Origin of the sequence: Flavobacterium silvisoli, from assembly GCF_004329815.1 — a bacterium.
GTDB lineage: Bacteria > Bacteroidota > Bacteroidia > Flavobacteriales > Flavobacteriaceae > Flavobacterium > Flavobacterium silvisoli.
The window spans coordinates 173015-230685 of record NZ_SJPE01000002.1; the positions used below are offsets into that span (position 1 = coordinate 173015).

General features: G+C 39.7%; 46 protein-coding genes and 1 tRNA gene (2 of these 47 running past the window's edge). 23 read left to right on the plus strand and 24 right to left on the minus strand.

The genetic code is table 11. From position 1 onward, the window contains the following. The 5 genes from EZL74_RS03125 to EZL74_RS03145 all read left to right on the plus strand — a co-directional run. Nucleotides 1-230, plus strand: the 3' end of a protein-coding gene (locus EZL74_RS03125; protein WP_131475130.1) for a cell division protein FtsX. 646 nt of this gene lie to the left of the window's left edge; the window shows 230 of its 876 coding nt (coding positions 647-876); its start codon lies beyond the left edge, outside the window; the stop codon is at nucleotides 228-230. A gap of 26 nt (nucleotides 231-256) precedes the next feature. Beyond that, a complete protein-coding gene (locus EZL74_RS03130) occupies nucleotides 257-493 on the plus strand; it encodes a DUF3098 domain-containing protein (RefSeq protein WP_131475131.1) in 237 nt (78 codons plus the stop codon). A 105-nt stretch (nucleotides 494-598) separates the two neighbouring features. Then, entirely contained in the window at nucleotides 599-1396 is a 798-nt protein-coding gene (locus EZL74_RS03135) for an undecaprenyl-diphosphate phosphatase (protein WP_131475132.1), read from the plus strand. Further along, nucleotides 1396-2097: a tRNA pseudouridine(55) synthase TruB gene (gene truB / locus EZL74_RS03140; RefSeq protein WP_131475133.1), complete on the plus strand. Its 702-nt coding sequence runs from the start codon at nucleotides 1396-1398 to the stop codon at nucleotides 2095-2097. Before EZL74_RS03135 ends, truB begins: the two co-directional genes overlap by 1 nt. After that, nucleotides 2087-2650, plus strand: coding sequence for a hypothetical protein (locus EZL74_RS03145; protein ID WP_131475134.1), 564 nt, complete (start codon nucleotides 2087-2089; stop codon nucleotides 2648-2650). Before truB ends, EZL74_RS03145 begins: the two co-directional genes overlap by 11 nt. Here EZL74_RS03145 and EZL74_RS03150 read toward each other — a convergent pair. Further along, nucleotides 2647-3249, minus strand: a complete 603-nt coding sequence (locus EZL74_RS03150; RefSeq protein WP_131475135.1) for a thioredoxin family protein — start codon at nucleotides 3247-3249, stop codon at nucleotides 2647-2649. The two genes, EZL74_RS03145 and EZL74_RS03150, sit on opposite strands and share 4 nt — an antisense overlap. A gap of 189 nt (nucleotides 3250-3438) precedes the next feature. Here EZL74_RS03150 and pyrH point away from each other — a divergent pair, with 189 nt between their 5' ends. The 3 genes from pyrH (at nucleotide 3439) to EZL74_RS03165 (ending at nucleotide 7367) form a co-directional block, all read left to right on the plus strand. Further along, on the plus strand, nucleotides 3439-4146 hold the full coding sequence (gene pyrH / locus EZL74_RS03155) for a UMP kinase (RefSeq protein ID WP_131475136.1): 708 nt from the start codon (nucleotides 3439-3441) through the stop codon (nucleotides 4144-4146). 83 nt (nucleotides 4147-4229) lie between these two features. Further along, a complete protein-coding gene (frr, locus tag EZL74_RS03160) occupies nucleotides 4230-4790 on the plus strand; it encodes a ribosome recycling factor (protein WP_131475137.1) in 561 nt (186 codons plus the stop codon). Between the two features lie 84 nt (nucleotides 4791-4874). Beyond that, nucleotides 4875-7367, plus strand: a complete 2493-nt coding sequence (locus EZL74_RS03165) for a DUF5686 and carboxypeptidase-like regulatory domain-containing protein (protein WP_131475138.1) — start codon at nucleotides 4875-4877, stop codon at nucleotides 7365-7367. A 5-nt stretch (nucleotides 7368-7372) separates the two neighbouring features. Here the strand turns inward: EZL74_RS03165 and EZL74_RS03170 are convergent, their stop codons facing one another. After that, nucleotides 7373-9643, minus strand: coding sequence for a cation:proton antiporter (locus EZL74_RS03170; protein ID WP_131475139.1), 2271 nt, complete (start codon nucleotides 9641-9643; stop codon nucleotides 7373-7375). 186 nt (nucleotides 9644-9829) lie between these two features. On the opposite strand from EZL74_RS03170, the gene EZL74_RS03175 reads away from it, so the two are divergent. The 4 genes from EZL74_RS03175 (at nucleotide 9830) to EZL74_RS03190 (ending at nucleotide 15918) form a co-directional block, all read left to right on the plus strand. Further along, complete coding sequence (locus tag EZL74_RS03175) at nucleotides 9830-12250, plus strand: efflux RND transporter permease subunit (protein ID WP_131475140.1); 2421 nt, start codon at nucleotides 9830-9832, stop codon at nucleotides 12248-12250. Nucleotides 12251-12319: 69 nt separating this feature from the next. Next, nucleotides 12320-13765 carry an asparagine--tRNA ligase gene (gene asnS / locus EZL74_RS03180; RefSeq protein ID WP_131475141.1) on the plus strand — a complete coding sequence of 482 codons (1446 nt, stop codon included), beginning with the start codon at nucleotides 12320-12322 and terminating at the stop codon, nucleotides 13763-13765. A gap of 73 nt (nucleotides 13766-13838) precedes the next feature. Beyond that, a complete protein-coding gene (gene rpoN / locus EZL74_RS03185; protein WP_131475142.1) occupies nucleotides 13839-15302 on the plus strand; it encodes an RNA polymerase factor sigma-54 in 1464 nt (487 codons plus the stop codon). A gap of 10 nt (nucleotides 15303-15312) precedes the next feature. After that, on the plus strand, nucleotides 15313-15918 hold the full coding sequence (locus EZL74_RS03190) for a hypothetical protein (RefSeq protein WP_131475143.1): 606 nt from the start codon (nucleotides 15313-15315) through the stop codon (nucleotides 15916-15918). Here the strand turns inward: EZL74_RS03190 and EZL74_RS03195 are convergent. The 5 genes from EZL74_RS03195 to EZL74_RS03215 all read right to left on the minus strand — a co-directional run bounded on the left by EZL74_RS03195 (nucleotide 15913) and on the right by EZL74_RS03215 (nucleotide 19926). After that, the gene (locus EZL74_RS03195) at nucleotides 15913-16608 is read right to left on the minus strand and encodes a porin family protein (RefSeq protein ID WP_161971684.1); all 696 of its coding nucleotides are present in this window, start codon (nucleotides 16606-16608) and stop codon (nucleotides 15913-15915) included. The genes EZL74_RS03190 and EZL74_RS03195 overlap by 6 nt on opposite strands. 186 nt (nucleotides 16609-16794) lie before the next feature. Next, a tRNA-Ser gene (locus EZL74_RS03200) sits at nucleotides 16795-16881 on the minus strand. Nucleotides 16882-16940: 59 nt separating this feature from the next. After that, on the minus strand, nucleotides 16941-17969 hold the full coding sequence (locus EZL74_RS03205) for an asparaginase (RefSeq protein ID WP_131475144.1): 1029 nt from the start codon (nucleotides 17967-17969) through the stop codon (nucleotides 16941-16943). Next, nucleotides 17959-19095 (minus strand): 1-acyl-sn-glycerol-3-phosphate acyltransferase, encoded by a 1137-nt coding sequence (locus tag EZL74_RS03210; protein ID WP_131475145.1) that lies wholly within the window; start codon nucleotides 19093-19095, stop codon nucleotides 17959-17961. The genes EZL74_RS03205 and EZL74_RS03210 overlap by 11 nt, the downstream gene beginning before the upstream one ends. Nucleotides 19096-19158: 63 nt before the next feature. Further along, the gene (locus EZL74_RS03215; protein ID WP_131475146.1) at nucleotides 19159-19926 is read right to left on the minus strand and encodes a TatD family hydrolase; all 768 of its coding nucleotides are present in this window, start codon (nucleotides 19924-19926) and stop codon (nucleotides 19159-19161) included. A 103-nt stretch (nucleotides 19927-20029) separates the two neighbouring features. Between EZL74_RS03215 and EZL74_RS03220 the strand changes: the two genes are divergently transcribed. Then, entirely contained in the window at nucleotides 20030-20467 is a 438-nt protein-coding gene (locus EZL74_RS03220) for a retropepsin-like aspartic protease (RefSeq protein WP_131475147.1), read from the plus strand. Here EZL74_RS03220 and EZL74_RS03225 read toward each other — a convergent pair. The 11 genes from EZL74_RS03225 to EZL74_RS03275 all read right to left on the minus strand — a co-directional run bounded on the left by EZL74_RS03225 (nucleotide 20442) and on the right by EZL74_RS03275 (nucleotide 33817). Beyond that, the gene (locus EZL74_RS03225) at nucleotides 20442-21749 is read right to left on the minus strand and encodes a TCR/Tet family MFS transporter (protein ID WP_131475148.1); all 1308 of its coding nucleotides are present in this window, start codon (nucleotides 21747-21749) and stop codon (nucleotides 20442-20444) included. The genes EZL74_RS03220 and EZL74_RS03225 overlap by 26 nt on opposite strands. Before the next feature lie 299 nt (nucleotides 21750-22048). Beyond that, a complete protein-coding gene (locus EZL74_RS03230) occupies nucleotides 22049-22486 on the minus strand; it encodes a hypothetical protein (protein ID WP_131475149.1) in 438 nt (145 codons plus the stop codon). Between the two features lie 41 nt (nucleotides 22487-22527). Further along, nucleotides 22528-23082, minus strand: a complete 555-nt coding sequence (locus EZL74_RS03235; RefSeq protein WP_131475150.1) for a hypothetical protein — start codon at nucleotides 23080-23082, stop codon at nucleotides 22528-22530. 29 nt (nucleotides 23083-23111) lie between these two features. Continuing rightward, complete coding sequence (locus tag EZL74_RS03240) at nucleotides 23112-23378, minus strand: hypothetical protein (protein ID WP_131475151.1); 267 nt, start codon at nucleotides 23376-23378, stop codon at nucleotides 23112-23114. 58 nt (nucleotides 23379-23436) lie between these two features. Then, nucleotides 23437-24792, minus strand: a complete 1356-nt coding sequence (locus EZL74_RS03245; RefSeq protein WP_131475152.1) for a T9SS type A sorting domain-containing protein — start codon at nucleotides 24790-24792, stop codon at nucleotides 23437-23439. A gap of 330 nt (nucleotides 24793-25122) precedes the next feature. Beyond that, nucleotides 25123-26133: a hypothetical protein gene (locus EZL74_RS03250; RefSeq protein ID WP_131475153.1), complete on the minus strand. Its 1011-nt coding sequence runs from the start codon at nucleotides 26131-26133 to the stop codon at nucleotides 25123-25125. Nucleotides 26134-26154: 21 nt separating this feature from the next. After that, on the minus strand, nucleotides 26155-26679 hold the full coding sequence (locus EZL74_RS03255; protein WP_131475154.1) for a hypothetical protein: 525 nt from the start codon (nucleotides 26677-26679) through the stop codon (nucleotides 26155-26157). A gap of 134 nt (nucleotides 26680-26813) precedes the next feature. Beyond that, a complete protein-coding gene (locus tag EZL74_RS03260) occupies nucleotides 26814-27569 on the minus strand; it encodes a LytR/AlgR family response regulator transcription factor (RefSeq protein ID WP_131475155.1) in 756 nt (251 codons plus the stop codon). 6 nt (nucleotides 27570-27575) lie between these two features. Then, on the minus strand, nucleotides 27576-29498 hold the full coding sequence (locus tag EZL74_RS03265; protein WP_131475156.1) for a tetratricopeptide repeat protein: 1923 nt from the start codon (nucleotides 29496-29498) through the stop codon (nucleotides 27576-27578). A 206-nt stretch (nucleotides 29499-29704) separates the two neighbouring features. Beyond that, nucleotides 29705-30943, minus strand: a complete 1239-nt coding sequence (gene odhB / locus EZL74_RS03270) for a 2-oxoglutarate dehydrogenase complex dihydrolipoyllysine-residue succinyltransferase (protein ID WP_131475157.1) — start codon at nucleotides 30941-30943, stop codon at nucleotides 29705-29707. A gap of 102 nt (nucleotides 30944-31045) precedes the next feature. After that, a complete protein-coding gene (locus tag EZL74_RS03275) occupies nucleotides 31046-33817 on the minus strand; it encodes a 2-oxoglutarate dehydrogenase E1 component (RefSeq protein ID WP_131475158.1) in 2772 nt (923 codons plus the stop codon). A gap of 116 nt (nucleotides 33818-33933) precedes the next feature. Here EZL74_RS03275 and EZL74_RS03280 point away from each other — a divergent pair, with 116 nt between their 5' ends. Then, the gene (locus tag EZL74_RS03280; protein WP_131475159.1) at nucleotides 33934-34482 is read left to right on the plus strand and encodes a hypothetical protein; all 549 of its coding nucleotides are present in this window, start codon (nucleotides 33934-33936) and stop codon (nucleotides 34480-34482) included. 14 nt (nucleotides 34483-34496) lie between these two features. Here the strand turns inward: EZL74_RS03280 and EZL74_RS03285 are convergent, their stop codons facing one another. After that, the gene (locus EZL74_RS03285) at nucleotides 34497-34847 is read right to left on the minus strand and encodes a hypothetical protein (RefSeq protein WP_131475160.1); all 351 of its coding nucleotides are present in this window, start codon (nucleotides 34845-34847) and stop codon (nucleotides 34497-34499) included. 29 nt (nucleotides 34848-34876) lie between these two features. Then, the gene (locus EZL74_RS03290; protein ID WP_131475161.1) at nucleotides 34877-35851 is read right to left on the minus strand and encodes a polyprenyl synthetase family protein; all 975 of its coding nucleotides are present in this window, start codon (nucleotides 35849-35851) and stop codon (nucleotides 34877-34879) included. Nucleotides 35852-36035: 184 nt separating this feature from the next. Between EZL74_RS03290 and EZL74_RS03295 the strand changes: the two genes are divergently transcribed. The 4 genes from EZL74_RS03295 to EZL74_RS03310 are packed head-to-tail and all read left to right on the plus strand — an operon-like array spanning nucleotide 36036 to nucleotide 42642. Then, on the plus strand, nucleotides 36036-36635 hold the full coding sequence (locus tag EZL74_RS03295; protein ID WP_131475162.1) for a TetR/AcrR family transcriptional regulator: 600 nt from the start codon (nucleotides 36036-36038) through the stop codon (nucleotides 36633-36635). Nucleotides 36636-36648: 13 nt separating this feature from the next. Continuing rightward, nucleotides 36649-37989 (plus strand): TolC family protein, encoded by a 1341-nt coding sequence (locus tag EZL74_RS03300; RefSeq protein ID WP_131475163.1) that lies wholly within the window; start codon nucleotides 36649-36651, stop codon nucleotides 37987-37989. A 10-nt stretch (nucleotides 37990-37999) separates the two neighbouring features. Further along, entirely contained in the window at nucleotides 38000-39139 is a 1140-nt protein-coding gene (locus EZL74_RS03305) for an efflux RND transporter periplasmic adaptor subunit (protein ID WP_131475164.1), read from the plus strand. Nucleotides 39140-39168: 29 nt separating this feature from the next. Beyond that, nucleotides 39169-42642 (plus strand): efflux RND transporter permease subunit, encoded by a 3474-nt coding sequence (locus EZL74_RS03310; protein WP_131475165.1) that lies wholly within the window; start codon nucleotides 39169-39171, stop codon nucleotides 42640-42642. Nucleotides 42643-42714: 72 nt separating this feature from the next. Here EZL74_RS03310 and EZL74_RS03315 read toward each other — a convergent pair whose 3' ends face one another. Further along, complete coding sequence (locus tag EZL74_RS03315; RefSeq protein WP_131475166.1) at nucleotides 42715-43977, minus strand: zinc-dependent metalloprotease; 1263 nt, start codon at nucleotides 43975-43977, stop codon at nucleotides 42715-42717. Between the two features lie 131 nt (nucleotides 43978-44108). After that, nucleotides 44109-46820 (minus strand): zinc-dependent metalloprotease, encoded by a 2712-nt coding sequence (locus tag EZL74_RS03320; RefSeq protein ID WP_131475167.1) that lies wholly within the window; start codon nucleotides 46818-46820, stop codon nucleotides 44109-44111. A 576-nt stretch (nucleotides 46821-47396) separates the two neighbouring features. Between EZL74_RS03320 and EZL74_RS03325 the strand changes: the two genes are divergently transcribed. The 4 genes from EZL74_RS03325 to EZL74_RS03340 all read left to right on the plus strand — a co-directional run bounded on the left by EZL74_RS03325 (nucleotide 47397) and on the right by EZL74_RS03340 (nucleotide 51016). Further along, nucleotides 47397-48329, plus strand: coding sequence for a bifunctional riboflavin kinase/FAD synthetase (locus tag EZL74_RS03325; RefSeq protein ID WP_131475168.1), 933 nt, complete (start codon nucleotides 47397-47399; stop codon nucleotides 48327-48329). Nucleotides 48330-48455: 126 nt separating this feature from the next. Then, the gene (locus EZL74_RS03330; RefSeq protein ID WP_131475169.1) at nucleotides 48456-48896 is read left to right on the plus strand and encodes a hypothetical protein; all 441 of its coding nucleotides are present in this window, start codon (nucleotides 48456-48458) and stop codon (nucleotides 48894-48896) included. A 73-nt stretch (nucleotides 48897-48969) separates the two neighbouring features. Continuing rightward, the gene (gene bioB / locus EZL74_RS03335) at nucleotides 48970-50055 is read left to right on the plus strand and encodes a biotin synthase BioB (protein ID WP_131475170.1); all 1086 of its coding nucleotides are present in this window, start codon (nucleotides 48970-48972) and stop codon (nucleotides 50053-50055) included. Between the two features lie 100 nt (nucleotides 50056-50155). Beyond that, nucleotides 50156-51016 (plus strand): cupin-like domain-containing protein, encoded by an 861-nt coding sequence (locus tag EZL74_RS03340; RefSeq protein WP_131475171.1) that lies wholly within the window; start codon nucleotides 50156-50158, stop codon nucleotides 51014-51016. 38 nt (nucleotides 51017-51054) lie between these two features. Here EZL74_RS03340 and EZL74_RS03345 read toward each other — a convergent pair whose 3' ends face one another. Next, complete coding sequence (locus EZL74_RS03345) at nucleotides 51055-55857, minus strand: T9SS sorting signal type C domain-containing protein (RefSeq protein ID WP_131475172.1); 4803 nt, start codon at nucleotides 55855-55857, stop codon at nucleotides 51055-51057. 333 nt (nucleotides 55858-56190) lie between these two features. Here EZL74_RS03345 and EZL74_RS03350 point away from each other — a divergent pair, with 333 nt between their 5' ends. After that, a complete protein-coding gene (locus tag EZL74_RS03350) occupies nucleotides 56191-56661 on the plus strand; it encodes a regulatory protein RecX (protein ID WP_131475173.1) in 471 nt (156 codons plus the stop codon). Nucleotides 56662-56921: 260 nt separating this feature from the next. Here the strand turns inward: EZL74_RS03350 and EZL74_RS03355 are convergent, their stop codons facing one another. Continuing rightward, nucleotides 56922-57671, minus strand: partial view of a beta-ketoacyl synthase N-terminal-like domain-containing protein gene (locus tag EZL74_RS03355; protein ID WP_131475174.1) — the 3' portion only. 423 nt of this gene lie beyond the right edge of the window; 750 of the gene's 1173 nt are visible here — the last part of the coding sequence; its start codon lies off the right edge, out of view — the gene reads right to left on this strand; its stop codon occupies nucleotides 56922-56924.

Here is a 57671-nt window from a genome sequence, read left to right on the forward strand (position 1 = left end):
AAACCAATGTGATTCTCGGATTTATTGGTGCGGTGTTGGCCATTTTGGCGTTGATTGGGGTATTGATTTACATACAAAGTGCTTTCCCGAATTTGGGCATCATGGAAAATCAACTGGCCATAACTGCCGTGCTTTTGGGCGTTTTGGTTTTGGGTATAGTAATTACATTCATCAGTACTTATTTTGCAACGCAACGCTTTTTGAATTTGAGAACAGATGATTTGTACTAAAAAGATATAATAGACTGATAGACATTATGAAAGATAACGAGCAAAAACCGGATTTCCTTTTTGATAAGGTAAACTACAAAATATTACTGATTGGGATTGTCGTAATCGGCATTGGTTTTATCCTGATGAGTGGCGGAGGCAGCAACGACCCGAAAGTTTGGAATGATGCTGTATTCAATTTCCAAAGAATTCGCTTAGCTCCGACCGTAGTTTTGATTGGGTTCGGGATTACCATTTATTCTATTTTCAAAAAAAGCAAATAGTCGCATTGATTTTTAGATTATTGGATGGTCAGACTGTTAGACCCTTCTTACCACATTACTTAAATCTAAAAATCTAATTATCTAAAAATCTAACCATCTAAATAAATGGATTACATTCAAGCCGTTGTATTGGCTATTATAGAAGGCATCACCGAGTTTTTGCCCATTTCTTCGACGGGGCATATGATTATTGCCTCTTCTTTTTTTGGAATTGCTCATGACGATTTTACCAAATTATTTACGGTAGTGATTCAGTTGGGCGCCATCCTTTCGGTAGTGGTTTTGTACTTCAAACGCTTTTTTCAAACGCTCGATTTTTATTTCAAATTATTCGTGGCTTTTGTACCGGCAGTGGTTTTTGGTTTGCTTTTCAGCAAAAAGATTGACGCTTTATTGGAAAATCCGGTAACGGTTGCCATCTCACTATTGTTGGGAGGTATTATTTTACTGAAAGTGGATGGTTGGTTTACCGATAAAGAAGAAACACAAGAGACCGAAAAAATAAGTTATGCTACCGCTTTAAAGATAGGATTGTTCCAATGTTTGGCCATGATTCCGGGGGTCTCCCGAAGCGGGGCGAGTATCATTGGCGGAATGTCGCAAAAACTATCCCGAACTACAGCTGCTGAGTTCTCCTTTTTTCTGGCTGTACCCACCATGTTGGGCGCAACCGTAAAAAAATGTTACGACTACTATAAAGATGGTTTCGTATTGTCGCACGAGCAAATCAACTTTTTGATTATTGGGAATATTGTGGCTTTTATAGTAGCAATGTTGGCCATCAAATCATTCATCGGATATTTATCAAAACACGGCTTTAAAATGTTTGGCTATTACCGAATTGCAGCCGGATTGGCCATCCTCATCATTCATTACTTTGTATTACAATTAACCACTATTTAATGAGTGCCGAAGATTTCTTAGAAGGGCAAGTACTTTTGATTGACAAACCGCTTACCTGGTCTTCTTTTCAGGCGGTTAATAAGTTAAAATACATACTCAAACGAAAATACGATCTTCCCAAAAAATTTAAGATTGGTCATGCCGGAACCCTGGATCCTTTGGCTAGCGGATTACTGATTGTTTGCACCGGAAAGTTTACCAAAAAAATTACGGAAATTCAAAGTCAGGCCAAAGAATACACCGGAACCATAATTGTGGGTGCCACTACACCTTCGTATGACATGGAAACAGAAGTGAATGCAACATTCCCAACAGAACATATCACGGGGGCTCTGATTTTAGAAACCGTCAACCATTTTTTAGGCGAAATTGATCAAAAACCACCGGTGTTTTCTGCTATCAAAAAAGATGGCGTTCGCATGTACGAACATGCCCGCACCGGCGCCGAAGTTGAAATTCAGGCGCGAAAAACCACTATACACGAATTTGAGATTACGCGCATAGCCTTACCCGAGATTGACTTCAGAGTGAAATGCAGCAAAGGAACTTACATCCGTTCTTTGGCTTTTGACTTCGGAAAAGCACTGCATTCTGGGGGTTATTTGTCTGTTTTGCGACGAACCAAAATCGGAGACTATGCTGTTGAGCATGCGGTTACTCCACAGGAATTTGAGCAAAAAATCAATTCAGATGAAAGCTAAGCTTCTTTTTTTGGTGTTGTTTGCCGTTCAATTTGGGTTTGCCCAAGAGGAAGAAGTAAAACGCAAACGGTTTATCGAAGACCCAAAACCATTCTATAAAAAATTTGAACTTTCAACTCCCTTAAAAGTAAACCAATATGCCGGTGAGATTAACCCCTATACTGGTGAAAAAGAAACTTGGTTTTTACCCGATGGCATAACAGCCCGTGCCGGAATTGGCTCTCACTTTGACAAATGGATTGGAGCTGGCATGAATATCGGAATCGACTGGAAAGGAAACCGCTGTTTAGTTGTAGTTCCAATCTTTGGCTCTATTCGCCTAAGCCCACAAATTACAGAAGAATTGCGCATCACTTCCGAAGTTGGTTATGGCAGAGCACTATCACTCAGCAGTGACAAACTATCGGGAAATTTTAAAAAAATAAGCTTGGGAATCGAAGACGAGGAAAATGGTCTCGGAATTTATATTGAATTGTGTCAATATGGTTTTGCCAAATACACTCCCGAAAGAATTGGCAGCTTCTTGATTGGACTAAACTGTGTCATTTTTTAGTTAATCTTCTCCATCAAATCAATAATTTCCTGTTGAATAGACAATCCTTTATCATGGAAATACCACATATGCAATTCGGCTTTCCCTTTTTCGTCCACCATACCGTGTTGTGCTTTATAGTCTAAAATGAGTTGTTTGGCTCCCTGAGGTCTTGGCCCGAAATCACCCAAAACTTCTAATGTGTTTTTATCTAAAACTATTAACTTAGGAACTGATCTGGTACCGTTAGTCAGAAACAAATTCATCAACTCTTCATTCTCGTCGCGAAACACCATCTTTAAATCGATGTGAGCTGAGACTTCTGCCATTTTATGAATAACCGGAACAATTTGTGCCGAATCGCCACACCAACCTTCAGAAATAACCAACCAGATGTAATCCTTTTTTAAGTGGTTCAGTTTAGCTGCGTTTTCTTCAGCAATCTGTATCGTTTTTTCCAAACGGTTCATTCTGGTCTCGTTCAATTCAGTATAGTGTAACAAGGCTTCCGACTGCTCATTTCCTGTAACTTTTCCTTCGGATAACAAGGTTGTAATCCGGTTTCTGTATTCAGTATAAGACATGCTTTTGAGCAAGCTGTTTTCGATAATATTTTTCATAAATGATGTTTTTTCGGATGCGAAGTTACAAAACCAATAAATCAAAAAAGGTGATAAATGTTACCAAACATTATTTTTATCGAATACACTAAAAAAACAGAATATGTTTATATTTGCATCACAAAAATCTCTCTATGACTTGGGCGAAGGCAAAAGCATGAGGCATATAAACAAACTTAAACACGACGAATGAAATACAAAAGAATTCTTCTAAAACTAAGCGGTGAAGCATTAATGGGTGAAAGACAATACGGAATTGACCCAAAAATACTAGCCGAATATGCCGATGAAATTAAACAAATTCATGACAAAGGCGTTGAAATTGCCATAGTAATCGGCGGTGGAAATATTTTTAGAGGAGTAGCCGGAGCCAGTAACGGTATGGATCGCGTGCAAGGAGATTATATGGGAATGCTGGCAACCGTAATTAACGGTATGGCCTTGCAGGGTGCCTTGGAAGACAAAGGAATGCTGACCCGTTTGCAAACAGCCTTGAAGATTGAAGCCATCGCTGAGCCATACATCAAACGAAGAGCGGTACGTCATTTAGAGAAAGGACGAATTGTTATTTTTGGTGCCGGTACAGGAAACCCGTATTTTACAACTGATACGGCTGCCGTTTTAAGAGGTGTTGAAGTAAATGCCGATGTGATTTTAAAAGGAACCCGAGTTGATGGTATTTATGATTCAGATCCTGAGAAAAATGCTAATGCCGTGAAATTCGACAGCATTTCATTTGACGATGTTATCAAAAAAGGATTGAACGTAATGGACACAACCGCTTTCACCTTAAGTCAGGAAAACGAACTACCTATAGTGGTTTTTGATATGAATAAAAAAGGGAATCTGATGAAAATTTGCGAAGGCGAAAACGTCGGAACCGTAGTTAAAATATAGATTGGTTTAAACAAATAGATTACCGGACAACTTAAAACGTGTCTGACAATCTGAAAATCCAACTTTCTGATAATCTGATAAAAATGGAAGAAATAGAATTTATTTTAGACAGCACCAAAGAATCAATGAATGGTTCAATTGCGCATTTGGAAAAAGAATTTTTGAACATCCGTGCCGGAAAAGCTTCGCCGCAAATGCTAGGCGGTGTGTTTGTAGATTATTATGGCTCGCAAACTCCGTTATCGCAAGTAGCCAACATTAACGTGCCCGATGCCCGAACCATTACCGTTACTCCTTGGGAAAAATCGATGTTGCATCCTATAGAAAAAGCTATTATGGTGGCTAATTTAGGTTTCAACCCCATGAACAATGGAGATAACATCATCATCAGTGTTCCGGCATTGACAGAGGAAAGACGCCGTGATTTGGTTAAACAAGCCAAAGCTGAAGCAGAAGATGCTAAAATAGGGATTCGAAATGCGCGTAAAGATGCCAATACCGAAATCAAAAAATTAGAAAAAGAAGGTGCTTCGGAAGATGTTTGCAAATCAGCCGAAGAAGACGTACAAAAACTAACCGATGCCTTCATCAAAAAAATAGACGAACACTTGGCTATCAAAGAAGCCGAAATTATGAAAGTGTAACTTTGTTAATTCGATATTAAAATCCGCTCTTTGCGGATTTTTTTATTCCTACTTTTGTAGCAGATTTGTGCCAATTTATTTAAAATGAAGCAACTGTTTATTTGGTTTATCTTTTTGTCTTTGTCGCTTCAGGCCCAAATTCAGGTCAATGGAATTATAAAAGATGCCGATACCAAAAAAGCGCTGCCGTTTGCAACCCTAATAACCGAAACGGGATTTACAACCATATCTGATGTGGATGGTAAATTTCAGTTCTCCTTGCCTGCTCAGCCCGAAACGCTTACAGTTTCTTATGTAGGTTACACCACCCGAACCATTTCTCTTTTTGAAAAAAAATCATTTTTCACCATTTTGCTATCGCCCAAAACTGATGTATTGAAAGAAGTAGTGGTGTCTAACGAAAATCCGGCAAACGGCATTATTGCTAAAGTCATTCAACAACGAGAAAACAACAACCCGGAAAAAAAACTGTCCACTTTTCAATTTAAATCTTATAACAAATTATTGGTGACTGCCAATCCCGACTCGATTATCGGAAAAATTGATACGCTTTTTGCCGATGCGGCAACCAAGGACAAAATCATCAAAATTGATTCTTCCGATTACAAATTCAAGAAAATCATCACTAAGCAGCATTTATTTTTAACCGAAAAAATATCGCAATTTCAGTTTGAAAGACCTCTATTAAAAGAAACTATTATCGGCACTAAAATGGCCGGTTTTAAAGAGCCCATATACGAACTGCTTGGATTCAATCTGCAATCTTTTTCGGTTTACGACGAGAAGTATGAACTTTTTGAAACCAAGTATAAAAGTCCGATTGCCGCCAAAGCCCTCAAAGAATACCGCTATAAAATTTTAGACACCACCCGTATTGATTACCGTACCGTTTGGATGATTTATTTCAAAAACAAAATAAGTTCCAAAGGGTTAGAAGGACTGCTTTATGTTGATACCGAAAATTACGCGGTTGCTAAGGCCGTAATGCGGATTCGCGGGGTTTTAGACATCACCGGAATTCATGAATTCAAATACCTGCCACAAGAAAAAGTATGGTTTCCTATTCGCAAAAATTTTAAAATCGTAAAAGGAAAGAGCAAAGAACCCATCACTGTTTTGGGTGGCCGAATCGAATTTACAGCTGAAGACGAAGATGAAAAAAACGGCTCTCCTAAAAACGCCTCCGACTTTACTTATCTGGCTTCAGAAATGCATGTTTTTGATTTAAAAGTCAATAACAATCTTAAAATTAAGAAGTCGTCCATCGCCATTGATGTGAAACCAAATGCCAACACACGGGATGAAGCTTTTTGGCAACAAAACCGAATCGACAGTCTGGATGTGCGCAGCGAAAGGACTTATTTTGTTTTAGACAGTGTGGTTACCAAACAAAAAATAGAAAAAAAAATTAGATTTGGCCGCAAAATCATCAACGGATACGCACCGTTTGGCCCCATTGATTTTGATTTGCGTTACCTGTTGAGCTACAATAATTTCGAAGGATTTCGCTTAGGCTTGGGCGGAATTACCAATGAACTGTTTTCTAAAAAATTCCGCATCGAAGGATATACGGCCTATGGCTTAAAAGACGAGACTTTTAAATACAATTTAGGAGCTGCTTTAAGAATCGGCAACGCTTCCGGCACGTGGATTGGTGGTGCTTATACTGATGATGTTCGTGAGATTGCGAGTACCACTTTTGCCACCGATAAAAGGGTTTTCAAGCTGTATGACCCCAGACCCATCAATATCAGCACTTTTTACAACCACCAAACCTGGCGGGGGTATATAGAAACCAAAATCATCCCGAAAACCGAAAGCATCTGGCAACTGACGTACAGCAACATTAATCCGATGTTCAACTACACGTTTGATTACGACGGAAAATTGTACCGCGATTTTACCATGACCACCGCTCAGTTTTCGATACAGTGGAACCCGTTTAGCGATTACATGCAAACGCCCAATGGCCGAATAGAATACGGAAAAAGGTTTCCGAGGTTTGCGCTGCAATTCACCAAATCTATTCCGCGTCTTTTAAATAATGATTTTGATTTCAGCAAAATTGATGCACGAATTGAGTACGAAAAAAAATATTTGAACGGACAAAAATCAGAAGTTTTGATACAGGCCGGGTATTCGTTGGGAGCTATACCGTTGACGCATTTGTACAACACTTCTCCCAACAACCTCACCAAAGACAATTTGCTGCAACGCATAACTATTTCGGGCAAAAACAGTTTTGAAACGATGTATTTCAACGAATTTTTCTCGAGCGAATTTGTGATGCTGCAATTCAAACACGGCTTCAAACGCGTCGAATTATTCCCCAAAGTAAAACCCTCGTTGGTCTTGGTCAGCCGCATGGTTTGGGGAAATATGAAAAATCCGGAGCGTCACATCGGTATTGATTATAAAACCCTCGATCAGGGATTATTTGAATCGGGGATTGAGCTGAACCAAATATACAAAGGGTTCGGATTAACCGGATTTTACCGTTACGGGCCCAACCAACTGAGCCGTTTGGAAGACAACTTGGCCGTGAAACTGAGTTTTGTTTTCGATTTTGGATTTTAATTCCGTTATGGTTTGATAATTAATACCGACGGAATATCGGTTAGCCAAGTTACCTCATCATCAACCAGTTTTTTCCAGGTTTCCAGACTGAAAATCACCAAATCCTGTTCGGACAAAACCGGTTTGCTTATTTTTTCCGGGTTAATCACTTTTATATTACTCGGATGTTTTTGTTCCAGGGCATTCAAAGCATTTTCAATAATGAAGTTGTTTTTGGTTTGCTTGTGGTTTTCCAATATGGTTACATGCGAATCATTATTGAAAATTAATTTTTGTGCATAGTCAATCAGAAACACATCGCCTATGGTGTACACTCCAACAAAAACCTTATCAACGCGGTGCAAATCTTTATCAATTAAAATCCCCAGCGGTGTTTTGGTTTTCGAAATAATCAAACGGGTTCTGTCATCAAAAGGAGAGTTTTCAAACAAACCTTCTTTCCCTTTGAATTTGTCCAAAAGTCTGTCCGGATTAATGATTCGGGAGGTAAACCCAAGTACTTTTCCCAACAACGTGCCTTCGAAAATGGACTTTCCTAATCCCACCAAAACAAAATCGTATTTTCCTTCCGCGGCAATATCAGCAATATCGGATTCCATGTCTCCGGTGGCTTTGAAAATCGTGGTAATTTCCTGATTCAGCTTCTTCGACTCTTTAAAAATAGGTTCAAAAACTTCGGTTTCGTATTCTGACAAATTGTAAGAGTGCATCTCATCGCTGTTGGATAAATGCATGGCGGTTACATTGGCCGTTTCTGCTTGTTTTTTGACTAAACTGTTGGCCAAACGCAGTAATGATTTTCCCTTTTCGTTGTTTCCGAAAGAAATCAGGATTTTGAATTCACTATTCTTTTTGACTTCAGAAGGAATAATTACGTCTTTGGTTTTGAATATAAAATTGATGATATCGAGTGCCGGGCCGGTCATGAACGTAGTAACCAAAGCCATAATCACCATCATGGTAAATATTTTAGGCGAAAGCACTCCCAGTTCATAACCAATATTCAACACAACCAATTCCATCAAACCTCTGGTATTCATCAAAGCTCCGATGGTCAAACTGTCGCGCCAATTCTGACCCACAAATTTGGCTGCCAAAGCGCTTCCGAAAAATTTTCCGGCAACGGCAACGGCTATAATACATCCGGTAACTTTCCATAAATAGGGTTCGTTGATCAAGCCTATTTCCGTACGCAATCCGGTGAAAACGAAAAACAAAGGCAATAATAAAATCACCGAAACGTCTTCTACTTTTTCAATAAAAACATTTCTGAATCTGGAGATGTCGGGCATGATAGACCCCATCATGAAAGCCCCGAACAGCGCATGGATCCCGATTACTTCAGTCAAATAAGCCGAAACAATCAACGTCAGGAGAAAAATGGCTACAACCGGTTTTTTGATATTGTCCTTTTTGGCATATAAATCTCCGACGCGCTTTAAAAACGGTTTAACCACAAAAAGCATCAGTAAAACATATAATATCGCCAACCCGATTACGTACAACGAACTCACAAAACTTCCTGCTTTTACAATGGCTATAACCACCGCCAGTATACACCAAGCCGTAATATCATCGGCAGCGGCGCAGGTAATCACAATAGTTCCTAAACGCGTTTTGTGAATGCCGCGTTCCTGAACAATTCGGGCCAAAACCGGAAATGCCGTGATACTCATGGCAATTCCCATAAACAGTCCAAAGGATAAAAACTCAACTCCGGCCGGCGCAAATTGGTGGTAAATAAAGTAAGACAGTCCGATTCCCATAGCAAACGGAATCACTATACTGGCATGACTGATGACAACCGCATCGTTGGCTTTGTTTTTCAGAACTTTTAAGTCGAGCTCCATACCAATGACAAACATGAAGAGGATTAATCCCACTTGACTCAGCAATTGTAAATTCCCCAACGAGTCTACCGGAAACAGCGCTTCTTTAAAATCGGGAAAATACAATCCAAAAAGCGACGGCCCGAGAACAATACCTGCAATAATTTCGCCTATCACAGTCGGCTGACCAATTTTTCGGAATATCCACCCAAAAATACGGGCGATTAAAACGATGGTAATGATTTGGAAAAGCAATAAAGCCAGCGGATGTTTGAGGTTATGAAACAGCGAGGAAAGAAACTGTGCCCATTGGCTGTCAGACGAAGAAGGAGAAATAATTTTTCGCCCTACCTCTAATAGTTTTCCCTGTTCCACTATCCAATACATTAAGGCCGTAAAACCACCGGTAATGACTAAATAGAATAATGTGTTTTTTAAATTTCTCATTCTATTGATTATGCTGTTATGCTTACAAAGATGCTAAAAAGCAATGTATTTTTTTTAGTTTTTTTTCTGCTCTTAACAATAATTTAAATTATGGTCTTAAAGGCTTGTTAAATTAAGGAAAACTTTAGCAAATACTACTGCACATGCTATGGTTTTAATTACCTTTGCAGCCCATTTAGATTTTTTATGAAAAAGTTGTTAGGCATTGGTTTTTGGGAATTTATCGCCCGAATAATCCTGAGAAACAGAATTGCCATTATAAGTTCCATTATTTTACTCACGGTGCTGCTTGCCTTGCAGTGGAAACATGTGCGTTTTACTCAAACTGAAGCCAATCTAATTCCGGCAGATGACAAAGTAAATGTGGACTACAATAATTTCCTCTCCCATTTTGGCGAAGAAGGTAATTTGATTGTAATCGCTACAAAAGACAACCATTTATTCACCCCGAAAATTTACAAAGCCTGGAGTGAGTTAATGCACACTATTCAATCAAACAAAGCTGTTAGTCTTGTCATTTCGGTAGACAACCTGCAAAAACTGGTTAAAAACGATTCGTTGGTGTCTTTTGAACTGAAGCCGTTGGTAGACCAGAGCAAAGTTCAGGATCCTGCTTATTTAAAACAAATTCAACAAGAATTATACTCGAAATTGCCCTTTTATGAAGGGTTATTATTCAACAAAAAATCGGGAGCCATCCGTTCTGCTATTTATTTAGATAAAAAAATCGTAAACACCAAAGCCCGAAAACTATACATATTGAATGAGTTGATTCCGGCTATAAACAAATTCAAAGCGGCAACCAATATAGAGCTCCACACCTCCGGAATGCCCTATATCAGAACCCTGAATGCCAAAACGATTATCGATGAGATTGGCTTATTCATTGGAGCGGCTTTACTGATTACTTCACTTATTTTCTTTTACTTTTTCCGTTCTTTCCGTGCCACTTTAATTTCCATCATCATTGTAATCATTGGAGTGATGTGGTCTTTCGGAATCATGGGCGCCTTAGATTATGAAATCACCGTACTCACCGCTTTAGTGCCTACATTGGTAATCGTAATCGGGATACCGAATTGTATTTTCTTTATCAATAAATACCATCAGGAATACCACAAACATTCCAACAAAGCCAAAGCGCTTCAACGCGTAATCACCAAAACCGGAACCGCCACATTGATGACCAATATTACTACCGCGGTTGGTTTTGCTACTTTTATTGCTACAAATAATGTGTTGTTGAGAGAATTCGGAGTTGTCACCACTATCAACATTTTGGCGATATACACCTTGAGTTTATTGTTGATTCCGATATTCTTCAGTTATATTCCGCCTCCAATCCCACGCCATTTGGGCCATTTGGAACGCGAATCTCTGACTTCTTTTTTAAGATGGATAGTAAACACCGTGAAATACAATCGTCTTGGTGTATACATCACATCCATCTGTTTATTGATTTTTGGTATGATTGGTATCTATAAAATCAAGATTTCGGGGAGTATCATTGAAGATATGCCGAAGCATACCGCTTTTTTTGAAGACATTCGTTTCTTTGAAAAAGAATTTGACGGAGTAATGCCTTTGGAAATCATGATTGACACCAAAAAGAAAAACGGTGCTATAAAGCTTTCCAATTTGAGAAAAATGGAAGAATTGGAACACACCATAAACGACATTCCCGAGCTTTCAAAACCCATTTCGATTGTGAATATTGCCAAAAGTTTCAATCAGGCTTATTACAACGGCAACCCCGAGTTTTACACATTACCTTCCCCACAGGAAGAACTATTTTTATTGCCTTACATCAAAAATTCATTAAAAAAAACAAAAGACAATCAACTCAAAAGCTACATCACTTCTGACGGAAGTATAGCCCGAATGACTACGTTTATAAAAGATGAAAACGGCGAAAAAATGGATGCCATCGAAGCACACATCCGTAACAAAGTCAACAAGTTGTTTCCTGAACCGAGATATGAAGTCATTATTACCGGAAAAGCCTCTGTATTTCAAAAAGGAACCAAGTATTTGTTAGACAACCTGCTTTCCTCTTTATTGTTCGCCTTTTTCCTTACCGGAGCGTTGGTAGCCATCATGTTCCGTTCTTTCAAAATGGTTTTGGTTTCCATCATTCCCAACCTACTCCCGCTGCTGATGACGGCCGGATTGATGGGCTTCTTGGGTATTCCGCTCAAACCTTCAACTCTTTTGGTTTTCGGAATTGCTTTCGGAATGTCGGTTGATGACACTTTGCGCTTTTTGGCTCAGTACCGATTGGAATTGTCGCGAAACGAATGGAAAATCAAAAGATCAGTATTTGCCACCTTTGATGATGCGGGAATCAGCATGTTCTACACCTCTATCATTTTGTTTTTCGGATTCTCGGTATTCATGTTATCCAGTTTTGGAGGTACAGTAGCGCTTGGTGGTTTAGTAGCCCTAACCTTGTTCTTTGGTATGCTATCCAATTTGGTTTTATTGCCTTCATTGGTACTGACCCTAAACAAAACACTGGCCAACCAACAGGAATTGCCCGAACCTACCATCGACATTTGGGAACATTCGGATGAAGAAATCGACGAACTCGAAATGAAGAATAAATAATTTATATTTGCGTTTGTATTGAGGACAATCAGTATCCTCAATCCTAAATTTTAAAATCCTTATTCTAAAATGAAACATTCAAAAGTTAAAGACTTACTAAACAGCACGAAAACGAACTATGAAGTAACTGTAAAAGGTTGGGTAAGAACTTTTAGAAATAATCAGTTTATTGCGTTGAACGATGGTTCGACTATCCATAATTTGCAGTGTGTGGTTGATTTTGAAAACACACCCGAAGAAACCCTAAAACGAATCAATACGGGGACAGCTGTAGCTTTGACAGGAAATTTGGTAGAAAGCCAAGGTGCCGGACAAAAATATGAAATCCAAGTTACTCAACTGGAAATCCTGGGCGATTGCGACGCGGAAAAATTCCCGATGCAGCCCAAAAAACATTCCTTGGAATTCCTCAGGGAAAATGCGCATTTACGCGTAAGAACCAATGCCTTCGGAGCCATCATGCGCGTTCGTTCGGTATTGGCACATGCAGTGCACACTTATTTTCAGGAACGGGGCTTTGTGTATGTAAATACGCCTATCATCACCGGTGCCGATGCTGAAGGCGCAGGAGAAATGTTCCAAGTAACTTCTATGCCGTTAGACAGTTTACCAAAAACAGAAGACGGACAAATCAATTACAAAGAAGATTTCTTCGGAAAACACACCAATTTGACTGTTTCAGGCCAGTTAGAAGCCGAAACTTATGCTATGGCCTTGGGTCAGGTATACACGTTCGGGCCTACATTCCGTGCCGAAAACTCAAACACTTCACGTCACTTGGCAGAGTTTTGGATGATTGAACCTGAAGTAGCATTCAATGACTTGACCGACAACATGGATTTGGCAGAAGACTTCATCAAGTTTGTCATACAATATGCTGTTGAGCGATGTGCCGATGATTTGAAATTCTTAGAAGGAAGATTGCTCGACGAGGAAAAACAAAAACCACAAGCCGAAAGAAGTGAAATGACGTTGTTGGAAAAGTTAAACTTCGTGTTGAACAATGATTTCAAACGCGTTTCATATACTGAGGCGATTGCAATTTTAAGAGAGTCTACTCCGAATAAAAAGAAAAAATTCCAATACCTGATTGAAGAATGGGGTGCCGATTTACAAAGTGAACACGAGCGTTATTTGGTAGAAAAACACTTCAAATGTCCGGTAATTTTGTTCGATTATCCAGCCAAAATCAAAGCCTTTTACATGCGCTTGAACGACAATACCGAACCGGGTAAAGAAACCGTTCGCGCTATGGATATTTTATTTCCGGGCATTGGTGAAATCGTTGGCGGTTCGCAAAGAGAGGAACGCTACGATGTGTTGATTGAAAAAATGAAAGCCATTGGCATCGATGAAGAAGAATTATGGTGGTATCTGGATACACGTCGATTTGGTTCGGCAGTACATTCAGGTTTCGGACTTGGGTTTGAGCGTCTGGTTCTTTTCGTAACCGGAATGACCAACATCCGCGACGTGATTCCGTTCCCGAGAACGCCACAAAATGCTGAATTCTAAAACATGATTTTGCAGATTCGGTTATCGGTTCAACATGACTCATAACCGAATCCATACATAACAAAGTAAACCCATGCTTAAGCAGTTCCTAAATCTAAAGTTATCTCAAAAATTATCTCCTCAGCAGATACAGCTGATGAAGTTAATTCAATTGCCTACGCAGGCTTTTGAACAAAGATTGAAAGAGGAATTGGTCGAAAATCCGGCTTTGGAAGTTGGCAAAGAAGACGAAGAGTTATACGAAAAAGACGAGTTTGACAACAACGATGAGTACGATGATTTCGAAGGTACAGAAAGCATTGATACCGAAATCAACATTGATGAATACCTGAGCAACGACGAAACTCCCGACTATAAACTTCAGACCAACAACTACAGTGACGATGACGACGAACGCGAGATTCCGTTTGCCGAATCTGTAAGTTTTCATCAGGATTTAATAAATCAACTCAACACCTTTATCCTTACCGAAGAAGAGCGCAGTATTGCGGAATTTTTGATAGGAAGCCTTGACGATGACGGATATTTGCGCAGAAGCATCACCGATATAGTGGATGACATGGCTTTTACTCAAGCTATTTATACCGAAGAAAAAACCGTTGAAAAAATACTCCACATCATCCATGAGTTAGAACCATCAGGAGTTGGTGCAAGAGATTTACAAGAATGTTTGCTGTTACAACTCAAACACAAAACACCAACGGAATATGTGGAACTGGCCATTGACATACTCGAAAATCAGTTCGATGCCTTTACTAAAAAACACTACGAAAAACTATTACAACGATACGAAATATCTCAGGAACGACTGAAAAAAGCGATTGAAGAAATTGAAAAGCTCAATCCAAAACCGGGCGGTTCTTTTGACAGCAGCAACCGCGTGGTAGAACAAATCGTTCCCGACTTTGCTATTCGCATCGTAGATGGAGAACTGGAGTTGTCATTAAACGGGCGAAACGCTCCGACGCTGCATATTTCAAAAGATTATCAGGAAATGTTGCAAACGTACAAAGACTCGCGCGACAAATCGAGCTCACAAAAAGATGCTGTACTTTTCATCAAACAAAAACTCGATTCGGCCAAATGGTTCATAGATGCCATTCGTCAGCGTCAGGAAACGTTATTTGTTACCATGAATGCCATCATGCATTTTCAGCAGGAATATTTCCTTGACGGCGATGAAACCAAGCTCAAACCGATGATTCTGAAAGACATTGCCGATATGGTTGGATTAGACATTTCAACCGTTTCACGCGTGGCCAACAGTAAATATGTTGACACACCTTATGGCACCAAACTCATTAAGGAATTCTTTTCGGAAGCCATGAAAAATGATCAAGGCGAAGATGTTTCAACTTTGGAAATCAAAAAAATCCTGAAAACCGTGGTTGAAGAAGAAGACAAAAGCAAACCGCTTCCGGATGATCAGTTGGCTGAAATTTTAAAAGAAAAAGGGTATCCCATTGCCCGAAGAACCATTGCCAAGTATCGTGAATTATTAGATATTCCGGTTGCCCGGATGCGTAAGAAGATTTAAAGACAGTGCATTGAAAAAAATCCTTCCTTTTTTTTCCTACCTCTTTCACCCTATTTTCATTCCGTTATTGGGCACCGTTTTTTATGTCATGCTGGATGGGCACTATTTTACCATGATGCAGTATGTGCTTCTTTTTCTGCAAATCATCATCATTACTTTTCTGTTGCCCATCGCTTTTTTTTACTTGTTACGAACGTTCGGAAAGTTAGACAGCATAATGCTTTCGGATATAGCCCACCGGAAAATACCGTTACTGCTGCAGATGATGTTGTTTACCATTCTGATTGAAAAAAGCATCACTATTGACCGTTTTCCGTCTTTGTATTTTTTCTTTTTAGGAGGATTGTTCAGTACGTTGGCAGCCTTTTTATTGTTATATGCCAAAATAAAAGCCAGCATTCACATGATTGGTATGAGTGCCCTGACCGTTTTTATTATTGGCTTAAGTTTAAAAAATGAAATCAACACCATCAATCTGGTGACTTTTTTTGTCATCATGAACGGATTGGTAGCTTCTTCCCGTTTAGCCATGAAAGCACACACCAACAGCGAATTGTTAATTGGATTTTTGTGTGGCGCTTTACCCCAACTTATACTGCTGTATTTTTGGCTATAAAATATAAAACATCAATCCAAAATTAGCCGTATTCATGTCGATGGACTGCCCGTCTATTTTAGCTGAAGATTTAAACAACGGATTCAAACCGTAATAAGCATAAATATTCCAGGTATTCCAACCCGTAGCGAGGTAAACCCCATAGTGGAAATCATTTAAATCCTTATTGTTGGTTTGTTTGAAAGTGCCCTCCGATGAAATCAATTTGTATTGGTCATAAAAGAGATAACTCAGTTTAACCCCAAAATGGATGCGCCAAAATTTATGACTTTCGGGGGTGGCATCTCGCCATCTTAACTCTATAGGAAGGTCAACAAAATGCAGCGAAAGTTTATCTTTAGAATAAGTAATGCTATTAGAATTCAGAATTTGGTATGTGTTAACCCCATTAACCTCCGTAATACCCATATTTTGATTGTAAATGGCCAACGTATATCCCAATCCCGCAGCCACCGACCAAGTTCGTTTTTTATTAAAAGGCATGTCACGCAAAAATCCGCCTGAAAGTCCGGTCGAAAATTTATTTTGTCTTAGTCCGGAAGGGCCTTTCTGAAGTATGTTATACGATACGTTTAAGTAAAACTGATCTTCACGATAAAGCGAATCGGGTGCATCAAAATCGGCTTCAACATTTTGAGCAGCCATACAAAAGGTCATGAAAAAAGCGATAAAAACAAATTTGATTTGCATAACTGTCGTATCCTGTTAAGCGAAAGTACTGTTTTTCGTTAGAAAAACCAAAAGGGCGATGGGATTACCTATAGCGATTCCCTTAGGAAGTTGTTAAAAAAATACGGCTTCTTCTAACCTTTACCAGTTTTATTTCCAAAGTTTTAAAACAAAAATGCGCTTCTTTCGAAAGCGCATTTTTTTTAGCAGAGAGGATGGGATTCGAACCCACGATGCAGTTGCCCACATACAAACTTTCCAGGCTTGCTCCTTCAACCACTCGGACACCTCTCTTTTTGGTGTTGCAAATAACAACAAATTTTTTCAGTAAAAAAAGTTAGTTTGGCAATTTATTATTGCATTTCTCCACGCAATGATGTTTCAAAAATGGTTTTGAAAACAGCCGGTGCGACATTTTGTCCCAAGAGATACATGAGCTTGGTCACGGCGGCTTCGGTGGTTATATCTTTACCCGAAATCACTCCGATTTTTTTGAGCTGTGTACTGGTTTCGTATTGACCCATATTAACACTTCCGCCCGAACATTGTGTAACATTAACAACGTGTAAACCGCTTTTGATAGCCTTTTTTAAAACCTGTATAAACCAATCCTCAGAAGGCGCATTCCCCGAACCGTAGGTTTCCAAAATAATTCCTTTCAGGTTTGGAATACTCAAAATAGAAGACAGTACAGCTTCATTCATCCCCGGAAACATTTTTACAATGACCACATTGTTATTCATGACTTTATGAACGACCAGCTTTTTGGCAGACTGTTTTTGCAGAATCGAATGGGTATCAATTTTTAAATGCACTCCCGACTCTGCCAATGGCGGATAGTTGGGCGAAGCAAAGGCATTGAAATGTTCGGCATTGATTTTTGTAGTTCGGTTACCCCGATACAATTTATATTCAAAATACAAACAAACTTCATGAATAACAGGTTTCCCTTTTTGCTGCAGAGATGCTATTTGAATGGCGGTAATCAGATTTTCTTTGGCATCGGTGCGCAAATCGCCTATGGGCAACTGAGAACCCGTAAAGACTACCGGTTTGCCTAAATTTTCGAGCATAAAACTCAACGCTGAGGCAGAATACGACATGGTGTCCGAGCCGTGTAACACCACAAAACCGTCAAAACGCTCGTAGTTTCCCTCAATGATGTCTGCAATCAACTCCCATTTTTCCGGATTCATATTAGAGGAATCGATGGGTTTCTCAAACGAAATGGTTTCAATATTACAATCCAACTGTTTGAGTTCGGGGATTTTCTGCAACAATTTTTTAAAATTGAAAGCCTTTAACGCACCGGTTTCAAAATCTTTCATCATTCCGATGGTTCCTCCGGTGTACAGGAGCAGTATGTTTGGTTTAGACAACATTCTGATATTTTGACTTGTTTACTACCGGATTAGCATACATGGCCAAAAAACTCTCAACCATTTGCGGGTTATTTTCATCTATTCTCATTTCAAGCCTGCGCTCGAATAACGATTTTTCATTTTCGGTATAACAATTCTTGTACTGGTCAGTTTTGTATAACAAATCGTAAGCAATATAATTGGTTGGCCACAGCATGTAACTTTGTAAAATAGAGTCGTCTATGACTTGTGCCAATGCCTGAATTTGCTTGTTGATATTATCAAATTCGGCGGCAATTACATCAAACTCCTTATCCAAAACATCGCCTATGTGAATGTGAATGCGTTTCTTTTGTCCGATGATTCCGCTCAGGAGCGTTACAAAATCTTCATTTTTTTCTTTAATGTAGATTTCATTTTTGGCTTCTGCAATGAGTTGTGGCATTTTGAGAGCGTCAGTCGGGTCGTATTCATACGAAATAGAAACCGGCACTATCTTTATTTTCTTGAAATAATCGAGCATGTTGGATTCATCCGAACCCATAGCCAACATTTTCAGCACGCCTGAATGTGTTGCGTCATTGCCGTCTTTGGTTCTTCCTTCACGTTGGGCAATCCACACCGAACGGTTTTCCCGAAGCAACAGCTGTCCGATGTATTCCGACATCAATTTGGAACTTTCCAACAATTCTCTTGGCGGCAAACCTCGTTGCACCACAAAGTTTCTGTTGAGTTTGGATAACGTTTTCAGAAAAGATTTTTTAACCAAATTGTCTCCGATAGCCGATGCAGTCATCACCAAACCGTGATCAAACAACGCTACATTCAACAGCGATGTATCTAATATAATATCGCGGTGGTTGGATATGAAAAGATAAGACGTGTTGGGATGTAGTTTTTCAAAACCCGAAGTGGTTAACCCTTCAGAGCTTTTGGCCAAAACTTTTTGAATCGATTGGTAAATAAAATTACACTGAAAATCGCGAATAGAATGGGTTTTCTTAAGTTGATTTTTCCATACTTCTTCGTCTACATCAGGAAATGTAAAATCCATTAATGCCTTCATCATCGGGTGATTGACAGCAGACTGAATGGCTTCATTCACTTCGGCGTCGTAAAAAGGACGAATTTTGTCAAATTTCTGCATCTTGGCTTACAATTTTGAAAAACAAATGAACAAAAAAAAACTCAATTTTTGACGATTTCTGTATTAAATCCCAAAAACAGTTTTTGAATTTTCGGTAGTGATTCGGGCAATTTCCTCCAGGGGCAATTGGTAAATCTGCGCCAGTTTTTCGGCCACTAATTTGGTGTAACTGCTTTCGTTGCGTTTACCCCGAAAAGGAACAGGTGCCAAATAAGGCGAATCGGTTTCTAAAACAATATGCTGTAAATCAATTTCATTTAAAAACTGGTCAATCTTTCCGTTCTTGAATGTGGCTACTCCGCCAATGCCGAGTTTCATATTCAAGTCGATGGCTCTTTTGGCCTGACCGAAATCGCCGGTAAAACAGTGAAAAATTCCAAATAAATCTGTGGCTTTTTCGCTTTCCAGAACTTCAAAAACCTCATCAAAAGCATCACGACAGTGAATGTTTATAGCGAGTTTGTGCTTTTTGGCTAACTGAATTTGGTACTGAAATGCGTGCTGCTGTTCCTTCAAAAAAGTTTTGTCCCAAAACAGATCGATCCCGATTTCGCCCACAGCATAAAACGTTTTTCGGCTCAATTCGGCTTCAACATGTGCTAATTCTTCCTGATAATTTTCTTTCACATACGTTGGGTGCAACCCCATCATCAAAAAAACATGTTTCGGAAACTGACGTTCCAACGCATACATTTTTGAAGTGTAATGGGAATCGATTGACGGCACAAAAAAACGAGAAACCCCATTATTGATGGCCCGCTGAATCATTTCGGTGCGATCCTGATCAAATTCTTCGGAATACAAATGGGTATGGGTATCGGTTAAAATCATGATAAAAACGACTGAATTTCTGCGGGGCTAAGGTACTAAGTTTATACCGATTTTATTTAGGATACATCGATTTTAGATTATTTTTGAGCCTCAATACAATGCTATGAAAAACCTGCAGGAATTACTGAAAAAAGAAAAGTACAAGAAAATCAATTTTAAAGTTTCCAAAACCCAGCATTTACTAATTAAAGCTAAGATTAACGGGGTATCCGGGAGTTTTATTCTGGACACCGGAGCCAGCAACAGTTGTGTAGGTTTTGACAGTGTGGATTATTTCAAACTCAAAGCAGGCAAATCCAAAACCAAGGCTTCGGGGGCTGGTGCCACGGGCATGATGACTCAAATTGCCAAAAACAACGCGCTCCAAATCGGCCGCTGGAAGACCGAAGAATTTCATTTGATTATTTTTGATATGTCACACGTAAACGAAGCTTTACGTCAGTACAAAGCCAAACCGGTTCACGGCATTATTGGTGCCGATATACTGCTCGAAGGTAAAGCCATCATTGATTATTTTAATCATTGTTTGTATCTGAAGTAAAATGCCTTTTCAGTGAATAATAAGCCAAGAAAGTACTCATTAGCATCAAGAAGCTGCCTAGAATAAAAGGTGCTCCGGGCAATTGGAACGGCGCTTCTTTGTGGGTAAAAAAGTAAAACGTATTGGTCATCATGGGCGGACCGAGAATAGCGGAAGCACTCATCAAACTCGCCAAAGTTCCCTGAATTTCTCCCTGTTCATTAGGCGGTACTTTACCCGATATAACCGATTGCAACGCAGGTCCGGCTATTCCACCCAGGCAATACGGAATCAAAAAGGTAAACATCATCCAACTTTCCGAGGCCAAAGCAAAGAGCAACATTCCAATAGTGTAAAGGGCCAAACCAATATAGATGCTTTTTTCATTTCCCAACCTTGGGCTGGTCCAGCGGATTAACCCTCCTTGCACTATGCCTACCAAAAGACCTACAACTCCGAGCGAAATTCCCACCATTTTTTCATCCCAGTGAAAGCGGTACATGGTATAAAAACTCCAATTGCTGTGTACCGCATGCGAACCTACATACAAAAGAAAAACTGCTAAAATCAACCCTATCAGAGAAGGATGCTTTTTCAAATTGAGCAAAGCTCCTACCGGATTGGCACGCTTCCATTCAAAAGCCCGTCGGTTCTCTTTTGAAAGCGATTCGGGCAAAATAAAATACCCGTATAAAAAGTTCAGCAAACACAATACAGCCGCTGCATAAAACGGCACCCGCGAACCATACTGTCCCAGCAAACCACCAATAACAGGACCAATAATGAATCCTAGTCCGAAAGCAGCACCTATCATTCCGAAATTTTTAGCCCTGTTTTCGGGAGTACTCACATCGGCTATGTAGGCAGAAGCTGTCGTGATGCTGGCTCCGGTAATCCCGGCTATAATCCTCCCCACAAACAACCACGCAATCGTGGGTGAAAAAGCCAGCAATAAATAATCCATCGCAAAAGCAAAAAGCGAAATCAGGATAATGGGTCGTCTTCCGTACTTATCACTCAAATTACCAATCAAAGGCGCACAAACAAATTGAGTTATGGCATACGCAAAAGTGAGCCAACCTCCGTATTTGGCAGCTTCGCTGATATCTCCGTGAATCAATTCGGCTATTAATTTAGGTATCACAGGAATAATAATCCCCCAGCCCGTAATATCAATCAGCATCGTGATAAAAATAAACCCTATGGCCGCTTGCTTTTTGTTTTGTTTCATGATTGAATTAATTTGGGCGTGCCCCGCCTTCGGCGGGTCGTGCTGTCCGCAGTACACGGTACTTGCTCCCATCACTCACGCGATTACAAAGAAAAGAAAAATCCCAAACACTAATCCTTCAGATGCTGAAAAACTACAACCGCAGCAATAGTAACCCGTTTTCAACTCTGGTAATTCATGTAACTCCATAAAAAAACCCAATGCAAAAGCACTGGGTTTTTCATTACAACTAAAATCTATTTAACCTATTGAATAAAATTAAATTTTAATGGCATTTTTTTCTGTTTGCTAATTTCAGTTAAAAAAATGGTATTCAAAACAAGGAAAAAACACCAGAGTTGAAACTTTGACGTAATTTCTCGCTATTGCTTTTATTTTATCTTTTCAATTTTACTTACCTCGATGTCACACCAGTCATCAAGTCCTCCTAATAATTCTCCGGTAACTCTTATTTTATCCCCGAGTTTTACTAACTGACCGTTTTGGTCATAAATCCTGACATCTTCCTCTGTATAACCGGAAGGAAGCAAGTCCATCATATTTTTCTTTTCGCCTTTGGTTTCGCTGTAGGTTTTAATTTTCAGAGCCGGAATCCTGTACTTTCCGCCCGGGGCCTCAAACGCCATGGTAACACTTCCTCCGGCACTGTAAAAATGATCGGGCAGACGTACTATCCCCTCACACATAACGATTTCATTTTTGTAGACTTTGTTGCAAAGCTCGGAAGCAGGCAAGAGTTTAGGGGTTTCCGAACCGCATGATGCTGCTGATACCAGTGATAAAATGGCCAGCCCTGTTGTAATTTTCATGTTTTATTTTTTAGATAGCTTGGGGTTATTTATTGTTTGAATTATTTATTGGTTTTTATTTTTTGCCACATATTTTCGTAACCCAATGCTACTTCGGGTGCGGCATTTTTAACGAACTCCATAATTTTGTGACGGTCATTTTCAGTTGCTTCGAATAAAGAAGGAAAAGCTTCGATTTCTTCTTTAAACAAACTGGTTTTAGCTCCTTTGCCTTCATAAGCAAAAGCGTAATTGTCCATTAAATACCGGGTTCTTTTTTTGACTATATAAAACCTTCCCATCTTATTCAAATTAATACTTTCGGACTTGTTGAATACTTTACCGGAATCGTTTTTGCAGTAAAAGACCATCGTTTTCCCATCAGATTCCGCTATTAATTTTACCTGATGACTGGTAAAATACACATACAGCCTCGAGCCAATCAAGAAGGCTCCGAAAACAAATAAAGACCCAATAATTGTAGTCCACCACGAAAACCCGTCTTTGACTAATTCGGCTGCAAAACTTATAACGCCGAAGGTACAAAGCAAAGCCGCCATAATGTATAAAATAAGTTTGTTGTTTCTTTTGATTAAGTTGATTTCAATATAATTCATGACTGTTTCATTTTTTTATTTCACAAAGATTAAGAGTGTCCAGTTGCCACGTAAAACATGAGCCAACCTATGCAACCCAGCAGCAAACGCCAGATTACTTTTTTTAATAAATCGTTTGACATCGAGACTCCTTTATCAAGGTTAGCATCCGTTTTTTCATTAGATGTTCCCAACTTCTTGGATAGTTTTGTTCCTGCAATGGCACTTAATGACAGTACATAAAGCAAGCCTGCCCACGCTGCATTTGCAAATCCGAAAAGCATCAACAGCATGCCTATTATTGATAGTGCTTCCATAGTTCATTAAGGTTTTATATAATTCAAATTGCTTTGCCAAAAAGCCGGATGGTAATTTTTATAGCTTAACAATCTTAACGGTTTTCAATTTGTCATTTGAGGTAACTTTCACCACATAAGTTCCCGATTGTAAACCTGAAGTATTCAAGGTTCCTTCGTTGGCATTGATGATTTCTGACAGCACTTCCTGTCCCAGTAAATTGAATATTGAAATAGTGCTGATTACTGCTTCAGAAGAAATGTTCAATACCTCTTTTACAGGGTTGGGATATATAGTTACCAAATCGTTTGAAACAAAATCTTTGGTTGCTAAGGCGGTACACTCTATCGGTGTGAAAGTACTTCTGCTGACTAAAGTACCATCTCCCAATTGTCCGAAATCATTTCGACCGGCAACGTAAAGAAAACCGTCCATATTAAGCAAAAGCGTGAATCGGTTCCCGATTGAAATTACAGCGCGATCAGTAGCAGTTCCTATTAAGGTAGGATTGTATTTGATAGCCGTAGTATTATCTCCTAATTGACCATAATCATTTAACCCCCAAGTAAAAAGTGAATGATTGGTGGTAATGACAGCCGTATGATAGGTTCCTGCCTGAACACTCAACGCCTGATCGAAAATAGGAGCCGGCACATTTTTATCCGTTCCTGTTCCGTCACCTAATACTCCGTAAAGATTTGAACCCCAGGTGTAAACCACACCGTTTGTTTTTTTGGCAATACTGTGATAACCTCCTGCTGCAAAATCCTGCCAATCGGTATCAGTCCCTATTTTATTAAAAGTAGTCTTGTCCTGATTGCTTCCAAGTCCTAATTGCCCGAATAGATTATACCCACAAGACCATAATGTGCCGTCAGTTTTTAAAGCCAAGGTATGACTGGTTCCTCCCGAAACTTCTTTCCAATTGGTATCGGTACCAACTTGTGTAGGAGTATTGCGGTTTGTATAACCGCCAACGCCTAATTGTCCTTTGTTATTTTCACCCCAAGACCAAAGCGTTCCGTTATTTTTTATGGCAAAAGCAGCATACGAACCCGCATCAATGGTTTTCCAGTCGGTATCTGTACCAACTTGGGTCGGCACATTTTTATTGACATTCGTACCGTCACCCACTTGCCCTTTGGTATTGGTTCCCCAAGCCCATAGCGTGCCGTTATTTTTCAGTGCTATTGAAAAACTGGCTCCAACAGAAATGCTTTTCCAATTGTTTTCTGTTCCTACTTGTGTGGGTGAGGTTTTGTCGGTATTCGAACCTATTCCTAATTCTCCGCTGGTATTAGTCCCCCAGGCCCAAAGCGTACCATCGCTTCGTAAGGCTAAACTGTGAGTAGTTCCCGCACTGATTTTTTGCCAACATTGTCCAAATGATGTAAAGCTTATCGTTAATAACAGCAGCGTAATTTTTTTCTTCATTTCGTTTCGTTTTTCACCTGATTTTTGATTTCAGATTCAATTAATAAATTTTGACAGACCTTAAATTTCCATCACTTTTCAAACATAACACTGCAATAGTACCGTAAAGAAAAATATGGATTTTGACCAATGAACATTCGATTCCGCCCGAGAGATATTCGTTGGTTTATGATGGAAATTCGTTTTAGTGATTTGTGTGATTTCCGTCACTATCTTTATAAGGGTAGTAAATGACATCTGTAAAACTATTTCCTAAAAGCGTACTTCCTATTAGGGCATTGATAGTAAAAAGCCGATCCAACTGACCGGCTTTTAAAATTTTCAAATTGTTTATTTACTCAAACATTTACAGCTTATCTCTCGCTCAGTACCAATACCTTCACCATAAAGGTAAACTTCATTTTGGTATGTACTTCCGTCATAATCCTGTGCGAAACTGTACTCGTCACGGCTGCATTTTCCGTCTTTAGTCTTACCGATTACCGCCGTTACTGTTCTGCGTAAAGGCACTCCGGTATATTGGTGTTTCGCAATATACCAACGGTCTGATATAATTCTTACTTCTTTGGCTGTACCGCCTAAATTTCTGTTTTTGTAGGCTAACAAAATTTTTGCTTCCAAGGCTTTGTCTACCATTTTTGCTTTTGGCAAACAGGCATCCGGATCATTTTTATCAATTGGTGTGTTCTTTACAATCATATCAATTTCACCAACAGCTATGGGTTTATAGTCAAACTCCGAACCATACCCGGCAGTTTTAAAAGGCACCACCTCAATCTTTAACTTGTGTGTTCCCGGCGTCAACAAATCTTGTTTTCGTTTAAGATCCATCATTAATGATTCTCCAAAATAAAGATCATCGGTACCATCGTTGAATTCAGCTCTGTGAGTAGCTAACCCAAACATATCTTCTCTTTTGAAATCAAATGCATAACTGGTATTGGTTACTTTTTGTCCGTCTAGATACAGAACAAAGAGAATCTTACTCTGGTATTCAAACGGATTTCTGTTTTCGTTGATTTCTTTTGCTTTTTTACCGCTTTCTTCCAGCTGCAACATCATGCTGTTGGCAGGAGAGTTGGCAAACCAGGCTCTCATCGAAAGTTTATCTCCAAAAGTATAGGTCTTGATATACTTGTCTTCGGGTAAAGTGCGTTCAAATTCGTCATTAGAAAAGCAAACCTGACCTATGTGATTTTGGTACTGCGGCATATCTAACTTTTCTTCCGGATACAATTCCAGTTTGCTTTTACCGGCCATTTTTTCTTTCAATTTCCCCAATAATTGGGCATGGCTGTTTACTGAAAAGGCTATGAAAGCCAATAGAATGATTTTTTTCATGGTATTTTAAGATTTGAGTTTTTATTTAGAAGTTGTTCTTTTGGCAACAAGTATGGCAAAAAGCCCCCCGATGGCTACCGGAATTCCGGACAATAAAGCCAATGTTCTGCTTTCCATTCCGCCGTATTCTCCTCTTTTAATATCAGGCGAAACTAAAAATGCGACTATAGTTAGGATGACCGCAACGTAAAACAATTGACTGGATAATTTAAGGTTTGCCCGGAACAAAAACACTGCAAACACCAATGATAAAATCAGCAGGGTTGACAACAATACCTGAACAATCAAATACGCGGTTTCGGATGGAATATTTTCTAATTCTTGTTCAAAGCCGGCAATCTGCTCATCAATCTGCTTTTTAGATTCACCGGTCATATTCTCGGCTTCTTTTTTTAACTTATCGATGTTGTCTTTAACTGCCGCCAATTCTGTTTGCTCTTCAGCTAATTTGTCTTTGTCGAGTTGCGCTCTGTAAATAGACATCGAGCAAGTCAATAAGGAAATCAGAATGATGATGATTCCAAAAATTCTAAGTACTGTTTTCATTTGTTTATTACTGATTATGGTTAATTTCCATGCAATAATAAATCAAAGAAAAACACCGATCTTGGCCAATGAACATCCGCTCCGACTCGAGGGAAATTCGTCAGCGTTTGAAGGAAATTCGTTTTGGTGGAAAATTAAACCTGAAGATTATCGAGTAAAACCAAAAATTCTTCTTTTTTGCGAACCGAAAGCGGAATGACAGTTTTGTTTTTCATAACGATGGTATTACCTCCTTCGGCTTTGATAAAATGGTCAAAATAGGACATGTTAATCAGGTGTGATTGGTGCGTTCTGAAAAAGTTGTAGGGAGTGAGTAACGTTTCGTATTCCTTGAGATTAGTAGAAACAATCAGCTTAGGCGCATTGATAAAATGAAAAGTGGTGTAATTTTTATCCGATTCACAGTTGACAATATCCTGTATGTTAACCGAATAAATCTTATCGGCCGTTTTCAAAACCAGCTTTTGGAGGTTCTTCGGTCTCTCGAGATTGGTGAACAAATTGTTGAGTTTCATTTCAAAAACTTCCTTGCCCAAAGATTCTTCCACTTTCTTCACAGCTTCGATTAAATCAGCCGGATCCAGCGGTTTTAAAAGATAATCTATAGCCGAAAAACGGAATGCTTTAATAGCAAAATCTTCATAACCGGTTATAAAAATCACTTTGAAATTAATCGGTTTCAATTTCTGAAGCAAATCAAAGCCGGTACCATCAGGCATTTCTACGTCTAAAAAGACCAAATCGGGGGAAAGCTGCCTGATCAGCCTTACTCCTGAATCAACCGAATCGGCCTCACCTATTATGGAAACCGAAGGACAATGAGCCTTGATAATGGCACTGTTCTTTTTTCTGATGTTTTCTATATCGTCAACAATTACAGCTCGTAACATAGGCTTTTAATTTTCGTAAATATAAGGGATTTCAAAACTAACTTTAGCTCCGGAGACTTGTTGGTGCTCGTCCACAATGTTGTCTGTCTGAACTACAAAGTCATGATTTTTAGTATAACTCACCAATCGTTCTTTGGTAATCGTCATGGCCAAAGACTTGTGATTTTCTACTTTTTTAGTGGCGTCAAATCCAACTCCGTTATCAATAACCTCAAAGAACAACTTAGATTCTTTCAGGTAAAAACGGATGTCAATCATTCCCTTTTCAGTAGTATTGCTCAATCCGTGTTTAATGGCGTTTTCTATAAATGGTTGTGTAAGCATAGGTGGCAGCAATATTGATTCTCTGTCAATAGCTTCTTCCACTTCAATTCTGAAATCAAACTTATTGTTGTATAAAAGTTGTTGAATAACAATGTAATTTTCTATCATTTCCAACTCTTCGCTCAGCAAAATATAATTCTCATTAGAGTTTTCCAGAATTTGACGGGTAAGTTTGGAGAACTTGGTAAGATAACTAACCGCTTCTTTGTCCTGCTTGTTGTAAATCAAGCCTTGTATATTATCAATCGAATTGAAAATAAAATGCGGATTCATTTGTGTTATCAAGAGTTTTTGCTTGAGTTCCTTGTTTTTGTTGGCATTGATGATATTTTTTTGTCTGTAGTAGTTATACAGCCAAATGATACCGGTAATCAAAAAGATAAAAATTCCGAGAGAAGAATACAGAATGATATTTTTTCTTGTTTTTTCTTGAGCCAAATAAGCTTTTTGTAGAGCATTGCTTTTTTCGAGCAGTTTGTTCTTGTCTTTTATTTCTTTTGTTTGAAATTTAACCGATAAACTCTCCAAAGCCTGCATCTTCTCTTTATTCATGACCGAATCAGCATACAAATTCTGCTTTTCCTGAAGTTCGTAGGCTTTTTTATATTCTTTTTTCAGGAATGCTAACCGGCCTAAATTTCCGTATGCTGTTTTGAATTCCTCCGGAGTATTGGCAACTTTAGCCTTTTGTAATGCCTCGTTATAATACTTCTCGGCTAAATCATACTTTCCCTGATCTAAATAAATATCTCCCAGATTATTTTTTACCACTGCTTCGGTAACCAGCATTCCTTTGTCTGCTCCCTGTTTTTTTATTACCTCTAAAGTTTTAAGGTAATAGTCAATCGCCAAGTCCATTTTCCCCATCGAACGGTAACAATACCCCATATTCCCGTACATTTCGGGCAATTTTTTTGATTCTACAGGAACCGTCGGGTTTCCTTTTTCCACTTCTTTGAGTTGGCTGAGTGCTTTACTGAAATTTCCGGCCGCAATGTTTACCCCCGACAAACTGAGCAAAGATTCCCTGAGCTCCTTTACATTTGATGTTTTGCGAATTAAACTTATCGCCTTTTCATGGTAGTTTATCGCATTGGGATAATCTCCTTTTTGGAAATAACAACGGGCAAGTTGGGAATAGCATTTACCGGTAAGTGAATTTTTATTGATTTTAATAGCACTTTCAACAGCCTTAACAGCATCAATAAAAGCCCTGTCGTGAAGAGAATATTCATTATGAAATGCCGATGAATAAAAATAAATCATGGTCAATTCTATTTTCTCAGGTCCTTTTATGGCAGCTTCAATTGCGCGGTCTAAACAGGAAGTGGCTTTTTCCAATTGACCGTTTCGTGCTAACAATCTGGCTTGCTCTCTATAGCTCCAAACAATTCCCCGGGTAAAGTTTTTTCTGGTCGAAAAACTGATCAAGGTATCGTAAATCTTCATGGCTTCTTTAGGGTCTATCCTATCATCATTGGCAACACTATACAGCCTTAAGGCAAAAAGCGAATCCTGCCGTGTTGGTACCGGTGCCTGACTATAGGTTATCGTAAAAGAAAAAAGTGAAGCTAAAATAAAGAGAAAGCTTATTTTTTTTTGCATTGGGGGCTTGGTTGTAAATTTTGGCTAAAATAGCTAATTAAAAATAATTTTTTGTTTGAAACGAAGGTCTTAACAGTTTCGACAAAGGGAGAAATCATAACTTATTCAACGAAGAATTACCGTATTTATCAGACAAAAAAAAATCCCGTTTGAAAACAAACGGGATTCAGATATATAGGCGCCTCATCCGAGGCAGTCAGAAACCCTTAAAGCTCTAAGGCTTTTTTAGGGTTGTTATTCATCAAGATTTCTACCGGATTTTCTAATGCTTCTTTCACGGCTACTAGGAATCCAACCGACTCACGGCCATCAATAATTCTGTGGTCATACGATAACGCCACGTACATTACCGGAGCAATTACGATTTGCCCGTTTCTAACGATAGGTCTTTCCACTACATTGTGCATTCCTAAAATTCCCGATTGCGGTGGGTTAATAATTGGCGTACTCAACATACTTCCGAAAACACCACCGTTTGAAATGGTAAACGTTCCGCCAGTCATTTCGTCAACGGTGATTTGTCCGTCACGGGCTCTTAAGGCCAAACGTTTGATTTCAGCTTCTACACCTCTGAATGATAAGGTTTCGGCATTTCTCATGACCGGAACCATCAAACCTTTTGGTCCTGAAACGGCAACTGAAATATCACAGAAGTCATAAGAAATTTTTTCCTGACCGTCAATCATGGAGTTTACATCCGGGTATAATTGTAAGGCGCGGGTAACGGCTTTGGTGAAGAACGACATAAAGCCCAAACCTAAACCGTGTTTCGCTTTGAATTCCTCTTTGTATTGGTCACGCAACGCATAGATATTGGTCATATCCACTTCGTTGAAGGTAGTCAACATAGCCGTTTCGTTTTTTGCCGATACTAATCTTTCAGCTACTTTACGACGCAACATCGACAATTTGGTTCTTTCGGTTCCTCTGTTTCCACCGGTTGGTGTTCCCATAGACGGCACTGCGTTTACAGCATCTTCTTTGGTAATGCGTCCGCCCTTTCCGGTACCTACGACATCTGAGGGCTGTATACTTTTTTCATCTAATATTTTCTTAGCCGCTGGCGATGGTGTTTGCGCTGCGTATGATGTTGCTGCAACCGGAGCCGGTGCAGCTTTAGGCGCTTCTACCTTTGGAGCCTCAGCTTTTGGTGCTTCAACTGCGGCTGGTTTTGTTTCTGCTACAGGCGCTGAACCACTTGGTTTAGCGGCACCGGTATCGATTAAACAAACCACAGCTCCAACGGCTACCGCATCACCCTCAGAGGCTTTTAGGGTAATGATACCGCTGGCTTCTGCCGGTAACTCTAGTGTGGCTTTATCTGAATCAACCTCAGCGATGGCTTGGTCTTTTTCTACGTAATCTCCGTCTTGCACTAACCAAGTGGCGATTTCTACTTCTTTAATCGATTCTCCCGGTGAAGGGACTTTCATTTCTAAAATCATCTTTTATAATTTTATAGTGTTGTTTTCTACTTTATTCTCTAGCCCCGATTGTAGTGGAAATCCTCGAAGAGATTGCAACGGAAAGCGGGATTAAGCTCCTAATTATCTAAATAAATTCTTGTCGAATACCATTCTGATGGCATCGGCGTGTCTTCTTCTGTCTCTTGTATGACTTCCGGCGGCCGGAGCAGCGTAAGCTTTTAACGAAGCTAATCGCCATGGCACCAAGTCAAAATTCATCAACATATAACTGTAAGCGCCCATGTTTTTTGGTTCTTCCTGTGCCCAAACGAAATCGTCGGCATTAGGGTAACTCGCAATCGCTTCTTTTAATTGTGCTGTCGGTAACGGAAACAACTGCTCAATGCGTACCAAAGCTACGTCATTTCTGCCTAAGTTTTCTCTCTCGGCTAAAATATCGTAATAGAATTTTCCGGTACAGAACACTACGGTTTTTACTTTTTTCTTGTCGATGGTCGCGTCATCGATTACTTCCTGGAATTGACCATTGTACAATTCTTCACGGGTAGACACGCATGATGGGTGACGCAGCAAACTTTTTGGCGAAAATACCACCAATGGTTTGCGGAATTTAGTTTTCATCTGACGACGCAACAAGTGGAAGAAGTTAGCCGGAGTGGTACAATCAGCTACGTACATATTGTGTTTGGCACACAATTGTAGGTAACGTTCCATACGGGCTGAGGAGTGCTCTGCTCCTTGCCCTTCATACCCGTGAGGCAATAATAATACGATACCGTTTTGGTTGTTCCATTTGTCTTCCCCACATGAAATGTATTGGTCGATCATAATTTGAGCTCCGTTAGAGAAATCTCCGAACTGGGCTTCCCAAATGGTTAAGGCATTCGGATTGGCTAAGGCATACCCATAATCAAATCCTAAAACGCCATATTCAGAAAGGAACGAATTGAATACGTTGAACTTTCCTTTTTTGTCTTTTAAGGCATTCAATAAAATTACTTCTTCCTCACTGTCTTCTACCTTCACAACGGCGTGACGGTGCGAGAAGGTACCTCTTTCTACGTCTTGTCCTGACAAACGAACATCGTAGCCTTCGGTTAGTAACGAACCGTAAGCCAAGGCTTCTGCCGTTCCCCAATCGATAGTGTCGTTGTCATACATGGTTTTTCTATCCGTAACGATTTTGGTAATCTTACTGATGAATTTTTTGTCGGCCGGTAAGGTGGAAATGGTTTCCAGAATGGCATTTAATTTCTTTTGGTCGAATTTGGTGTCGACTTTCTTCAGCATTTCGTCATCGGAAACCTGAACAAATCCTTCCCATTCATCTTGCATAAACGGCTTGATGATGGTCAAATCTTTTTTACGAGAAGCTTGAAGATTTTCATCCAACTTGGCTTTGTACTCGTTTTCTATTTTGGTAACATACGCAGCATCAACGATACCGGCTGTGATTAATTTTTCGGCATAAATATCTCTCGGATTTTTGTGACGAGCAATCAATTTGTAGAGTAACGGCTGGGTGAAACGAGGTTCATCGCCTTCGTTGTGACCGTATTTTCTATAGCCTAATAAATCGATGAATACATCTCTTCCGAACTGCATGCGGAAATCTAAGGCGAACAACATCGCGTGAACCACAGCTTCGGCATCATCGGCATTCACGTGCAATACCGGAGACAGGGTCACTTTGGCAATATCGGTACAATAAGTAGACGAACGGGCATCCAGATAATTGGTGGTAAATCCAACCTGGTTGTTGATGACAATATGGATGGTTCCTCCGGTTTTGTATCCGTCTAATTGTGCCATTTGTATGATTTCGTAAACGATACCTTGTCCGGCTACAGCCGCATCACCGTGAACGGCGATAGGCAATACTTTTGAGAAATCATTAGGAAAATACTTGTCTTGTTTGGCTCTTGTAATTCCTTCAATCACGGCGCCAACAGTTTCCAGATGCGAAGGGTTCGGTGCCAGGTTGATGTTGATTTTTTTTCCGGATTGGGTTTTTCTTTCCGAGGTTAATCCTAAGTGGTATTTTACATCCCCGTCGAAATATTCTTTATCGTAGTCTTTTCCGTCAAATTCGGAGAAAATGTCTTGGGTTGCTTTGCCGAAAATGTTGGCTAAGGTGTTCAAACGACCACGGTGCGCCATTCCCATCACGAAATGCTCAACTCCTTTTTCGGCAGCATTTTCAATCAAGGCGTCTAAGGCCGGAATGATACTTTCACCTCCTTCTAGGGAGAAACGCTTTTGACCCACATATTTAGTGTGTAAAAAGTTCTCAAAAGAAACCGCCTCATTCAGCTTGGCTAAAATGCGTTTCTTTTGCTCGGCATCAAAGACAGGCTGATTGTCGTTTCTATTCAATCTTTCCTGCACCCAATTGACATAAATGGGGTTTTCCATGTGCATGTATTCAATGCCGATATGTTGGCAATACATGCGCTGTAACACCTCAAGAATTTGCTTTAAAGTGCTGGGTTGTTTTCCTAAAATTTTAGCCGCATCAAATACCGTATCCAAATCGGCTGAACTCAATCCGAAGTTTTGAATATCCAGATTAGGCTCATAGACTCTTCGGTCACGCACCGGATTGGTTTGAGTGAATAAATGACCACGGGTTCTGTAGCCGTCAATTAATCTTAGTACATTAAATTCTTTTTGCAATTTGTCCGAAACAACACTACAATCCTGATCGTTGTTTAAGGCGGCTACAATTTGTGTTCCGGCTTGTTCTTCGTTATAGGTAGTCATACCAAAGTCAAAGCCTTGAAAAAAGGCTCTCCAACTTGGCTCTACGCTATCGGGACTTTGAAGGTATTGTTCGTATAAATCGGCAAAAAATTCGGTGTGTGCTGCGTTTAAAAAGGAAAACCTATCCATGATCTTATGAGTAAATAATGGGTGTGTTAAAAAATCAGTTGCAAAAGTATGACATTTGTAATAATCTTTCAATGTTTTTAGTACATTTATAACGCTATTTTAACGCTCTGCTCCTGATGAAAAAGAATGTTGCAAAATTTTATATTGCTTTTTTGGGTTTACTGTTATTTTTGGGATTTTCAAATACTGTTTTGGCACAGGAAAAACCATTACCTAAAGCCCAGACCGATGATTTTTGGGACCACGTTCAATTTGGAGGCGGATTTGGGATAAGTACCAGTAAAGATTATACCGACATCACGATTGCTCCCAGTGCGATATACAATTTTGACGATTATTTTGCCTTGGGATTAGGGCTGCAGTACAGTCATTTAAAACAACGCAATTTTTACAATTCCAATATAGTAGGCGGCAATATTATAGGTCTTTTTAATCCAATTGAAGAAATTCAGCTTTCGTTGGAATTGGAAGAGATTCATGTAAACAACACCTACACTGACCTCTACAACAATATCAAAAAGAGTTTTTGGAACACGGGACTTTATGTAGGGGGAGGTTATCGTGCCGACAACGTAACCATTGGCGCACGATTTAATGTGCTGTTCGACAAAAACAAAGACATTTACGGCAGTGCTTTTATGCCGTTCATCAGGGTTTATTTCTAAGAGACGAAAACAACCTAATAACGGTTTCTAAACCAAACCTTCATCCATTCCCTTCTCAGAATTAAAAAGGCAATTTGTTCAGAAAGTTCAGCCGCATCAGCCCCTTGCAGTTGTTTGATGTTTTCTTCCGGGACATCTATAATGTAAAGCAAATTGAGCAATTCGGTATATTTGTACTGAATCAAACGATAGATTTTTTCATGTAACTGTACTTTTAATTCATAAGGCGTAGTACTCTGCGGAAAATCGACTGCTTCATTGGCAAAATTGAAGTCCTTATTGAGTTGTTCAATCAGTTTTGAATACAGGTTTTCTTTCTCGGCCTCTGAGAGTAAATGATCGGTATTTGCTGGTGGGTTGTACATATTTTTAAAACCCTGATAGGGTTATGGTATTACACGTTTCTACTCATTAATTTATCTCCAAACGCTTTCAGAATATCTTTTTTATCTTGGCTAATGTTCATTTTCTCCAACATAGTAAATGCTTTAAAAGTATACTCTTCGATGGTCTGTCGGGTGGCTTCGGAAGCTCCGGTTTGATTGAAAATTTCTTTTACCGAAGCAATTTTATCGGTATTGTCATTGGGTTGTATCGAAAACAAATGCAGGAGTTGTTCTTTTACATCATTGGTAGCAAACTCCATGGCTTTTAAATACAGATATGTCTTTTTATTTTCAATGATATCACCTCCTACTTGTTTTCCGAACGTCTCAGGATTGCCGAAAGCATCCAGATAATCGTCCTGCAATTGGAACGCAATGCCTAAGTTCAATCCGAAATCGTATATTGAATTCGCATTTTCCTCCGAAGTTTGCGCCACAATAGCACCCATTTTCATTGCAGCTCCCACCAAAACCGCCGTTTTGTATTCAATCATTTTCAAATATTCGGGTATGGTAACATCATCTCGGGTTTCGAAATCAACATCGTATTGTTGCCCTTCACAAACTTCTAAAGCCGTTTTACTGAACAACTTTGCCAACTCTCTGAAGACCGAAGGCTCATAACTTTCAAAATACTGATAAGCCAGTATCAGCATGGCATCGCCCGAGAGTATACCCGTGTTGACATTCCATTTTTCATGTACCGTTTCATGGCCTCTTCTGAGTGGGGCAGCATCCATAATATCATCGTGAATGAGCGAAAAATTATGAAACACCTCTACCGCAGTGGCTGCAGCTAATGCCTCTTGACAATTACCATCAAAAACTTCCGCAGCCATCAGGGTCAAAACCGGTCTCAGTCTTTTCCCGCCCAGCGAGAGAATATAACGAATGGGTTCGTACAGATTAGTAGGTTCTTTTTGAAGGATTAACGTTTTAAAGTGTGAGGAAATAATATCCTGATAATCGGAAACGGCACGCATGAAAATTATTTTTGGCTAATTTAAACTATTCTGCCCGCATTACAAAAGCGTCTTTCTTTCAAATGTTAAATTTACGTTAATACTTCGGAAACTATTTTAGTGTTAAAAGTTTCCATTTTACATTTGCCCTCAAATTCAGAGAATCCCCCCCAACTCCCATTTTGAAATAATACTTAAGAATACCATGAAAGATAAAATTATAAAAAAAGCAACGGATATGTTTTTAAAGCTTGGCTTTAAAAGCGTTACTATGGACGATATTGCTTGTGAAATGTGCATTTCAAAAAAGACAATTTACAAATACTTCAGCAACAAAGAAAAACTAATAGAAGAAGGCACAGAAGTCGTTCAGCAAAATATTCATGCTATGATGAACAAAGTGGTTGCACAAAATCACAGTGCCATAGCCGAAAATTTTGAAATGCGTGAAATGTTCAAACAAATGTTCCAATCTTTCGATAACTCACCGGCTTTCCAGCTCAAAAAACATTATCCTGAGATTTACTACAAAATGATAGCAAATAAAGTTGAAGACTGTAATGCGATTTTTCGCCAAAACATCGAAAAAGGAATTTCAGAAGGCCTATATCGTAAAGAAACCGACGTAGAAGCTGCCGTAAAATTTTATTACATGCTGATTTTTGCCATCAATGAAAACACCATGATGGAGAAAGATGCCTACGAACTCGAAGCCAAAGCATTAGAGTACCATACAAGGGCCATAGCCACACCGGCAGGTTTGATAGAATTAGAGAAACAATTACTTAAAAACAATAACCAATAATAATCATCAATCTATGAAACACAAATTTGTATTAACCCTACTCCTGTTCGCTGGTCTCTTAAAGGCTCAGGAAAAACCGCAAAGCTACTCGTTCAGTTTGCAACAAGCCATTGATCATGCGGTGCAGCACAATTACTCGGCCATCAATGCCAACAGAGATATTGAAGCTGCCAAACAAAAAAAGTGGGAAACCACCGCTTCGGGATTACCGCAAATCAATGCCGGTTTAGATTACCAAAACAATTTTGAATTGCAAAAATCGTTGATTCCGGCCGAATTCTTTGGCGGAAACCCGGGGGAATTCGCCGAGGTAGCCTTTGGAACCAAACACAACATGAATGCGCACGCCAATCTGAGCCAGTTAATTTTTGACGGTTCTTATATAGTAGCACTTCAGGCTTCTAAAACCTATTTGAAATACTACGAAAATGCCAAAGTGAAAACCAGTTCTGAAATCAGAGAAATGGTAATCAATGCATACGGCAATGTACTATTGGCTGAGGAAAGCATCGCTATTTTGGAAAAAAACAAAGCTACTTTGTCAAAAACACTGGCAGATACTCAGGAAACCTACAAAAATGGTTTGATTGAGGAAGAAAATGTAGAACAGCTTCAGATTACTCTGGCCACCATCAACAGTAACCTGAACAATACCCGAAGATTATTGGAAGTAGCCAACAAAATGCTGAAATATACATTGGGAATCGACATCAACTCCGAGGTAAAACTTACCGATAAATTAGATACGCTTTCCGTTTCTAATTTGGATTTGGCATTTGGTCAAGGCGATTTTGCAGTAACCAATAACATCAACTATCAAATGGCAAGTAATTTTCAGGAACAAAAATCATTAGAACTGAAATTACAAAGAAGCAAAGCTCTGCCTTCATTAGCAGCCAGTGTTAACTTTGGATACAATGCCTTCAACAACCAGTTTGCCTTTTTTACCCAAAACCAAAAATGGCTCAATTATTCAAATCTCGGAATTAGCTTGAATGTTCCCATCTTCAGCAGTTTTGGCAGAAGTGCCCGAACACAACAAGCCAAAATAGCTTTGGATCAAGCCAAGACTCAACTAACGGCTACAGAACAGCAACTGAAACTGCAGTATGAAAAAGCCAAAAGTGATTTTGAATTCAGTATCGAAGAATATGCGACTTCCAAAAGCAATTTAAGTTTGGCCGAACGCATTGAACGCAAACAACAAATCAAATTTACTGAGGGATTATCATCAAGTTTTGACTTTAGTGAAGCACAACGTCAATTGTACACCGCACAGCAAAACTACCTGCAATCCATGGTAAACATCATCAACAAAAAAGCAACTTTAGAAAAAATCATCAATAAAAACTAATCTATTACAAATGAGAAAAATCATAACCCTATTCGCAATTTCTTCTTTTTTACTGTCGTGTTCCAATGCAGAGAAAAAGAACAGCATTGATGCTTTAATCAGTGCCAAAAATGTAAAGGCCCTACAGGAAAAGAAAGCGGCTCTGCAAGGTGACATAACCAAAATTGAAGCTGCTTTGGCTACTTTAGACGTTAAAAAAGAAGAAGCATTAGTTTCGGTAACAACGGTAAAAGACACACTTTTTACTCATTATCTTGACATACAAGGAAGTGTAAACACCAAAGAAAACATTTTGGTTCAACCGGAATTCAGCGGAACATTGACATCTTTAACTGTTAAAGCAGGTGACCGTGTAACCAAAGGACAAGTTTTAGGCCGTGTAGATGATGCCGGTATGAGCCAACAGCTGGCAAGTGCCGAAAATCAGTATGCATTAGCCAAAACCACCTTTGAAAGACAAAAAAATCTTTGGGACAAAAAAATCGGTTCTGAAATTCAATACCTTCAGGCACAAACCCAAATGATTTCGGCTCAAAAAGCAGTGGCGCAAATAAAAGCGCAATTGGCCAAAACCGTCATCCGTGCTCCTTTCACCGGAACTATTGATGAAGTATTTGTAGAAAAAGGACAGGTAGTAGCACCAAGTGCTCAGGGCTTGATGCGTATCGTAAACTTAGGCAACATGTATGTGTCAACGACCATCCCGGAAACCTATATCGGTAAATTAAAAGTGGGTACTGTAGTTGATGTGTTCCTAACTTCTTTGGGTAAAACTTACAAAGGAAAGGTACGTCAGGTAGGTAACTTCATCAACCCGAATAACAGAAGTTTCGGAATTGAAGTAAGCATCCCGAATCCGGAAAATTTATTGCGTCCGAACCAAGTGGCCAAACTTAAAATCACCGATTATGTAAACAAGAACGCTATAGTGGTTCCTACCAATGTAATACAGGAAGACGGAAACGGCGATCATTTTGTATACACGGTAGAAGGCAGCAACGGAAAAACCGGAACCGCCAAAAAAGTGATTGTGAGTCTTGGAAAATCTTCCGACAATGTAACCGAAATTCTGAGTGGTTTATCAGCGGATGACATCGTCGTAACCGAAGGAGTGAACAACATTTCTGAAGGCATGAAACTTAATTTCTAAAAAGCTAACCTCATAACAAAATAGACAAAATGAGTCACCAAAGTAAAGAATTCAGCATATCGAGCTGGGCCGTAGACAACAGAGTCACGGTTTACATCTTCACCTTACTGATTGTCATAACGGGGCTGATTGCCTATGTGACCATGCCGCGTGAAGATTTCCCGGAAATCATCGAAAACAAAGTATACATCTCTTCGGTTTTCCCGGGTAATTCAGCCGAAGACGTCGAAAAATTAATCATCAAGCCGCTCGAAAAAGAAATCAAAAATATCAGCGGAGTTGAAAAAGTTACCGCCAGTTCTTTTCAGGATTACGGAATGATTGTGGTTGAATTTGGCGATAAAGTAGGAATTGAAGAAGCCAAAACTAAAATCAAGGACAAAGTAGATGTGGTAAAAGCCGACACCGATTGGCCCAACCTGGATAACGGCAGTAAAGTAGAGCCGAGTGTATTTGAACTAAACATTTCGGAAGAAGTGCCGATTCTCAACATCAATTTACAAGGAAACTACACCACCCAACAGCTGAAAAAATACGGCGAAAAACTACAGGACGACATAGAGGAAATCCCTGAAGTGAAGAAAGTGGACATCTTGGGAGTTGACGACAAAGAAGTGGAAATTGCTGTAGATATATTCAAAATGACAGCAGCTCAGGTTTCGTTTGACGACATACAAAATGCCGTAAAATATGAAAACATGACGCTTTCGGGAGGAAATTTAATTTCGCAGGGATCACGCAACAACATTCGTATCGTTGGAGAAATCAAAGAACCCAAAGAACTGGAGAATGTGATTGTAAAATCGCATGGTGGTTCAGTATACCTGAAAGACATCGCTACTGTTTCGTTTAAAGAAAAAGAAAAAACAACCTACGCCCGCGAAAAAGGGACTGAAGTAGTCATGTTAAACGTGAAAAAACGTTCAGGACAAAACATGATTTCTGCCATTGAGCAGGTGAAAGAAAAAATCGAATTGGCAAAAGCTGATTATTTGCCAAAAGATTTGAAACTAGCGCTAACCAACGACCAATCTTCGCGGGTAGAACACCAGGTTGATGAATTATCCAACCACATCATCTTTGGGATTGTACTGGTAATGATTGTATTGATGTTTACCATGGGATTGCGTAACTCCCTGTTTGTAGGAGCTGCCATTCCGCTATCGATGTTAATGGCATTTACCATACTTTCTGCCTTTGGAATGACCCTCAACACTATGGTATTATTCGGATTGGTAATGGGTCTGGGTATGCTGGTAGACGACGGAATTGTGGTCGTTGACAACGTATTTGCCAATATGAAAAAAGGCATGCCGCGATTACAGGCCTCTAAAATCGGAATTGGTGAAATTGCCTGGCCGGTAATTTCATCTACCGCTACCACTTTGATGGCATTCTTACCCTTTGCTTTATGGCCGGGTACTATGGGTAAATTCATGATTTATTTCCCTATGACGCTTTCGGTTACCTTGGGAGCTTCACTTTTTGTGGCGATGATTGTAAACGCGGCCATGACCGGAGGCTCAATGGATATTGAAGACCGAAACGTAACGACCAAATCAGCCAAAATGTACACCATTATTTTTGTGATTATTGGGGTACTGTTCGTCATCATTGGCAACGTGGGAGAAGGTTCAAAATTAGCGCGTGCCATTGGTCACTTAGCCATCATAGCTTTAGCGTTAATGTGGTTATACAAACTGAAATTGTACCAATGGACACAAGATTTCCAACACAGTTTCTTCCCTCGTATGGAAGAAAAATACAAACGCTTTTTAGCCAAAATATTAGCCGGTAGAAATGCCTGGATTGCTTTGGGAAGTATCATCGGAATGTTGTTTTTATCGTTCATACTGTTGGGTATTTTCCCGAGAAAAGTATTATTCTTCCCCGATAACATCCCGAAACAGGTGATTACCTATATCGAATATCCGCAAGGAACCGATATTGAAAAAACCAACAAGGCTACCCTTTTTGTAGAAAAACAGGTCATTTCTATTTTAAAGAAATACATCGATCCAAAAACCAACACTAACTTCCTGGCAGAAAGTATCGTTTCTCAGGTGGGAGTAGGTGCCGGTAACCCTAATGTCGATGCGGGTTCCGCTTCGGAAACTCCTTTTAAAGGAAAAGTGACCGTCAATTTTACGGAATTTAAATTCAGAAGAGGAGTAAACACTTCGGATGTATTAGAAGAAATCAGAGCCAAAGTAAAAGGAATTCCGGGGGCCAAAGTTACCGTTGAAAAAGATTCAAACGGACCCCCTGCCGGTTATCCTATCAGTATTCAATTAACCGGAGCTGCAGGAGCAGATTACGATGTGATGCTGAAAGAGGCCAGTAAAATGATTGCTTTTATTGACAGTAAAAACATTCCGGGTATCGAAAAACTCAACGTAGATGTGAATAAAGAAAGTCCGGAACTCGAAGTAAAAGTAGATCGTGTGAATGCCGGTAGTGCCGGAGTTTCCACCGGACAATTAGGATTCAATTTACGCCGTTCGGTTTATGGTCAGGAAATTTCTACCTTCAAAGAAGGCGATGACGATTACAACATTGTAGTGCGTATGCAGGATGATCAGCGCAAAAATGAAAACATCCTTTTCAACCAATCGCTGACGTTCAGAAATCAGAATACCGGTCAAATCATGCAGGTTCCAATTTCGGCTGTTTCTAAAACCGAAAAAACATATACCTACAACCAAATCAAACGCAAAGGATACAAACGCATCATGACCGTGTATTCTAATGTATTAACCGGATATAACGGCGACGAAATCACCAAACAAATTGCAGCCGAATTAAAAGGTTACGAATTGCCAAAAGGCATCACTTATTCCTTCTCGGGTGTACAGGAAGAACAAGGGAAAAACCAAAGTTTCCTGATGTACGCGTTGTTTTTGGCTTTGGCCGGAATCACCATCATCATTGTACTGCAATTTAATTCGGTTTCTAAAACCATGGTTATCCTGTTTACCGTATTGTTGAGTTTCAGTGGGGTGTTCTACGGTTATGTTATTGCCGGTATGGATTTCGTAGTCTTGATGACCATGATGGGAATTATATCGCTGGCGGGAATTGTAGTGAAAAACGGTATTGTATTGATGGACTTCTTTGTGTTGCTTTTAGATAAAAAAGTAGCCGAAAAAGGAGTAGAGAGCCATGATGATTTAAGTTTAGACGAAATCAAAGAAGTAATTATCGAAAGTGGAAAATCGCGTTTACGCCCGGTATTGTTAACAGCCTTAACCGCCGTATTGGGATTGATTCCATTGGCCATCGGATTGAACTTTGACTTCTTCGGATTGGTTACCGATTTAAATCCGCACCTGTACATGGGAGGAGATAATGTCATTTTCTGGTCGCCATTGGCCTGGACCATTATTTTCGGATTGACCTATGCAACCATTTTGACTCTGGTAATGGTACCGGTAATGTTCTACTTGGTAAAACGAGTAAAATATGGGTTAAGAGACTGGAGAGGCAAAAGAATAGCAGCGTAACAATCGCACTCTATATTAAAAAAAAGCGCCGTCTGAATCAGACGGCGCTTTTTTTATTTAGGACTAAAAAAATTATTGGATAATCAATTTTTTAGTTATCAATCCACTTTCTGTTTTAACATTGATAAAGTAAACACCGGTAGAAGTATTTTGTAAATCAATAGTTTGAATTAAACCGGCCGATTGGTCGTAATTATTCTCGTAAACCGTTTTTCCGGTTACATCAAATACTTCAACGGAATAACTTCCTGTCAATTCTTTAAACTCAATAGTAAAACTTCCTTTGTTCGGATTTGGATACAAACTAAAAGTATTTTCAACAAACTGGGTATTAGCCAATACGTTAGTTTTAAACTGAGAAGCTATAGCATTGTAATAAGCTCTCATTCTGTTTTCCTGACCTAAAGTGAACATGTACATACAGGCATCATTTACGTAGTCCATATAGTTCATGGTCAAAGCATATTCTCCAGAGGTACATCCCATAACTTGTCCTGCTACGGGACAATCATACGACTCTTGCGCAACCTGAGGGGTATCACAAATCTTATCGCCTTGGTTCGTACACGAAGTAGAACTACAAGTTCCGGTGTTAAAAGTATGATCTAAATTAAAAAAGTGTCCCAATTCATGAGTCAATGTTCTTCCTAAGTTGTAAGGCGCTCCCGGTACATAACCGGTGCATCCGCTACCCGATCCAAAAGCATTATTATCAATAACAACGGTTTGACCAGCCGACGGAGAACCTCCCAGAGGAGAATATCCAAGGATACCTCCATTGATATTTCTACAAACTAAATTTAAATAACCGGCCCAAGTAGAATCAGAATCTGCATTAGAAAGGAAATCGGTTCCAAATGTTACGGCTACAGTTCCTTCAGCTATGCCAGTTCCTGCCGGGTGATTTTGTGTAGCCAATACAAACTTAACATTCAGGTTTCCTACACTGGTTACCATCGGATAAAATGGTGCATCATTAGCCCAGTTTACAATGTCAGCATTAGCAGCGTTGTAATCGGCATTTAAAATATTGATTTGGGTTTGAGCGAAGTTTCTCAAACAGGTTTTTACAGTCGCTGATGCAGAACCGGCCGACGGGAAGTGAACGGCTACCGGTATAGTGATTAGAGCATTAGTACTGTTGGTGGTGTTGCTGTTTTTGTTTAAGGTCTGCTTTTGCAATTCCACTTCAAATTTGGCCTGATTCTCCAAGTGTAGTTGTCTCAATTGCGGATCAGCCATTATTTGTTGCATCAAAGCCGGGGTACCACAGGTTCTGTGCTGTGCGAAACTCATTTGAAAAACGAGTAATACAAAAAGTACTTTTAATTTCATTTTTAAGGTGTTATTTTTATTTTAAAGGGTTCAAATTTAAACAAATGTACAGAATATCAAATTATTAATTACAAATAATGAGGTACTTAAAAAGCACCTCATTATTCACAACTATTTAATTGTCAGATATTTTACTCAACAATTATACGTTTAACCATTTTTCGGGTACCGTCAGTAACACTAACTAAGTAAACTCCGGCTGCAGCATTGTTTAACTGAATGTTTTCGTTAAAAGTAGCCTGACTCGAATAATTGTTTTCGAATATTTTTCTACCGCTCATATCAAACACATTAACTTTGATATCATTTGAAGCAGCATTGCTGAACTGTATATTGAAATTTCCTTTATTCGGATTCGGGTAAATTGCCAAATCTGAAATTTCATAAGTATTGTTAGCCAAGGTACAACCAAAATCTAATCCCCATGAAACAAGAGTTCCTGTGTTATTAGGATTATTGTCTGTAACTGTTAAAGTCCAGTTCCCTTGAGAAGTTTTACCATTATATCCTGCTAAAGCTGATGCAGATTGTGAAGCATTATGGGTTCCGGTAGCCGGACTGGCACAAGAAATCGAACCGGTTCCATCAGCAAAAGTGATGTCAATACCGGCATATGTAGCACTGTTACAAGTTCTGTTCCACAAAGTTCTGGTTGTTCCGTCCGGGTGAGAAATTTTAACCACTAAATCTCCGATTCTAGCGTGATTGATTTTAAGGTTTATCTTCATGTTACTGATGGTAATATTATCCGGTACATTGATAACAGATGTCGTTACAGCGCCTGCTGTATTAGATGCCGTAGCATCGGCGATAGCAGCATTTGGCGTAGTTGAATAGGTGTAGCAATTAGCTCCTATACTGAACGCTTTTGAATTAACTGCACAATAGATATTGGCCGTTGGCTCAATCAAAATTCTACAGTTTAAGGCACTTATATTAGGTACTGTGATGGTTTCAGAACCATCATTAGGAGTATTACTGGCTAAAACAGTATCGTAGTTTAAACCACCATCTGTAGACAACTTAATGTTTACATTGGCAGAACCTGTTAAAATAGTGGTGTTGGCTACGTTCCAAGTAATTGTCTGAGAGCTGCCTTGTGGCCAGTTGATTCCCGTGGTATTTTGAGATGTCACCACAAATGGACCTGCATTTGCATTAACGGTTACCACCATAGCGTCTGTATTGGTTTGACCACCAAACAGTACATTATCTCTAACAGTCAAAGCAAAGTTAAGAGTTCGGGACACTGTTGAAACTGTTTCCCAAGTAGTAGTCAAGTTCCCCGCCAATACATCACTCAATTGTGGCATATATCTAACATTGGTCAATACGGGTTTTCTGGATCTGAAATTAGGTCCGTTTGTTTTGGTAGGCGATGGGAAAGAACCTGTTGACCCTAACGATGATGACAAACTGGCGTCATCATTTTGCTCCCAACAATAAGTTAAAACCTCATTAGGTGAATCGGAAGCGGTTCCGGTTAGTTTAAAAGCGGTTCCGATAGGAATTGAATAATCAGGCCCTGCACTTACGGTAGGTTTTACATTGGTAAATGCCGGATTTGAAGAGGAATTATACGAAATAGGACAAGTTTTAGAATTCAAATTGGATTGAATTTGATTGATACTTTTATAAGCAAAATAATCATCTGAGTGTGCCTGTACGTCTGTACTTCCGGTGATACCGGCATATCCCATGATGGTTGAACCACTACCCGGCTCCACATTTACTGAGTTATTCTCGGTAGTATGGCTGAACGTATGATTAGCTCCTAATTGGTGTCCCATTTCGTGAGCTACATAATCAATATCAAAAGTATCACCTGCAGGAATACCATCATAAGGAGAAGTGAATCCGCTTCCTTTGCTACCCGCTACACAAACACAGCCAATACAACCGGCATTACCACCTCCGCCCGAGGCACCAAACAAGTGTCCGATGTCATAAGCAGAATCTCCAAGTGTAGAGGTTAATGTACTTTGTAACTGAGCATTCCAGGTAGAAACATACCCGTTAGAAGCCGAGTTACCGGTTCCTAAATCAGCGTCATCATACGGATCTGTACTGCCATCTGTAAAAATAACTGAATCAGTGTTGGCAATAATCAATAATTTTACGGCCAAATCTCTTTCATAAATACCATTAACACGCGTCATAGAAGCATTCATACCGGCTAAGGCACCCTCAACTGTTCCGCCAAAATAAGTGGTATATTCTCCGGTACATGACAATGCTAAACGCATGGTTTTATAAACCTGAGCACTCGATTGAACTGATAAATTAGTTTTATTCAAAGCCTGATTCAACTCAACATCTTCTGTTTTACAGTTGAACGGCAAGTTTGCTTTGGTTCTTGTTTTAGAATCGAACAACACGTAAACAGAGTGGTCTTTGGTGTAAGGCTCGATGAATTCTGTCTCAGAATCTCCTCTGAAAATCATGGTTTGAATTCCTTTCGGATCGAAACTGAAGTGCAAAACTGCAGAAGGATCTGTGATTCCTTTACCCACGTAAGCTCTGATTTGAGGGTATTTTGCCTGTAATCCAGGCTCAAAATTAGAAGATTCCCAAACTAAGAATCGCTCCATTTCTCCCTGAACATTCGGCACTAAAATTTCAACTCCAGGCTGACCCGAAGCTTTGTCAGCAACTTGTGCCAATGCCTGCTTCATAACCTCAAAATTGAACTGTAGTAATTGTTGATTTTCTGAATAAGTAGTATTTCTTATCTTTTCAGATTTAATCGTTGCTTCACTGCCAAGAATTGACCAAGCGTTATTTCGTTGTGAAAACGCTTGACTAATGCTGAAAATGAAAGCAAATAGTAAAATTTTTTTCATGGTGTTTTTTGGTTAAATAAAAGAAGCCAAAGATAATTATCTTTCAACATATTACAAGTCGCAAGCAACTTTTTTGAATGGTTTCTAAATAATTTTAACATTTAGTCGAAAATTCATAATTTTTCAGAAATCCGGCATGTAACAGTTGTAGTCCAATTACCAATGACTAATGATAACAAGTTTGATTGAACTTACCCTACTCTTTTGCTTAAATTGCTGTAAATTGGCATTTTATACCCCCTTAAAAAAGCAATTTTTCAACAGAGCCTCCTAGCTCCAAGTACTATTTTTAACCCCATTATTTCCATTTTTCATCTTGTTTTTATTTGATAAGAAAACTACCCATTACATCTTTAGAACTGAAACGTTACACATCTCTTTATCTGATTTTTACACAATATCAAGATTGCTTCTTTATATACCTGACGATCCAAAAACGGTTTATTGATACCCATCAAAGAAATTGATTATCAAAATTCGACAACATTCCTAATAAACAACCTCTAAACATGTCGTCCTTTATTAATTTGAATTTTTGAAAGCTTTAGTTTACCTTCGCCTCGAATTTGATTCCCTTTGAAAATATTCAATTCCATATCATCCTTCAACAGCTCAAAACCTACCATAGTTACTATTGGTACTTTTGACGGTGTACACTTGGGCCATAAAAAAATACTGGACCAAATTATCGCTAACGCGCACACCCTTGATTGTGAAAGTTTGGTACTTACTTTTTTTCCGCATCCCAGAACCATATTGCAGGAAGGAACCGAAATGAAACAACTCAACACTTTGGATGAAAAAAAAGCCTTACTCGAAAATCTGGGTATTGACAATTTAGTCATCCATCCGTTTGACAAAGAATTTTCAAGACTGACTGCCGAAGAATTCGTCAAAGAAGTACTGGTCGACCGATTCAAACTCAAAAAAATCATCATTGGCCACGATCACCGATTCGGACGAAACCGAACCGCTAATATTGACGATTTAATAGTTTTTGGAGAAACCTATGGTTTTGCCGTTGAACAAATTTCGGCCAAAGAAATCAATGAGGTTTCCATCAGTTCCACCAAAATCCGAAAAGCTTTGGATGAAGGCGATGTAGAATTAGCCAACGAATATCTGGGCTATGACTACACACTGACCGGCATGGTTTCCAAAGGCAAACAATTGGGTAGAACCATTGGCTACCCTACAGCCAACATCAGCATCGAAGAAGATTACAAACTGATTCCTGCTAACGGAGTATACATCGCCAAAAGTTATATTGATGGCGCTCCTGTTTTCGGCATGATGAATATTGGCACCAGACCAACTGTAGACGGTACTTCACAAACTATAGAAATTCACTTTTTTGATTTTGACAAAGACCTCTACAACCAAAAAATCACCATCATACTCCTAAAAAGAATGCGTGCCGAACAAAAGTTCGAATCCCTCGACGCACTCAAAAGTCAGCTGGGAGCCGATAAAGAAATGGCACTCGACTACTTCAAAAAATCACAATAATTTCATTTTTCAGACTTCAAATTAAGCATTTTTCATTCCTTTTGTTAAATTGACACATTAATAAAAGATATTTTCTTAAATTTGATAGAGCATTTTTTTGATTATTCATTTAAAAAATCTATCGCTATGAAACTGCCAAAAGAACTTGCCAACGGAATCCTGATTTTTGCCGGAATTGCACTTTACTTTTTTATCATGGAATTTTCAGGTCTTTCAAAAATCCTGTACCTGAGAGCTCTTAATGCAGCTTTTGTTTTTTATGGTATCAGCCGAACCCTCGATTCCAACATCAAAGAAGGAAAAATAGGGTATGTTTCTAATCTGCTCTCTGCAGCCATCACAGCCATCATCGGAGTGTTGTTGAGCATAGCCGGTTTGCTAACCTACATTTACATGCGCGGAGGCGATGCTTATATCGACCAGCTTTCGGGCGAATTTTTATTCGGAGGAAAACCCACCGCCAACGAATATTGCATCGGAGTTCTTTTTGAAGGAATTGCTTCATCACTCATCTTAGTGTTTGTGGCCATGCAGTTTTGGAGAAAAAAAATGTCAACCGCAAACTAAGCTCCTTTAACTGTCATATAAAATTGTAACTTAATTACAAATTAATTACTTTTGGTGCATCAAAAATGGCACTATGAGTATTACCAGACACAATTGGACGAAAGAAGAAATTATCGCGATATACAACAAACCTCTGATGGATTTGCTTTATGAAGCAGCCACCATCCACAGAGAACATCACGACCCCAACGTAGTTCAAGTATCTACTTTATTATCAATCAAAACCGGAGGTTGTCCCGAAGATTGCGGCTATTGCCCACAAGCAGCCCGTTACCACACCAATATTGAAGGCAACGATTTAATGACCGTAAGCCATGTAAAAGCTCAGGCATTGCGAGCTAAATCCAATGGTTCTTCGCGTGTATGTATGGGTGCGGCTTGGCGTAACGTAAAGGACGGTGAAGAATTTGATCAGGTATTGGAAATGGTAAGAACCATCAACAAACTCGACATGGAAGTGTGTTGTACTTTAGGTATGCTGACCGAAAACCAAGCCAAACGTTTAGCCGAAGCAGGTTTGTACGCCTACAACCACAATTTAGACACCTCTGAAGAATATTATAAAGAAGTGATTTCAACCCGCGGTTTTGAAGACCGTCTGAACACTATAGAAAATGTTCGTAAAACCAACGTTACGGTATGCAGCGGCGGAATCATCGGAATGGGAGAAAGCATCGAAGACCGCGCAGGTATGTTGGTGGCCCTTTCTACGTTAAACCCACAACCCGAATCGGTGCCAATTAACGCATTGGTAGCCGTAGAAGGAACCCCGATGGAAAACGAAAAACCGGTAGAAATTTGGGAAATGATCCGTATGGTAGCCACCACAAGAATCGTAATGCCCGAAACTCAGGTACGTCTCTCTGCCGGTAGAACGGAAATGTCACGAGAAGGACAGGCTATGTGTTTCTTTGCCGGAGCCAATTCGATTTTTGCCGGAGATAAACTGTTGACAACGCCTAATCCCGACGTAAACGAAGACATGAAAATGTTTGAAACACTGGGATTGGCCCCGCAAAAACCATTCATAAAAATAATGCAGCCCAAAACGGTCGAAGCCGAAGACTCCGCTTACCAATCGTTAGGTGAAAAACCAAAATGGTCCAGACCGGGTCACACGATAGAAAGAAACCTCGAAGCATCAACGAAAGGGAAATAAGATTTTAACCATCTTGTTTCACTTTTCGGGAAACCTTTTTTAAATTTGCCTTTAGCCTCAAACTAAAGGCTTTTTTTATCATTCACTTATTAAACGGTCTATGGCGTTAGCACTCACAGAAATTGAACGCGTAAAAACAATTAGCAAAGAGGATTTTTACAACAACTACGTTAAAAAACAAAAACCGGTTGTTGTTGAACAATTAACATCTGATTGGCCGGCCTACGACAAATGGCATTTGAATTACATCAAAGAGGTGGCAGGAAACAAAATCGTTCCGCTATACGATGACCGCCCGGTTTCGCATAAAGATGGTTTCAATGAAGCCCATGCCGAAATGAAAATGGCAGATTATATTGATTTACTGCAATCCAAACCCACCAACTACCGCATCTTTCTTTACAACTTAATGAAAGAAGTTCCGGCACTGAAAGAAGATTTCAAGTGGCCCGATATTGGGCTTAAACTGGTCAAACAATTGCCGATGCTGTTTTTTGGAGGCGAGAACTCAAAAGTGTTCATGCATTACGATATCGATTACTCCAATATCCTGCACTTTCATTTCCACGGAAAAAAGCGATGCATGCTCTTTGCTCCCGACCAAACTCCTTATTTATATAAAGTCCCTCATGCCTTAATCTCAAGAGAGGACATTGATTTTGATGAGCCCGACTTTGAAAAATGGCCGGCCCTGAAAAAAGCAAAAGGATTGGTAACCGACCTCAATCACGGCGAAATGCTCTACATGCCCGAAGGCTATTGGCATTATATGAAATACGTCACCCCTGGATTTTCTATGAGCTTAAGAGCCTTCCCAACCAGCGTGACCAATCTGTCTAAAGCAGCCTATAATGTCTTCATCATGCGCCATTTTGATAACGTCATGCGAAAATGGAAAGGTCAAAAATGGATTGAGTACAAAAACCAAAAAGCAATAGAAAACACCCATAAATACCAATAAAAAAAGGCTGAATGATCAGCCTTTTTTCCTTTTATAATTTACAGTATGATTTTTCGGGTAACAACAGTGCCGTCAGCCAACCTGATTTTAACCAATAGGGTTTGCGGACTTGTAGTAATGTTAGAACGAACCAACGTACTGCCGGCAATCCCTTTAACATCTAAAAGTTGTCTGCCTAAAATGTCGTAAACCGTAACCTGATCCAAGTTCTCTAAATAAGAATTGATGGTCATTTCACCGTTCTTAGCAACAACTATAACATTGCGGTCTAAAGAATCAAAATCGTGATTCCCCAACGTTTCATTAGTATAACGCAACACAAAACGATTGTTAAATATTCCTTTTTCACTGGTAAAAACATAAGGAGCCTGTTTCAAATCATGAATGATACTGAGCTCTTTATCTTCTAAATAAATAGGTGTCTCTTCAGCAAAAATTCCGTCTACCTTTTTAATGGCTATAGTGTGAACTCCGGTCTGAGTAATGTTAATACCCATTGGAACCCTATCCTGATTATCAAACGGGAGCGGACGCCCTTGTATGATAAACGTCTCCCCTTCAATTAACGAATAAAGCGCTACAGTACTGCGCGGTACAAATATTGCATCGTAAAAATGATCTCTTCCCAAAGTAGAAAAAGTAGAATATCCCAGCAAGGTAGTATCCGTTTGATTAGATTGGTTGTTAATAATATCCAGCCAAATCCTGCTTTTTTCTTCCACTGTGCCTAAATCATCAGCCGTGCTGTTGGCAGTATTACCGGCCAGTCTGTAAAAATCAGTATTATTATAAGGAGCATACGGATTGGTAACCGAAGCAGCATCGCTTCGCATACTGTTGTTAAACGTTATGGTAGTATTCGAACCTGCAAACGATTCCGCCATACAAACCATAAAACCTTGTCCTGAAGCAATTTTACCCGAAAAACTGGTATCCGAAGCACCCATTTTATTATACTTGATATAATCGGTTGAATAATAATTTTGGGCAAAATTAGCATAGAAAGGATTTTGAGTCGAATCCGGTTTTTGGCCGTGTTTCCAAACCCAAACCGTTCCTTCAATGGCTCCTGTATTCAATTGTAAAAATTTCTCCGCATCTAAAGCTGAAGGATAAGGGTTTCCTACCAAGTTCCAGTTGTCGTCATACTTGGTGGTATATACTCCCGATGCATTAGTAAAATCAGCCGTAATGGTTCCTTTGGATATCGGAAAAGTAAACTGACCATTGTTAGGCTTACCGGTAAAAGTAGTCAACTGTGAAGTGGGTGCAGCCGGCCTTGCAGGTGAAGAATTAGGAACCCCAATCGCATATCCCTTTCCTTTGGTCATGGCAGGATAGCCCGCTTCGGTAGAAGCCCAGTTCCAATTACCCTGTGTATCCGCGTTGGCATACGTAGTATTCCAAATAAAACGCATTCCATTAGATAAAATATTCGTTTGATCAAAACTAGTAGTAGGCGATGACCAATACACATAATCGCTTTGGTTTACATCAGCATAGCGTTTTACTTTAAAAGTTGAACTGTTATAAGTTCCAACATTGGTATCAGTCTCGTCTACCTGAATAAACTGACCGTTATCCTCTATGGTTAATGTGCCGCTGTGGTCTAATTTTTTGTACGCTTTGATGAATCCGTTAGAGTCAATACTCACGGTTCTTCCTGACTTTATAGTCAAATCACCCGAAGCAATCAAATCGTTAGAAACCGCCGTATCAAAGTTATTATCTAAAATGACATTATAAAAAACTTCGGTGCCTTCATTGGCGATACTGCTGATGACTTGCGGAGTAGAACCCACAAACTGCACCGTTCCGTTTCCTTCAGAAAAAGCCGCGCTGCTCACATTATTAGTCCAGTTACCATATAATTTAATCACCCCGTCAGCCGTAGCCGGGTTGCTGTCATCCATATCTATGGCTCCGGTTGACGAAAGGGTTACGTTGCCGTTTATTTCCAATATGTTACTGGCACTTCCTTCAACTTTTACATCGTATTTTGAAACTGCCAAATCCTTACATTGGGCTATAAAATTAAAAGAACTGGCATTTACAGAGGTAGCATCCACTACGACACCTTGCACCGAGTTGGCACCAACATTAACATTAACGGTCGCATCAGGTACTTTTCGCGATTGCCAGTTAGCACAATCAAACCAATCTGTATTTTTATCTCCAACCCAAACTCCGGCAGAATATCCTCCGGTAAGTATCGTTATTGAAGCCCCATAAAAATTAGGGCCGGCATTATAAGCCGTGTTGTTTGCATACCCGGTCCAGTTCGCAGAATCACTGATACGCGAAACCCAATCTCTCTGCGTGGCTGGTGTCATGGGCCCGGTATATTTATTCAAATCTGCCTGAGTGGTTGGCCAAGTCAGAAAACAATCGAAGTTTTTCGGTTTATCCGAGTTTTTAGTACCTCCGTTCGTAGAATTATCACAAATTGGTGTCCAAACATTTCCTTTAGTATTAAAACCATACAAAAAATTGCCTGAATAAGTGCCTCCGTCAGAAGTAGCGGTATTTGCATTTGTCCCACCAACGTTTCCGCCACTCATGAAAAAAATTTGCTCACCTCCATTATTCAAATCAAAAGAACCTTGTGAGGAAGGTTGTGGTTTCGTACACAACCAATTGGAAGGATCAGGCGAATAAACCGATGGAGCACCACCATTTGGACCAACATTAATCGTAACTATTGATCCTTTAGGCAAGGTGCTGTTTAATCGTTCAAAACGAATCCATCCTTCTGAAATCCCCCATCCATTTGGGGTTCCACACTTCTGATAAGCGTTATCGGTCATGTCTATTCTGGTCCCCGGTGTAATGTCAACAAAGGTTACAAAACTAACCTCATCAGAACCGGTTCCTCCTCCTACTGTATCTGTATTGAAAGCCAATATGGCAATATCTCCCGGCATTAGTGTGGTAATGGTGGTGATATCAAAACTAGAACTTGTACCTGCTGTCAAACCTGCTGCCGAAGCTGTGAGTGTTAATCCCGTACCAGTAGCAGTATGTACTATAGTTGAAAAAGTAGCCACACCCGCTGTCATGGTTACCGGTGTCACAGCATTCATCGTTCCGGTACTGGTTAGTGACACAGTTCCTGTAAATCCTGTATCTATATTACCACAGGCATCAGTGGCTTTTACCACTACTGAACTCATGGTATTATTAATACCCGTACCGGTTGGTTGAGTAGTAAAAGCCAATTTGGTAGCGGTAACATCAATTACATCCGAACCGTTGGCCGAACCAATAGTGGTAAAACTGCTCAACATTCCGGAGCCCGACGAAGAAAAAACCACATTGGCTTTAGCAATTGAAAACCCGAAATCATCACCGTCTACAGCTCCCACCCCTAAAGGACATTTCAACGAAAGACGCAGGGTTAATTTTTTCTGGGTATTGTCACTAACCGAAACGGCCAATCCGGTAAATGATATTTGAGTTGCCGATACTGAACCGCTGGCAACAAATGCGGTTCCATCAAACAAAGCAACCGAATAAATAGCATCCGACCAACTGGCCACCGCATTTCCAACGGTTTTGGTAATAGTCAAACTATTCAATATAGTCGGATATGCATCTGCGTCATTCAAACTAGCTCCTCCGTCGCGTACATAAAACTCCCATACCTTAACGCCGTCTGTGGAACTGGCTATGGTGATGTTATTGACTGTAGTAGAAATCGTGGCTGCTTCCGAACTGGCAACTGCTGCCAAATCAGAATTGCTGTTCACATTAGGAGCAACGGTTAAGGTAGCTGCCGTACTCACCGCAGGCAAAGCACAAGGCACATTGGCAAAAACAATACACTTATACATGTATCCGTTCATCGATAAAGGAACTCCGGTAAGGGTTAAGGTAGCCGTAGTAGCTCCGCTGTATACTCCACCGTTAGTAATATTATTGTAATTTGATCCGCCATCAGTACTTACCTGCCACTGGTACGTTCCCGGATTGGTAGCCGTAACCGTAAAACTGGTATTAGCGGTTTCAATGATAGAAGCGTTCGAAGGATTACCGGTTACAGTCGGATTTTTACTGACCGTTATAGTAGAAGAAACATCAGCAGTTGACCAACAACTACCCGCATAGTTTCTTATGTAGTAAGTGCCCGATGTAGTAACGGTAATATCAGAACTGGCTGGGGTACCTGCCGTATCAGTGCCTAACGAAGTAGTTTGCCAAATACATGTGGCTTTATCCGTACCGTTATAAGTCAAGGTAGTCGAACCACAAGTACTTGAAGCCAGCACTATACTCCCGTTAGGATTGGTAGCAGGGGAACAAGTAGGTGTAACTGTTCCGTTGAAAGTAAAATCGTTTATACTGAAAGTGGTTGTCGCAGCAGCCAACCCGTACGAATAAAATCTAAATGTAATTGCTCCTGTTACACCTTGATACGCTGCTGCAGACAAAGAAATGGTAGTTCCTGTTGTAGTTGGAGTTCCAATATTGCTAGCATATCCATCAACACTACAGCGGAATGCATGACTAGGTGTACCTGACGAGACTTGAGAGGTATAAACAAAACTTACAAAATCTATTTTATACCCCGAATTTGGGGTTAAAGTAAACTCATAATAATCGTTCAAATCGATTGTTGAAGTACTCCACCCCTGTGCATTGTATCTATTTGTAGCATTACTCCCAGTAATTCCTGACCCTCTTCCAATACCACTCACTGTGATATTAGCATCTACTATCTGCCCAGATGTGTACGGGTTTGATGCATTGGGATTAGTTCCGTTTATGGGATTAGTAAAAATCGATTGCCCCCAAGAAAGTCCACTTATCAAAAGCGCTATAAAAAGTATTTTTAGTTTCATTCTACAATGAATTATTTAGTACGTTGATAACCATAAGTGTACGCCTGTCTTTGCGCCGCAAAAAAAGGTTAAGAACTGTCAGTAGAAATGGGGGAAGCAAAACTACATCTAAATTACTAAAATCCAACCGCTTCATATTAAGAAGTTATTAATAAAACGATATGTTTTTTAACATTTAAGAAAAGTAAGTTGAAATTAAAGTTTTTATTTACAATTTTATAGTTTTAGACTGAGTCGATGCAATTATTTTTTATCAGAATAATTTTTCATTTTAAGGCCTCGCTTCCTAAACGGTAATTCGCTACATTTGTGGTTGTCAGCAAACGCCGCCACATGTCCGAAAAAATATCCTTTACCGAAGCCCTAAAAAAACTCGAGCACTATTGCGCCTATCAGGAGCGTTGCCATCAGGAAGTAGCTTCAAAACTAAAACAGTTGGGCATTCAAAAACCCGAAGACGATTTACTGATAGTCAGCCTCATAGAAAACAATTTCCTCAACGAAGAACGCTTTGCCCGCAGTTTTGCCCGGGGTAAACACCGCATCAAGTTCTGGGGCCACAACCGCATCATTACCGAACTCAAAGCACGACACATATCAGCCACCAACATCAAATTAGCCCTAACCGAAATCAGTAATGAGGAATACACAGAAACCTTCGAAAAAATAGCCGAAAAGACCTGGGATAGCATTACCGAGAAAAACCAACTTAAAAAAAGAAAAAAATTCTGCGACTACCTCCTCCGCAAAGGCTGGGAAAGCGATTGGGTATACGAAAAAGTAAAACAGTTAGAAAAAGAATAACCCATCAAAACCAATGTCACCCTGAGCCTGTCGAAGGGCAACCCAAGCAAAATCCCATGAGAAAAACATTGTCACCATGAGCCTGTCGAAGGGCCGAAAAACAAAAAAAATCACAATCAAAAAACCAATGTCATGCTGAGCCTGTCGAAGCACAACCCAAGCAAAACCCAATCAGAAAAACCAATGTCATCCTGAGCCTGTCAAAGGGCAACACCACCGTCTTTCAAAAAAAGTAAATTGTGATTGAAGCGTTAACCTTGTTATTTTGAAACTAAAATACTCACCGCATTACCGCCAAAACCCACGGCGTTAATCAGGACTTTTTTAATTTCTTTTCTGAGAGTTTGGCTTTCGCCAAAAGGTACACCAACGAAGATTTGATGTTGCATCATGAGCAGGGCCAACTCTAAGTTCAAAATCCCCGAAGCCCCAAAAGTATGGCCGATCTTCCATTTATTAGTCGTAAGCATCGGAAGGTGACTGCCAAACGTTTTCTGAATCGCTCGGTACTCCGAAAGATCGCCTTTTACCGTTCCCGGAGCGTGCATCACTACTGCGTCAACGGTATCAAGAGCCGTACCCTCCAAAGCCATCAGCATCGATTTTTGAAAACAATTAGCCTCTTCCGAAATAGAAATATTGTGCTCCAAATCATCGGTTGCAAAACCAATTCCGGTTATATAGCCCAATGCTTTTGCATTTTCACCGGGCTCCAAACATGCCATTGCTGCCCCTTCACCCAATACCATAGAGTTTTTGGTTTTGGTCAAATCAAAGGCACGACAAGGCCATTCTACAGGTTCCGTCTGTTGCTCATCAGGGGTCGCATAAATCTTTAACGCCTGCATTTGGGCCAAAGTAAAGGGAGTCAACGGAGCCTCACTCCCTCCCACCAAAAACTTAGTCGCCAAACCCGATTGCAACCAGGCCACCGCATTCAAGACAGCATGCAAGGCCGTAGAACAAGTAATAGAATGTGAAATCTCGGGTCCTCTGCTTTTTAAATCATG

Excerpts from the sequence above, each read along its gene's own strand:
- EZL74_RS03130 (WP_131475131.1), top strand. The coding sequence starts at position 257 with ATGAAAGATAACGAGCAAAAACCGGATTTCCTTTTTGATAAGGTAAAC.
- EZL74_RS03135 (WP_131475132.1), top strand. The coding sequence starts at position 599 with ATGGATTACATTCAAGCCGTTGTATTGGCTATTATAGAAGGCATCACC.
- truB (WP_131475133.1), top strand. The coding sequence starts at position 1,396 with ATGAGTGCCGAAGATTTCTTAGAAGGGCAAGTACTTTTGATTGACAAA.
- EZL74_RS03145 (WP_131475134.1), top strand. The coding sequence starts at position 2,087 with ATGAAAGCTAAGCTTCTTTTTTTGGTGTTGTTTGCCGTTCAATTTGGG.
- EZL74_RS03150 (WP_131475135.1), bottom strand. The coding sequence starts at position 3,249 with ATGAAAAATATTATCGAAAACAGCTTGCTCAAAAGCATGTCTTATACT.
- pyrH (WP_131475136.1), top strand. The coding sequence starts at position 3,439 with ATGAAATACAAAAGAATTCTTCTAAAACTAAGCGGTGAAGCATTAATG.
- frr (WP_131475137.1), top strand. The coding sequence starts at position 4,230 with ATGGAAGAAATAGAATTTATTTTAGACAGCACCAAAGAATCAATGAAT.
- EZL74_RS03165 (WP_131475138.1), top strand. The coding sequence starts at position 4,875 with ATGAAGCAACTGTTTATTTGGTTTATCTTTTTGTCTTTGTCGCTTCAG.
- EZL74_RS03170 (WP_131475139.1), bottom strand. The coding sequence starts at position 9,643 with ATGAGAAATTTAAAAAACACATTATTCTATTTAGTCATTACCGGTGGT.
- EZL74_RS03175 (WP_131475140.1), top strand. The coding sequence starts at position 9,830 with ATGAAAAAGTTGTTAGGCATTGGTTTTTGGGAATTTATCGCCCGAATA.
- asnS (WP_131475141.1), top strand. The coding sequence starts at position 12,320 with ATGAAACATTCAAAAGTTAAAGACTTACTAAACAGCACGAAAACGAAC.
- rpoN (WP_131475142.1), top strand. The coding sequence starts at position 13,839 with ATGCTTAAGCAGTTCCTAAATCTAAAGTTATCTCAAAAATTATCTCCT.
- EZL74_RS03195 (WP_161971684.1), bottom strand. The coding sequence starts at position 16,608 with ATGCAAATCAAATTTGTTTTTATCGCTTTTTTCATGACCTTTTGTATG.
- EZL74_RS03205 (WP_131475144.1), bottom strand. The coding sequence starts at position 17,969 with ATGTTGTCTAAACCAAACATACTGCTCCTGTACACCGGAGGAACCATC.
- EZL74_RS03210 (WP_131475145.1), bottom strand. The coding sequence starts at position 19,095 with ATGCAGAAATTTGACAAAATTCGTCCTTTTTACGACGCCGAAGTGAAT.
- EZL74_RS03215 (WP_131475146.1), bottom strand. The coding sequence starts at position 19,926 with ATGATTTTAACCGATACCCATACCCATTTGTATTCCGAAGAATTTGAT.
- EZL74_RS03220 (WP_131475147.1), top strand. The coding sequence starts at position 20,030 with ATGAAAAACCTGCAGGAATTACTGAAAAAAGAAAAGTACAAGAAAATC.
- EZL74_RS03225 (WP_131475148.1), bottom strand. The coding sequence starts at position 21,749 with ATGGGAGCAAGTACCGTGTACTGCGGACAGCACGACCCGCCGAAGGCG.
- EZL74_RS03230 (WP_131475149.1), bottom strand. The coding sequence starts at position 22,486 with ATGAAAATTACAACAGGGCTGGCCATTTTATCACTGGTATCAGCAGCA.
- EZL74_RS03235 (WP_131475150.1), bottom strand. The coding sequence starts at position 23,082 with ATGAATTATATTGAAATCAACTTAATCAAAAGAAACAACAAACTTATT.
- EZL74_RS03240 (WP_131475151.1), bottom strand. The coding sequence starts at position 23,378 with ATGGAAGCACTATCAATAATAGGCATGCTGTTGATGCTTTTCGGATTT.
- EZL74_RS03245 (WP_131475152.1), bottom strand. The coding sequence starts at position 24,792 with ATGAAGAAAAAAATTACGCTGCTGTTATTAACGATAAGCTTTACATCA.
- EZL74_RS03250 (WP_131475153.1), bottom strand. The coding sequence starts at position 26,133 with ATGAAAAAAATCATTCTATTGGCTTTCATAGCCTTTTCAGTAAACAGC.
- EZL74_RS03255 (WP_131475154.1), bottom strand. The coding sequence starts at position 26,679 with ATGAAAACAGTACTTAGAATTTTTGGAATCATCATCATTCTGATTTCC.
- EZL74_RS03260 (WP_131475155.1), bottom strand. The coding sequence starts at position 27,569 with ATGTTACGAGCTGTAATTGTTGACGATATAGAAAACATCAGAAAAAAG.
- EZL74_RS03265 (WP_131475156.1), bottom strand. The coding sequence starts at position 29,498 with ATGCAAAAAAAAATAAGCTTTCTCTTTATTTTAGCTTCACTTTTTTCT.
- odhB (WP_131475157.1), bottom strand. The coding sequence starts at position 30,943 with ATGATTTTAGAAATGAAAGTCCCTTCACCGGGAGAATCGATTAAAGAA.
- EZL74_RS03275 (WP_131475158.1), bottom strand. The coding sequence starts at position 33,817 with ATGGATAGGTTTTCCTTTTTAAACGCAGCACACACCGAATTTTTTGCC.
- EZL74_RS03280 (WP_131475159.1), top strand. The coding sequence starts at position 33,934 with ATGAAAAAGAATGTTGCAAAATTTTATATTGCTTTTTTGGGTTTACTG.
- EZL74_RS03285 (WP_131475160.1), bottom strand. The coding sequence starts at position 34,847 with ATGTACAACCCACCAGCAAATACCGATCATTTACTCTCAGAGGCCGAG.
- EZL74_RS03290 (WP_131475161.1), bottom strand. The coding sequence starts at position 35,851 with ATGCGTGCCGTTTCCGATTATCAGGATATTATTTCCTCACACTTTAAA.
- EZL74_RS03295 (WP_131475162.1), top strand. The coding sequence starts at position 36,036 with ATGAAAGATAAAATTATAAAAAAAGCAACGGATATGTTTTTAAAGCTT.
- EZL74_RS03300 (WP_131475163.1), top strand. The coding sequence starts at position 36,649 with ATGAAACACAAATTTGTATTAACCCTACTCCTGTTCGCTGGTCTCTTA.
- EZL74_RS03305 (WP_131475164.1), top strand. The coding sequence starts at position 38,000 with ATGAGAAAAATCATAACCCTATTCGCAATTTCTTCTTTTTTACTGTCG.
- EZL74_RS03310 (WP_131475165.1), top strand. The coding sequence starts at position 39,169 with ATGAGTCACCAAAGTAAAGAATTCAGCATATCGAGCTGGGCCGTAGAC.
- EZL74_RS03315 (WP_131475166.1), bottom strand. The coding sequence starts at position 43,977 with ATGAAATTAAAAGTACTTTTTGTATTACTCGTTTTTCAAATGAGTTTC.
- EZL74_RS03320 (WP_131475167.1), bottom strand. The coding sequence starts at position 46,820 with ATGAAAAAAATTTTACTATTTGCTTTCATTTTCAGCATTAGTCAAGCG.
- EZL74_RS03330 (WP_131475169.1), top strand. The coding sequence starts at position 48,456 with ATGAAACTGCCAAAAGAACTTGCCAACGGAATCCTGATTTTTGCCGGA.
- bioB (WP_131475170.1), top strand. The coding sequence starts at position 48,970 with ATGAGTATTACCAGACACAATTGGACGAAAGAAGAAATTATCGCGATA.
- EZL74_RS03340 (WP_131475171.1), top strand. The coding sequence starts at position 50,156 with ATGGCGTTAGCACTCACAGAAATTGAACGCGTAAAAACAATTAGCAAA.
- EZL74_RS03345 (WP_131475172.1), bottom strand. The coding sequence starts at position 55,857 with ATGAAACTAAAAATACTTTTTATAGCGCTTTTGATAAGTGGACTTTCT.
- EZL74_RS03350 (WP_131475173.1), top strand. The coding sequence starts at position 56,191 with ATGTCCGAAAAAATATCCTTTACCGAAGCCCTAAAAAAACTCGAGCAC.